At 68.1% G+C, this 56356-nt stretch carries 53 protein-coding genes and 1 riboswitch (2 of these 54 cut by a window edge); of the genes, 27 read left to right on the top strand and 26 right to left on the bottom strand.

The window, feature by feature from the left end; translation table 11 throughout:
• The 3 genes from ABLE92_RS00975 to ABLE92_RS00965 form a co-directional block, all read left to right on the top strand.
• A protein-coding gene (locus ABLE92_RS00975) for an Rv2578c family radical SAM protein (RefSeq protein ID WP_348802638.1) crosses the window boundary here: on the top strand, positions 1-1070 show its 3' portion. 13 nt of this gene lie to the left of the window's left edge; only the last 1070 of its 1083 coding nucleotides appear in the window; the start codon falls outside the window, past its left edge; the stop codon is at positions 1068-1070.
• A 305-nt stretch (positions 1071-1375) separates the two neighbouring features.
• Positions 1376-2200: a DnaE2-dependent mutagenesis accessory factor ImuA' gene (gene imuA' / locus ABLE92_RS00970; RefSeq protein ID WP_348802637.1), complete on the top strand. Its 825-nt coding sequence runs from the start codon at positions 1376-1378 to the stop codon at positions 2198-2200.
• Complete coding sequence (locus ABLE92_RS00965) at positions 2200-3858, top strand: DNA polymerase Y family protein (RefSeq protein WP_348802636.1); 1659 nt, start codon at positions 2200-2202, stop codon at positions 3856-3858. The genes imuA' and ABLE92_RS00965 overlap by 1 nt, the downstream gene beginning before the upstream one ends.
• A gap of 184 nt (positions 3859-4042) precedes the next feature.
• On the opposite strand, the gene ABLE92_RS00960 is transcribed toward ABLE92_RS00965, so the two are convergent.
• Positions 4043-5131, bottom strand: coding sequence for an alanine racemase (locus ABLE92_RS00960; protein WP_348802635.1), 1089 nt, complete (start codon positions 5129-5131; stop codon positions 4043-4045).
• A complete protein-coding gene (locus ABLE92_RS00955) occupies positions 5128-7059 on the bottom strand; it encodes an SDR family oxidoreductase (RefSeq protein ID WP_348802634.1) in 1932 nt (643 codons plus the stop codon). Before ABLE92_RS00955 ends, ABLE92_RS00960 begins: the two co-directional genes overlap by 4 nt.
• A 201-nt stretch (positions 7060-7260) precedes the next feature.
• Here ABLE92_RS00955 and ABLE92_RS00950 point away from each other — a divergent pair, with 201 nt between their 5' ends.
• The 4 genes from ABLE92_RS00950 to ABLE92_RS00935 all read left to right on the top strand — a co-directional run bounded on the left by ABLE92_RS00950 (position 7261) and on the right by ABLE92_RS00935 (position 12787).
• Positions 7261-8517, top strand: coding sequence for a DDE-type integrase/transposase/recombinase (locus ABLE92_RS00950; protein ID WP_348802633.1), 1257 nt, complete (start codon positions 7261-7263; stop codon positions 8515-8517).
• 137 nt (positions 8518-8654) lie between these two features.
• A complete protein-coding gene (locus ABLE92_RS00945; protein WP_348802632.1) occupies positions 8655-11921 on the top strand; it encodes an error-prone DNA polymerase in 3267 nt (1088 codons plus the stop codon).
• Positions 11922-12106: 185 nt separating this feature from the next.
• Positions 12107-12334, top strand: a complete 228-nt coding sequence (locus ABLE92_RS00940; RefSeq protein WP_348802631.1) for a DUF167 domain-containing protein — start codon at positions 12107-12109, stop codon at positions 12332-12334.
• Between the two features lie 3 nt (positions 12335-12337).
• Positions 12338-12787, top strand: a complete 450-nt coding sequence (locus ABLE92_RS00935; protein WP_348802630.1) for a DMP19 family protein — start codon at positions 12338-12340, stop codon at positions 12785-12787.
• Positions 12788-12805: 18 nt separating this feature from the next.
• Here the strand turns inward: ABLE92_RS00935 and ABLE92_RS00930 are convergent, their stop codons facing one another.
• Complete coding sequence (locus ABLE92_RS00930; protein WP_348802629.1) at positions 12806-13270, bottom strand: tRNA (cytidine(34)-2'-O)-methyltransferase; 465 nt, start codon at positions 13268-13270, stop codon at positions 12806-12808.
• Positions 13271-13309: 39 nt separating this feature from the next.
• Positions 13310-14266: a serine/threonine dehydratase gene (locus tag ABLE92_RS00925; RefSeq protein ID WP_348802628.1), complete on the bottom strand. Its 957-nt coding sequence runs from the start codon at positions 14264-14266 to the stop codon at positions 13310-13312.
• 56 nt (positions 14267-14322) lie between these two features.
• On the opposite strand from ABLE92_RS00925, the gene ABLE92_RS00920 reads away from it, so the two are divergent.
• The 3 genes from ABLE92_RS00920 to ABLE92_RS00910 all read left to right on the top strand — a co-directional run bounded on the left by ABLE92_RS00920 (position 14323) and on the right by ABLE92_RS00910 (position 17100).
• Positions 14323-15189, top strand: coding sequence for a bifunctional methylenetetrahydrofolate dehydrogenase/methenyltetrahydrofolate cyclohydrolase (locus ABLE92_RS00920; protein WP_348802627.1), 867 nt, complete (start codon positions 14323-14325; stop codon positions 15187-15189).
• On the top strand, positions 15186-15509 hold the full coding sequence (locus ABLE92_RS00915; protein WP_348802626.1) for a DUF3017 domain-containing protein: 324 nt from the start codon (positions 15186-15188) through the stop codon (positions 15507-15509). Before ABLE92_RS00920 ends, ABLE92_RS00915 begins: the two co-directional genes overlap by 4 nt.
• A 106-nt stretch (positions 15510-15615) precedes the next feature.
• A complete protein-coding gene (locus tag ABLE92_RS00910; RefSeq protein ID WP_348802625.1) occupies positions 15616-17100 on the top strand; it encodes a molecular chaperone in 1485 nt (494 codons plus the stop codon).
• Between the two features lie 38 nt (positions 17101-17138).
• On the opposite strand, the gene metX is transcribed toward ABLE92_RS00910, so the two are convergent.
• Together metX and ABLE92_RS00900 are read right to left on the bottom strand one after the other, a co-directional pair.
• A complete protein-coding gene (gene metX / locus ABLE92_RS00905; RefSeq protein ID WP_348802624.1) occupies positions 17139-18287 on the bottom strand; it encodes a homoserine O-acetyltransferase MetX in 1149 nt (382 codons plus the stop codon).
• Positions 18288-18316: 29 nt separating this feature from the next.
• Positions 18317-19645: a bifunctional o-acetylhomoserine/o-acetylserine sulfhydrylase gene (locus tag ABLE92_RS00900; RefSeq protein WP_348802623.1), complete on the bottom strand. Its 1329-nt coding sequence runs from the start codon at positions 19643-19645 to the stop codon at positions 18317-18319.
• A 62-nt stretch (positions 19646-19707) separates the two neighbouring features.
• Positions 19708-19828: riboswitch (SAM riboswitch) on the bottom strand.
• A 203-nt stretch (positions 19829-20031) separates the two neighbouring features.
• On the opposite strand from ABLE92_RS00900, the gene ABLE92_RS00895 reads away from it, so the two are divergent.
• Together ABLE92_RS00895 and ABLE92_RS00890 are read left to right on the top strand one after the other, a co-directional pair.
• Positions 20032-21765: a cutinase family protein gene (locus ABLE92_RS00895; RefSeq protein WP_348802622.1), complete on the top strand. Its 1734-nt coding sequence runs from the start codon at positions 20032-20034 to the stop codon at positions 21763-21765.
• Between the two features lie 116 nt (positions 21766-21881).
• Positions 21882-23174, top strand: a complete 1293-nt coding sequence (locus ABLE92_RS00890; protein ID WP_348802621.1) for an MFS transporter — start codon at positions 21882-21884, stop codon at positions 23172-23174.
• Between the two features lie 111 nt (positions 23175-23285).
• On the opposite strand, the gene bfr is transcribed toward ABLE92_RS00890, so the two are convergent.
• Positions 23286-23771 carry a bacterioferritin gene (gene bfr, locus ABLE92_RS00885; protein ID WP_348802620.1) on the bottom strand — a complete coding sequence of 162 codons (486 nt, stop codon included), beginning with the start codon at positions 23769-23771 and terminating at the stop codon, positions 23286-23288.
• Between the two features lie 97 nt (positions 23772-23868).
• Positions 23869-24048 carry a (2Fe-2S)-binding protein gene (locus ABLE92_RS00880; protein WP_348802619.1) on the bottom strand — a complete coding sequence of 60 codons (180 nt, stop codon included), beginning with the start codon at positions 24046-24048 and terminating at the stop codon, positions 23869-23871.
• Positions 24049-24174: 126 nt separating this feature from the next.
• Between ABLE92_RS00880 and ABLE92_RS00875 the strand changes: the two genes are divergently transcribed.
• The 3 genes from ABLE92_RS00875 to ABLE92_RS00865 all read left to right on the top strand — a co-directional run bounded on the left by ABLE92_RS00875 (position 24175) and on the right by ABLE92_RS00865 (position 27232).
• Positions 24175-25032 (top strand): exodeoxyribonuclease III, encoded by an 858-nt coding sequence (locus ABLE92_RS00875; RefSeq protein ID WP_348802617.1) that lies wholly within the window; start codon positions 24175-24177, stop codon positions 25030-25032.
• Positions 25033-25056: 24 nt separating this feature from the next.
• Entirely contained in the window at positions 25057-26094 is a 1038-nt protein-coding gene (trpS, locus tag ABLE92_RS00870; RefSeq protein ID WP_348802616.1) for a tryptophan--tRNA ligase, read from the top strand.
• Positions 26095-26176: 82 nt separating this feature from the next.
• Positions 26177-27232, top strand: a complete 1056-nt coding sequence (locus ABLE92_RS00865) for a YhjD/YihY/BrkB family envelope integrity protein (protein WP_348802615.1) — start codon at positions 26177-26179, stop codon at positions 27230-27232.
• A 16-nt stretch (positions 27233-27248) separates the two neighbouring features.
• On the opposite strand, the gene ABLE92_RS00860 is transcribed toward ABLE92_RS00865, so the two are convergent.
• The 3 genes from ABLE92_RS00860 to ABLE92_RS00850 form a co-directional block, all read right to left on the bottom strand.
• Entirely contained in the window at positions 27249-28496 is a 1248-nt protein-coding gene (locus ABLE92_RS00860; protein ID WP_496560749.1) for a D-alanyl-D-alanine carboxypeptidase family protein, read from the bottom strand.
• 80 nt (positions 28497-28576) lie between these two features.
• Complete coding sequence (locus ABLE92_RS00855; protein ID WP_348802614.1) at positions 28577-29965, bottom strand: aspartate aminotransferase family protein; 1389 nt, start codon at positions 29963-29965, stop codon at positions 28577-28579.
• Entirely contained in the window at positions 29962-30426 is a 465-nt protein-coding gene (locus tag ABLE92_RS00850; RefSeq protein ID WP_348802613.1) for an Lrp/AsnC family transcriptional regulator, read from the bottom strand. The genes ABLE92_RS00855 and ABLE92_RS00850 overlap by 4 nt, the downstream gene beginning before the upstream one ends.
• A gap of 110 nt (positions 30427-30536) precedes the next feature.
• On the opposite strand from ABLE92_RS00850, the gene ABLE92_RS00845 reads away from it, so the two are divergent.
• Positions 30537-32039 (top strand): aminobutyraldehyde dehydrogenase, encoded by a 1503-nt coding sequence (locus ABLE92_RS00845; RefSeq protein ID WP_348802612.1) that lies wholly within the window; start codon positions 30537-30539, stop codon positions 32037-32039.
• Entirely contained in the window at positions 32036-33451 is a 1416-nt protein-coding gene (locus ABLE92_RS00840) for an NAD(P)/FAD-dependent oxidoreductase (RefSeq protein ID WP_348802611.1), read from the top strand. Before ABLE92_RS00845 ends, ABLE92_RS00840 begins: the two co-directional genes overlap by 4 nt.
• Before the next feature lie 3 nt (positions 33452-33454).
• Here the strand turns inward: ABLE92_RS00840 and ABLE92_RS00835 are convergent, their stop codons facing one another.
• From ABLE92_RS00835 to ABLE92_RS00820, 4 genes are all read right to left on the bottom strand, one after another.
• Entirely contained in the window at positions 33455-34189 is a 735-nt protein-coding gene (locus ABLE92_RS00835) for a type 1 glutamine amidotransferase (RefSeq protein WP_348802610.1), read from the bottom strand.
• Positions 34186-35145 carry a universal stress protein gene (locus ABLE92_RS00830; RefSeq protein WP_348802609.1) on the bottom strand — a complete coding sequence of 320 codons (960 nt, stop codon included), beginning with the start codon at positions 35143-35145 and terminating at the stop codon, positions 34186-34188. Before ABLE92_RS00830 ends, ABLE92_RS00835 begins: the two co-directional genes overlap by 4 nt.
• A complete protein-coding gene (locus ABLE92_RS00825; RefSeq protein ID WP_348802608.1) occupies positions 35135-36640 on the bottom strand; it encodes an APC family permease in 1506 nt (501 codons plus the stop codon). The genes ABLE92_RS00830 and ABLE92_RS00825 overlap by 11 nt, the downstream gene beginning before the upstream one ends.
• Before the next feature lie 140 nt (positions 36641-36780).
• Positions 36781-37167, bottom strand: a complete 387-nt coding sequence (locus ABLE92_RS00820) for a hypothetical protein (RefSeq protein WP_348802607.1) — start codon at positions 37165-37167, stop codon at positions 36781-36783.
• Positions 37168-37297: 130 nt separating this feature from the next.
• Between ABLE92_RS00820 and ABLE92_RS00815 the strand changes: the two genes are divergently transcribed.
• Positions 37298-37858, top strand: coding sequence for a Uma2 family endonuclease (locus tag ABLE92_RS00815; RefSeq protein WP_348802606.1), 561 nt, complete (start codon positions 37298-37300; stop codon positions 37856-37858).
• Between the two features lie 88 nt (positions 37859-37946).
• On the opposite strand, the gene ABLE92_RS00810 is transcribed toward ABLE92_RS00815, so the two are convergent.
• From ABLE92_RS00810 to sdhC, 4 genes are read right to left on the bottom strand one after another with little or no spacing between them, the layout of a single operon-like run.
• The gene (locus ABLE92_RS00810; RefSeq protein WP_348802605.1) at positions 37947-38735 is read right to left on the bottom strand and encodes a succinate dehydrogenase iron-sulfur subunit; all 789 of its coding nucleotides are present in this window, start codon (positions 38733-38735) and stop codon (positions 37947-37949) included.
• Positions 38735-40489, bottom strand: a complete 1755-nt coding sequence (sdhA, locus tag ABLE92_RS00805) for a succinate dehydrogenase flavoprotein subunit (protein WP_348802603.1) — start codon at positions 40487-40489, stop codon at positions 38735-38737. Before sdhA ends, ABLE92_RS00810 begins: the two co-directional genes overlap by 1 nt.
• A 36-nt stretch (positions 40490-40525) precedes the next feature.
• Positions 40526-40978, bottom strand: a complete 453-nt coding sequence (locus tag ABLE92_RS00800) for a succinate dehydrogenase hydrophobic membrane anchor subunit (RefSeq protein ID WP_348802602.1) — start codon at positions 40976-40978, stop codon at positions 40526-40528.
• Positions 40979-40990: 12 nt separating this feature from the next.
• Positions 40991-41398: a succinate dehydrogenase, cytochrome b556 subunit gene (gene sdhC, locus ABLE92_RS00795; RefSeq protein WP_348802601.1), complete on the bottom strand. Its 408-nt coding sequence runs from the start codon at positions 41396-41398 to the stop codon at positions 40991-40993.
• 224 nt (positions 41399-41622) lie between these two features.
• Between sdhC and ABLE92_RS00790 the strand changes: the two genes are divergently transcribed.
• From ABLE92_RS00790 to ABLE92_RS00780, 3 genes are read left to right on the top strand one after another with little or no spacing between them, the layout of a single operon-like run.
• Entirely contained in the window at positions 41623-42042 is a 420-nt protein-coding gene (locus tag ABLE92_RS00790; RefSeq protein ID WP_348803188.1) for a cytidine deaminase, read from the top strand.
• Positions 42039-43355 carry a thymidine phosphorylase gene (locus tag ABLE92_RS00785; protein WP_348802600.1) on the top strand — a complete coding sequence of 439 codons (1317 nt, stop codon included), beginning with the start codon at positions 42039-42041 and terminating at the stop codon, positions 43353-43355. Before ABLE92_RS00790 ends, ABLE92_RS00785 begins: the two co-directional genes overlap by 4 nt.
• Complete coding sequence (locus ABLE92_RS00780; protein WP_348802599.1) at positions 43352-44482, top strand: adenosine deaminase; 1131 nt, start codon at positions 43352-43354, stop codon at positions 44480-44482. The genes ABLE92_RS00785 and ABLE92_RS00780 overlap by 4 nt, the downstream gene beginning before the upstream one ends.
• A gap of 87 nt (positions 44483-44569) precedes the next feature.
• Here ABLE92_RS00780 and ABLE92_RS00775 read toward each other — a convergent pair whose 3' ends face one another.
• From ABLE92_RS00775 to ABLE92_RS00765, 3 genes are all read right to left on the bottom strand, one after another.
• A complete protein-coding gene (locus ABLE92_RS00775) occupies positions 44570-45871 on the bottom strand; it encodes a SatS C-terminal domain-containing protein (RefSeq protein ID WP_348802597.1) in 1302 nt (433 codons plus the stop codon).
• Between the two features lie 101 nt (positions 45872-45972).
• Entirely contained in the window at positions 45973-46935 is a 963-nt protein-coding gene (locus ABLE92_RS00770) for a C40 family peptidase (RefSeq protein WP_348802596.1), read from the bottom strand.
• A complete protein-coding gene (locus tag ABLE92_RS00765) occupies positions 46935-47333 on the bottom strand; it encodes a type VII secretion target (RefSeq protein WP_348802594.1) in 399 nt (132 codons plus the stop codon). The genes ABLE92_RS00770 and ABLE92_RS00765 overlap by 1 nt, the downstream gene beginning before the upstream one ends.
• Before the next feature lie 107 nt (positions 47334-47440).
• On the opposite strand from ABLE92_RS00765, the gene upp reads away from it, so the two are divergent.
• The gene (upp, locus tag ABLE92_RS00760; protein WP_348802593.1) at positions 47441-48064 is read left to right on the top strand and encodes a uracil phosphoribosyltransferase; all 624 of its coding nucleotides are present in this window, start codon (positions 47441-47443) and stop codon (positions 48062-48064) included.
• Positions 48065-48100: 36 nt separating this feature from the next.
• Here upp and ABLE92_RS00755 read toward each other — a convergent pair whose 3' ends face one another.
• The 3 genes from ABLE92_RS00755 to ABLE92_RS00745 all read right to left on the bottom strand — a co-directional run bounded on the left by ABLE92_RS00755 (position 48101) and on the right by ABLE92_RS00745 (position 50498).
• A complete protein-coding gene (locus ABLE92_RS00755) occupies positions 48101-48880 on the bottom strand; it encodes an ABC transporter ATP-binding protein (protein ID WP_348802592.1) in 780 nt (259 codons plus the stop codon).
• Positions 48881-48969: 89 nt separating this feature from the next.
• Positions 48970-49623 carry a hypothetical protein gene (locus ABLE92_RS00750; protein WP_348802590.1) on the bottom strand — a complete coding sequence of 218 codons (654 nt, stop codon included), beginning with the start codon at positions 49621-49623 and terminating at the stop codon, positions 48970-48972.
• Positions 49620-50498: a purine-nucleoside phosphorylase gene (locus tag ABLE92_RS00745; RefSeq protein WP_348802589.1), complete on the bottom strand. Its 879-nt coding sequence runs from the start codon at positions 50496-50498 to the stop codon at positions 49620-49622. Before ABLE92_RS00745 ends, ABLE92_RS00750 begins: the two co-directional genes overlap by 4 nt.
• Before the next feature lie 160 nt (positions 50499-50658).
• On the opposite strand from ABLE92_RS00745, the gene ABLE92_RS00740 reads away from it, so the two are divergent.
• Positions 50659-51366 carry an enoyl-CoA hydratase/isomerase family protein gene (locus ABLE92_RS00740; protein ID WP_348802588.1) on the top strand — a complete coding sequence of 236 codons (708 nt, stop codon included), beginning with the start codon at positions 50659-50661 and terminating at the stop codon, positions 51364-51366.
• A 48-nt stretch (positions 51367-51414) separates the two neighbouring features.
• A complete protein-coding gene (locus tag ABLE92_RS00735; protein ID WP_348802587.1) occupies positions 51415-52608 on the top strand; it encodes an amidohydrolase in 1194 nt (397 codons plus the stop codon).
• A 33-nt stretch (positions 52609-52641) separates the two neighbouring features.
• Here ABLE92_RS00735 and ABLE92_RS00730 read toward each other — a convergent pair whose 3' ends face one another.
• Positions 52642-53127 (bottom strand): gamma-glutamylcyclotransferase family protein, encoded by a 486-nt coding sequence (locus ABLE92_RS00730; RefSeq protein WP_348802586.1) that lies wholly within the window; start codon positions 53125-53127, stop codon positions 52642-52644.
• 235 nt (positions 53128-53362) lie between these two features.
• On the opposite strand from ABLE92_RS00730, the gene ABLE92_RS00725 reads away from it, so the two are divergent.
• From ABLE92_RS00725 to ABLE92_RS00715, 3 genes are all read left to right on the top strand, one after another.
• Positions 53363-54766, top strand: a complete 1404-nt coding sequence (locus tag ABLE92_RS00725; protein ID WP_348802585.1) for an NAD(P)H-quinone dehydrogenase — start codon at positions 53363-53365, stop codon at positions 54764-54766.
• A 144-nt stretch (positions 54767-54910) separates the two neighbouring features.
• A complete protein-coding gene (locus ABLE92_RS00720) occupies positions 54911-56284 on the top strand; it encodes a hypothetical protein (RefSeq protein ID WP_348802584.1) in 1374 nt (457 codons plus the stop codon).
• A protein-coding gene (locus tag ABLE92_RS00715) for a hypothetical protein (RefSeq protein WP_348802582.1) crosses the window boundary here: on the top strand, positions 56277-56356 show its start. It continues 373 nt past the right edge of the window; 80 of the gene's 453 nt are visible here — the first part of the coding sequence; the start codon lies at positions 56277-56279; its stop codon lies beyond the right edge, outside the window. The genes ABLE92_RS00720 and ABLE92_RS00715 overlap by 8 nt, the downstream gene beginning before the upstream one ends.

Genomic DNA, 56356 nt, shown 5'->3' with positions numbered 1-56356 from the left:
AACAGGCGATCGAAGCCGACGACGGCGCGCTCCCCGGTCTCGGGCGGGCGGGACTGGTCCGCAGTGTCTCGACTCCGGAGTTCGAGGGCGTCACCTTCCACGAGGTGCTCGCCAAGAGTGCGCTCAATCAGGTGCCGGTCGAGTCGGGACTACCGTTCTCGTTCACGGTCAACACGTTTCGCGGGTGCACGCATGCCTGCCGGTATTGCTTTGCCCGGCCCACCCACGAATACCTCGATCTCGACGCGGGCCGGGATTTCGACACCCAGGTGGTGGTCAAGCTCAACGTCGCGGCGGTGCTGCGCAAGGAGTTACGACGACGATCCTGGCGGCGCGACCAGGTGGCGCTCGGGACCAATACCGATCCGTATCAGCGCGCGGAGGGGCGCTATCGTCTTATGCCCGGGGTGATCTCGGCGCTGACGGAGTCGGGCACCCCGTTCTCGATCCTGACCAAGGGCACGCTGCTGCGCCGCGATCTGCCGCTGCTGCGGCAGGCCGCCGGCCAGGTCTCGGTGGGACTCAGTGTGTCCCTTGCCTTTCACGATGCGGATCTGCAGAAGCAGATCGAACCCGGGACGCCGTCGCCCGCGGCCCGGCTGGCGCTGATCCGCGAGATCGCCGACGCCGGGTTCCGACCACATGTGATGGTCGCGCCGGTGATCCCGTATCTCACCGACTCCGCCGCCCACCTCGATGCACTGCTCGAATCGTTGGCGCAGGCGGGGGCGAGTGGGGTGACCGCCTTTCCGATGCATCTGCGTGGCGCGACCAAGCCGTGGTTCCTGGGCTGGCTGGCCGAGCATCATCCGGCGCTGATGCGCCGCTATCGCAGCCTGTACGGCCGCGGCGCCTATGTCACCCCGGAGTACTCGTCATGGTTGCGTGAACGTATGCGCCCCTTGGTGATTCGCCATGGACTCGCGTCCGGGGGCGAGCCGCGCGAGGAGGCGTCGGGTACCGTCGGCGCACGTGCCGGAGTGCGCGGCGTGGCCGGAGTGGGCGGCGTGGGTGCCGGTGATGACCTGGTGGCGACGCCGGCGGTACAACAGGTGCTGACCCTGTTCTGACTCTCACTCCCGTCGAGTGGGCGCTCTTTTCCGTCGAGTGGGTGCCGTTTCACGTCGAGTGGGCGCTCTTTTCCGTCGAGTGGGCGCTGTTCTTCGTCGAGTGGGCGCCGTTTCACGTCGAGTGGGCGCGGCCATCGGGGGAGTGCGCTCACCGGCGCTGTTGCGGTCTGTCGGTGGGGCGTCGTACGATCAAAGGCGTCGAATAAACGTTCGAGGACTCAGTGCGGAGAGTGCTCGTCGTTCGCTCGGCTCGGAGCATCTTCCCTGCTCACCACGCGTTGTCGGTGCCGGCCAGGAGGGGTGTCATGGGTGTGTTGTCGTTATCTCGCCGAGAAGGAGATGTTCCGGGTCCATCCGGTTCGGGTGCAGCCGAACAGCATCGAAACGACACGCTGGCCGGCCTGCGCCGCCAGATGGCGGTCATGTCGGGCACGCCCGATCGCCGGACCGCGGAACCGGTATCCGTCGACGTGTTGCCGGTGTCCGACGAACTCGCCGAGGTGTTGCCCCAGCGCGGCATCGTGCGGGGCGGGATTCTCTGCTACACCGGTGCCCGATCACTGCTCATGTCCCTGATCGCCACGGTGACCGCGGGCGGCGGACAGATCGGCATCGTGGGTGTGCCCGGGCTCAACCTGGCATCGGCGGTGGAGATGGGGGCCGATCTCGAACGCATCGCGGTCGTCGCCGAACCCGGTGTCGATCCGGTCGAGGTGGCCTCGGTTCTGCTCGACGGTATGGACCTGGTGATCCTCGGGCTCGGTGGGGTCTCCGTCCCGCCGTCCCGATGCCGGGTGGTCGGTGGTCGTGCACGTCAGCAGTCGTCGTCGCTGATCGCCGTCGGCGGTGTATGGCCGGGCGCGCACACCCGTCTGGATGTTCGGGTGATCGGATACCGGCATCGTCCCACTCTTGCCGGACGTGGCGACCTGGCCGATGCGCGCAGCGGGCACGGACATCTCGCCGGCATGCGGCTGAGGGTGGTGGCCGAGGGTCGTGACCGTCGTCGTCGAGACACCGAAATAGAGTTTGTGGCAGGCGATTTCGGAGACGATCGGGTACTGATCCGGCGGTTGGATGCGACGTTCGGTTCGGTCGGTTCCGAACCGGATGTGGCGGTGGCCAACTGATGGCCGGTGCCGAACCACGATCGCGCGTCGAGGCCCGGCGGCGGGTACTGGCCCGGCGGCGCGTGCTGGCACTGTGGTGCCCCGACTGGCCGGCCATCGCGGCGGCAGCCGAGGCCGACCTGCCGCCCCGGCATCCGGTCGCGGTGCTCAGTGCCAATCGGGTGATCGCCTGCTCGGCACCCGCCCGGGCAGCCGGGGTGCGCCGTGGCATGCGGAAGCGTCAGGCGCAGTCCCGGTGCCCGGAGATGACGGTGGTCCTCGCCGACGATCATCGCGATGGGCGGGCGTTCGAACCGATCGCTGCGGCCGTCGCCGAGATGGTCCCCGCCATGGAGGTGATACGACCAGGGTTGCTGGTGGTCTCGTTGTCCGGAGCCGTGCGCGTCCACGGTGGCGAGGACACCCTTGCCGAGGAACTCGTCGATCGGGTGTCGGCGTGTGGTGTCGAATCGCAGGTCGGGATCGCCGACGAACTGTTCACCGCGGTCCTGGCCGCCCGGCGTGGATGCAATGTGACGCCGGGTGGCGATCGTGTGCATCTCGCCGGACTCCCGATCGCCGATCTCGCCGTGGAATCCTCGCTGTGCGCGCCGGGGCGTGACGGACTGGTCGAACTGCTGCGCCGCCTGGGTGTGGTGACCATCGGTGACTTCGCCGACATGCGGGTCGCCGACATCGCCACCCGATTCGACGCCGACGCGGTGACCGCACATCGACAGGCGAACGCCCTGCCCGGCAGACCACCGTCGGTGCGCGCACTGCCCGACGACCTGTCGATCGAGTACGTCTGTGATCCGCCGGTGGACCGGATCGATGCGGCCGCCTTCATCGGCCGTCGTCTGGCCGAGGTGGTGCATCGCCGGTTGACAGACGCCTCGATGGCCTGCACGAAACTGGTCGTCGAAGCGATCACCGAACGCGGGCAACGCCATACGCGTACCTGGCGATGCGCGCAACCGCTCACCCCGACGGCCACCGCCGACCGTATCCGGTGGCAGCTGGAGGGATGGATGACCGGGGGGAGGCGTAATGCGACCGGCGACGCCCGTCCCGATTCACCGATCGCCATGCTTCGGCTGGAACCGGTGGAAGTGGTCGATGCCGGTGCGCTGCAGTACTCGCTGGCCGGGGCGGGTCTGCCGGGTGGCGCAGGTGTGTCCGAACGTGCCCGTCGCAGCATGGAGCGGGTGCAGGGATTGCTCGGTGGGGATGCGGTCCGCATCCCCGTCCGGAGTGGAGGCCGTGATCCGGGTGCGGCGATCACGATGGTCGCTCTCGGCGAAGATGCTGTGCCACAGCGTGATCCGTCTGCGCCATGGCCGGGGAGGATGCCGCGTCCGGCGCCGTCGGTGATGGCCGACATCCCCGTCGAGGTGATCGATCTGTCCGGCGATCCGGTGCTGGTGACCCCGCGCGGTGCCTTCTCCGCCGAACCGACAACCGTTCGACTCGCGCACCGTCCCGGACCCGGTGGGACGGATCGACGCAGCAGCTGGGAACTGCGATGGTGGGCGGGCCCGTGGCCGACCGGGATCACCCGCAATGGCTCAGGTGTCGACGAGGTCGACGCCCGAGCCCAGGTACTACTCGACGATTCGCGGGCACTGTTGCTGTGCTATCGATCGGGTGGCTGGGTGGTGGAGGGGATATACGAGTGAGCTGCCGGGATGCGGGCGCTGTCAACGGAGAACAGAGCGCTGTCAACGGAATTGTGGGCGCTGTCAACGGAGAACAGAGCGCTGTCAACGGAGAACAGGGCGCTGTCAACGGAATTGTGGGCGCTGTCAACGGAGAACAGAGCGCTGTCAACGGAGAACAGGGCGCTGTCAACGCAAGTGGGGCTCAGCTGTTGCGTCCGCGTGCCGCCACCGGCCACCGTTGCGGCTCAACCGAATCGGACTCGACGATCAGTTCGTCGACCAGGTTGACCGCTGTGCACACGTGATTGGGGATCACCCGGATCACCTCACCGACAGCCGGAATCGCCGCTGCGGTATCGGGATACTCGATGACCCCGTGATGCTCCGACAGGGAGGTGATCCGTGCGTCCGGCGCATCGGCCACCCGGCCGAATCCGGTTGCCCACCCGGGCCGGTCGGCACCGAGGATCTTGCTCCCGGCATCGACGACGATCCGGGTGCCGCTGCGGTGGACCACGGTGGTGACCGCCGACAACGACACGTCGTCGAATCCGCACGTCCCCAACTCGATCTGCTGTGCGTCGAAGAACGGGTAGACGCCGGGGCGGATCTCGGTGAGGATCCCGGTGTCGGCAAAGGCGATGGTCGGGGTCGATCCGCCACTGCGTACCCGTGGGTCGATTCCCGTGGCCCGTAACGATTCCGCTGCCGATGCCAAGGCGTCCGCCTCCTCGCGGGCGGCCCGCCGCCGGGAATCCCCGGGCCCGTATCCGTGACCGGGAAAGGTGAACACCCCCACCACGTCGAGGCCGGCGTCGACGGCGGCCGCCGCCACCGTGCCGGCATCGCCCGGTGCGACGCCGGTGCGATGCTGGCCCGAATCGACCTCCACGAGAACCTCGACCGAATATCCGAATCGGTTGCCGCCCAGCGTCATACCGAGTTGCCGGGCTCCCTCCACCGAGGCCACCCCGATCCGCAGCGACACCTGATCGGCGAGCGCGCGCAGCCGTGCACCCTTGTCGGCGGTCACCCACAACGGATAGGCGATGAACAGATCCCGGCATCCCGTCCGATCTGCGGCAGCCGCGAAGACCTCCGCCTCGCCGATCGTCGCGACCGTCAGACCCTGCGCACCACAGGTGATCTGGCGCTCGGCGATCTCGATGCACTTGTGTGTCTTGGCGTGCGGTCGCAGTGCGATGCCGGCCTCGGCGCAGAGCCGCGCCATGGAGTGCAGATTGGCATCGAGCCGATCGGTATCGACCGACAGGTACGGGGTGTCGATCATCGGCGTCTCGGCCGTGGTTCGCCGAGGGCGGCGGCCGACTCGCGTCCGAGCAGGAACTCCTGATGCAGGATTCGCGTGGTCAGTCGTGGTGCGAAGCGTCGTCCGAGGTCGGCGAGATCGCCGAGCGGGGTCGAGATGTGTTGGGGGCGATGTTCGATCGCGTCGAGCACGCGCGCCGCGGCCCTGTCCGGACTCCACACGCCCGCCGACCGGCGGTAATCCTCGGTGGGACTGATCATCCGCGTCCGCACGAGCGGCAGTCGCACGTTGGTGAACGTGACGTGATCGGACAACGTCTCGACGGCGGTCGCATCGCTGAATGCCTCCAGGGCGGCCTTGGAGGCGGCGTAGGCGCTGAAGCGTCCACCGCGTGACTGCACCGCGATCGAGGTCACGTTGACGATGTGGCCGCAGTGCCGGCTTGTCATGTGCGGCAACAGCGCCAGCACCATGTTCACTGCGCCGAAGTAGTTCACCGCCATCACCCGGTGATAGTCGTGGGAACGGTCGACGGCATTGACGGTGGCCCGCCGGATCGACCGCCCGGCATTGTTGACGAGAACATCGACATGATCATGATCGACGAGGACGGACTTGACCATCGCCTGGACCGATTCCTCGTCGGTGATGTCGCAGACGACCGGGTACGCATGTCCGCGTGGCACACCGGGTGTCGGTGTGACGGAGTTGATCTCGCGTGCCGCGGAATCGAGTTCGTCGGCGTGGCGGGCCACGATGATGACCGTCGCACCCCGGGCCACACACATGCGGGCGGTGGACTTACCGATTCCCGACGAGCCGCCGGTGATGAGAATGACCTTGCCCACCAGAGGCCCTCTTGGGTCGGTGCGTCGGTGGCGGGCCGGATCGAGGTGGTGTGACCAGTACGTCCACAGGGCGGGTGCGTAGTCCTCGAGCGCCGGGGGTGGGCAGACCCCGAGGGGTGAGAGGCGGGTGATGGTCCGATCCGAGGAGAATCGCACGGGCAGATCCATCGCGTCGAGAAGTGCCGGTGGGATTCCCTGTTGTTCGGCGATGAGGTTGCGGCCCAATCGCAATGGGCCGAAGCCGGTGAGGGTCACCGCGGGTTCGACGAGTTGATGCGGTACCACGGTGATGCCGCGCGGCGCATGGAACGCGGGGGCGAGAGCGTTGTAGAGGTCGGTGATGCTGCGGTCGGTGCGATCGCCGAGGTGATGGACCCGGTGTGCGCTCGTGTCCTCGGCGAGGATCAGGGCGGCGAGCGCGTTGACGACGTAGTCGACCGGAACCACGTTGATGTGGCCCAGATCGGGGAACGGAAGTCGCAGTGCGGCAGGCATTCTGGAGAACTGCCGGAGATGGCCGAAGAAATAGTAGGGTCCGTCGACCTTGTCCATCTCGCCGGTGCGTGAGTCACCGACCACCACCGACGGGCGATAGATGCGCCACCGCAGGTCTGCCCGGTCGCGGATGACCTTCTCCGCCTCGAACTTGGTGCGGTGATAGGCGGTCGGAAATCCCTGTCCGACGTCGAAGTCGTCCTCGGTGAACACGCCGCGGTGGTCGCCGGCGACGGCGATGGACGAGACGTGATGACAGGTGGCGTCATGGGCCAGGGCGAAGTCGGCGACGTGGGCGGTGCCGGCGACATTGGCCGCCTGTTGTGCGGCATCGTCGGCGGCCATGTCGTAGATGGCGGCGAGGTGGATGACGTGATCGACGTCGAGGTCGGTGTCGCGCAGGCCGAGTCCCGGTTCGGTGATGTCACCGACGACGGGGTGGATGCGCTCCCCGCCGGGCAGGTCGTCGGCGATCGCGGTGAGCCGGGCCAGTGAGGATGCGCGGACGAGCGCGTGGATGGTGGCGTCGGGCCTGCCGATCAGCAGGGCACGCAGCAGGCGCCGGCCGATGAAGCCACTGCCGCCGGTGACGAAGTAGGTGGACATGCGATCGCTCCAGATCTGCCGGGCGAGTTCTATGAGTGTTCTTACTGTCCGGTAAGGACGATTGCCCCAGCCTGACACTTCCAGTGTCCGATGGCAAGGATGCGGCTTGACTCACGTAATCTGCCCGCGAAACGCCCTCGGTGCCTCAGATAGGTTTGCCCGCGAAACGGCGATCGTCGGGGGATGGAAAGTGGGTTGTCGATGCGGTCTCGCGCCGAGGTGACCAGGAAGTTCGCGGTGAGCTACGCGAATGCGTCGAAGAAGGATCGGGGTCGGATTCTGGATCAGGTGGTCGAGGTGACGGGCTGGTCACGCGACAACGCGCGTCGGCGGTTGGTCGCTGCCGCGCGGCAGGCGACGGGGTCGGGTCGCGCGGTGGCGGTACGTGACCGCAAACCCAGGTCACCGAAGTACTCCTACGACGCGCTCAAGGTGTTGCAGAAGGTGTGGGCGGCCTCGGGTGGGCAGTGCGGAAAGTATCTCGCCGCGTCGATGCGGTTGCAGGTTGACGCCTTGGAGCGGCATCGCGAACTCGTTGTGGGACATGACCGTTACAGCGAGTCGGTGCGTGAGGAGTTGTTGTCGATGTCGGCGGCCACGATCGACCGCTACCTCAAGACAGCGAAGGCCAAAGACCAGATTTCTGGTGTGTCGACAACGAAACCATCTGTGCTGCTGCGTAATTCCATCAAGGTACGACGCGCTGGCGATGAGGTCGAAGCCGAGCCGGGGTTCTTCGAGGGCGACACCGTCGCCCATTGCGGACCAACCCTGAAAGGAGAGTTCGCGCGCACGTTCAACCTGACCGATGTCCATACCGGGTGGGTGTTCACCCGCTCGATCCGCAATAACGCGCATACCCACATCCTGGCCGGACTGAAATCCGCCTCGGCTGAAATCCCGTTTGCGATAACGGGTTTGGACTTCGACAACGGCAGCGAGTTCCTCAACCATCCGGTCATCGAGTGGGCCGGCGGGCAGGGCATCTACTTCACCCGATCGCGGCCGTACAAGAAGAACGACCAGGCAACCATCGAATCAAAGAACAATCACGTCGTACGCAAGTACGCCTTCTACTGGCGCTACGACACCGAGACCGAACGTGCCGTGCTCAACCGGCTGTGGCGACTGGTCAACGATCGGATGAACTACCTGACCCCGACCATCAAACCCATCGGATTCGCCTCCACCGCCACCGGACGCCGCCGGCGCGTCTACGACGCCCCGCAGACACCGTTCGACCGCCTCCTGGCCTCCCAGGTCCTCTCACAGGCCCAACAGGCCGACCTGCGCGCCTACCGCGACACACTCAACCCCGCCAAGCTCGGACGCGAGATCGCCGCACTTCAAGACCAACTCCTGCTGCTGGCCAAGGACAAAACCGAGCAACTACACCTCGCGCAGACGCCTTCCGCCCTGCCCGATGTCCGCAAAGGTGTTCGAGTTCCCGCCAGCTGACACTTTCGCGGGCATCCCTATCTGAGGCATGGGCCCGGTTTCGCGGGCAGTTTGACGTGAGGCACTACGGGATGGGACGTCGACCCCGGCGGATGCGTTCGATGACCCGCATCGAACGCATGTTCTATGATGGACGGATGGGTTGGAACCAGGGGCCACCGACGTGGTCGGAGATGGAGCGGGTCCTGTCCGGGCGTGCGCGCGCCTCCGACGGTCACGACCGTCCCGGTGAGTTCTTCGGCCCCGGCGACGGCGGTGACTCGCCGGCCTGGTCGCGTAAGCGTGGGCCCTATGTGGCGCCGGAGATCCGGACCGAGTCCTCGTCGGTCCGCTACGCGGAACTGCACGCGCACAGCGCCTACAGCTTTCTCGACGGCGCGTCGATGCCCGAGGAGATGGTCGCCGAGGCGCAGCGGCTGGATCTGACGGCATTGTCGATCACCGACCACGACGGCTTCTACGGTGTGGTGCGATTCGCCGAGGCGGCACGGGAATTCGGCATGCCGACGGTGTTCGGTGCGGAACTGTCGCTGCAGCCGGATGTGGCCCGCACCGGCGTGACGGATCCGCCCGGCGAACATCTGCTGGTGCTGGCGCGAGACAGCGAGGGATATCGGCGACTGTCGCGGGTGATCGCCGACGCACACATGTCCGGAGGCGAGAAGGGGCTGCTGCGCTACGACGCCGACCGCCTCGTCGCCGACGCCGGACATTGGCTGGTGCTGACCGGCTGTCGTAAGGGTGCGGTGCGCTGGGCGCTGGATCGCGGGGGGCTCCCGGCCGCGGAGAAGGCGCTCGGTGATCTGATCGACCGCTACGGAGCCGGTGGTGTGGTCGTCGAACTCACCGCGCAAGGGCTCCCCGACGACGATGCCCGCAACGCGGCGCTGGCTGGTCTGGCCACCCGGTTCGGGATACCGACGGTGGCCACCGCCGGAGCCCATTTCGCCGGACCGCCACGACGCCGGCTGGCGATGGCGATGGCGGCGGTACGGGCCCGCACCGACATCGAGACCATCGAGGGATGGATGCCCGGGGTCGGCGGAGCGCACCTGCGCAGTGGTGACGAGATGGCCCGGCTGTTGCCCGCACATCCCGAGGCGATCGACAACGCCGTGCAGATCGCTGCCGACTGCGCCTTCGAATTGGGTTTGATCGCACCGAAATTGCCGCCCTTCGACGTTCCCGACGGGCACACCGAGGCCACCTGGCTGCGGCATCTCACGATGACCCGGGCCGCCGCGAGGTACGGCACCCCCACGCAGCATCCCCAGGCGTATCGGCAGATCGAACACGAACTGGCGATCATCGACACCCTCACCTTCCCCGGGTACTTCCTCGTCGTCGCCGACATCGTCGACTTCTGCAAACGCAACGACATCCTGTGCCAGGGGCGGGGGAGCGCCGCGAACTCCGCGGTCTGTTACGCCCTCGGCATCACCAATGTCGATCCGGTGGCCAACGAGTTGCTGTTCGAGCGGTTCCTCTCACCCGAACGCGACGGTCCGCCCGACATCGACGTCGACATCGAATCCGACCGGCGGGAAGAGGCGATCCAGTACGTCTACCGGCGTTACGGCCGCGACTTCAGCGCCCAGGTGGCCAACGTGATCACCTATCGGCAACGGTCATCGGTACGCGACAGTGCCAAGGCGTTGGGCTATGCCACCGGGCAGCAGGATGCGTGGGCCACGATGCCGCAGGACGCACCCGCCGACGTTCGTGAGCTCGCCGACGAGATCGGGGGAATGCCAAGACATTTGGGAATCCACTCCGGTGGCATGGTGATCTGCGACCGGCCGATCGCCGACGTCTGTCCCACCGAGTGGGCTCGGATGGCCGACCGCAGCGTCCTGCAATGGGACAAAGATGACTGTGCGGCAATCGGTTTGGTGAAGTTCGACCTCCTGGGTCTGGGGATGCTCTCGGCGTTGCACTATGCGATCGATCTCGTCGCCGAACACAAGGACCTGCACGTCGACCTGGCCACCCTCGACCTCGCCGAGACCGCGGTGTACGACATGTTGTGCCGCGCCGACTCGGTCGGTGTGTTCCAGGTGGAATCGCGTGCGCAGATGGCCACACTGCCGCGTCTGAAACCGCGCTGTTTCTACGACCTGGTGGTGGAGGTCGCGCTGATCCGTCCCGGGCCCATCCAGGGCGGATCGGTACATCCCTACATCCGGCGGCGCAACGGGACCGAACCGGTCGGCGTCGAACACCCGTCGATGTTCAAGGCCCTCGAACGCACGCTGGGGGTGCCACTGTTCCAGGAACAGTTGATGCAGTTGGCCGTTGACGTCGCGGGCTTCGACGCGACCGAGGCCGACCAGTTGCGTCGGGCGATGGGTTCCAAGCGGTCACCGGAGAAGATGCAGCGACTGCGTCGGCGGTTCTACGAGGGTATGAAATCGACCCACGGGATCACCGGGGACACCGCCGACCGGATCTTCGAGAAGATGGCGGCCTTCGCCAATTTCGGCTTCCCGGAGAGTCATTCGCAGAGTTTCGCCTCACTGGTGTTCTATTCGTCGTGGTTCAAGCTGCATCACCCCGCCGCCTTCTGCGCGGCATTGCTACGTGCCCAGCCGATGGGTTTCTACTCGCCCCAGTCGCTGGTGGCCGACGCCCGCCGGCACGGGGTGCGGGTTCACCGACCCGACATCAACCGTTCACGCGCCGAGGCGACCCTGGAAAACCGTGGGGAGGAGGTCCGGCTGGGTTTGGCCGGGGTTCGTGGTGTGGGCGACGAGGCGGCCGAGCGGATCGTCGAGACACGTTGTGCCGACGGTGATTTCATCGGACTCGCCGATCTGTCCCGGCGAGCCGGGTTGACCACCCGGCAATTGGAGGGACTGGCCGGGGCGGGGGCCTTCGAGACGTTCGGGCTCAGCCGGCGGCAGGCGTTGTGGGAGGCCGGCGCGGCGTCGACGGCGCGCCCGGAGCACCTCGATCTCCCTCAGGCATCAACGACCCCGATGCTGCCGGGACTCACCGATGTGGAGTTGGCCGCCACCGACGCGTGGGCCACCGGTATCACACCGGCGTCCTATCCGACCCAGTATCTGCGACCGCGATTGGCGGCGTTGGGGGTGATCCCCGCCGACGGTCTGTTGGCCGTCCCGGACGGTTCGCGGGTCCTGGTGGGCGGGGCGGTCACCCATCGTCAGCGTCCGGCGACGGCCTCGGGTGTGACATTCATCAACCTCGAGGACGAGACCGGCATGGTCAACGTCGTCTGCTCGGTGGGTTTGTGGTCGAAGTACCGGGAACTGGCGCATACGGCCACCGCGCTGCTGGTCCGGGGCCGGGTGCAGAACGCCGAAGGCGCGGTCACGGTGGTCGCGGATCACTTGCAGCGCATGGATCTTCGGGTGGGGTCTCGTTCGCGTGACTGGCACTGAGCGGAAAATCCGGGCGGATGGTGCAGAATGTGTGCCACGAGTGGAATCACGCGTGCGACGACACGCGACTTCGTGGATCATGACCCGGGGTTCGTGGCCGATCCGGCAGACGGCCGGCAGACGAACCGTCCAGATATGACAGTGACAGTGTTTCCGTGTGAGAACGACGTGAGGGGAAGCGACGCATGCCGCAACAGGTGATCGTCACGGCCAAGCCGAGTAGCCGAAAGGGGCCGCTGGTCGAGACCGGACCCGATGGTGCGATCACCATTTTCGTGCGGGAACCGGCCACCGAGGGCAAGGCCAACAAGGCCATCGCCGAACTGCTCGCCAAGCACCTCGGAGTCCCCAAGAGTCGCGTTGCCCTGGTCGGCGGTGCCACGTCCCGCACCAAGCGGTTCCGGGTGAGCTGAGCGGTGGACGCCACCCGGGCGCGGGCGATGGCCGCCGACGAGATCCTTCATCGGCGCTGGGGCGAGGTGGGCTTCGGCGACCTGGATGACGACGAACGTGAAACCCTCGCCCTGTGGTGGTTGGAGGCAGACACCGCCAACGGAGGTTTCGAGCAGTTCCTGTGGAACAGTGCGGGTGATCTTCTCCCGATTGCGCTGTCCGGTCTGCGGCGAGTGGGTGCCGAGGGCACCCTGACCGCGGTCACCGAGGCCGTCGCCGTCCTCGGACCGGACTATCCCGCCGATCGGATGGTGCGCGACGCCGTCCTGGCCGACCTGGTGACACGGCTCGGCCAAGACACCTACGATCACCTCTTCGACGAGGTGACCGACATCATCGCCGACAACGTCGACAATTTTCTGGAGACCGCGCTTCTCGAACTCGCCGACCGCTACGGCGTGTCCGTCGACTGACCGCTCGCCGCGGAGGCCTCAGACCGCGCCGGCGAATCCCTGCTGACGCCACGCCTCGTACACCGCGATACTCGCCGCGTTGGCCAGGTTGTGTGACCGGCGCCCGGCCAGCATCGGGATCCGGATGCGATCGGTGACCTCGGGTTCGTCCAGCACCTCGGCGGGAAGTCCGGTCGGCTCCGGCCCGAACAGCAACACGTCGCCGGGCGCGTACTCGACGTCGGTGTGAAATCGCTCGGCATGCGCCGTGAACGCGAACACCCGCTCCGGCTCGAGGGCGGTCCAGGCGGTCTCGAGATTCGGGTGGACGGTCACCGTCGCCATCTCGTGGTAGTCCAGCCCGGCACGTTTCACCTGGGCGTCCGACATGGAGAAGCCCAGCGGTTCGATCAGATGCAGTTCGCAGCCGGTGTTGGCGGCCAGCCGGATCGCGTTACCGGTGTTCGGTGGGATGCACGGCTGGTAGAACATGATGCGGAACATGGGATCCCATTGTGCCGGGCGCGTCGTACCCGGTGACCGTCAGAGCCCCGTGAATCCGGTGTTGGCGCCGCACAGGACCACGCACAGGGTCGAATCATCATCGGCCGCAACAACTCCCGTGGTGACAGCGGCGACCGCGGTGGCGGTGCCGTGCTCCACGACGATGCGGAACCGTTCCCACAACATCGTCCGGGCACTGATGATCGCGGCGTCCGGCACGACGACGCTGTCCACGGCCCGCCCGGCGATACTCGCCCAGCAGATCTCGCCCACCTGGGTGGCGCCCAGCGAGTCGGCGGCGACGCTGTCGAGGTCGACGTCGACAGGCCCTCCGGCCGCGATCGCCCGATGCAGGCAGGAGGCACCGACGGGTTCGGCACCCACGAGCCGATCGCCGGGCCGCAGTGTGGCCGACATCCCACCCAGCAGGCCACCGCCACCGACACACACGACGGTGGTCAGCGGGCCGTCGACGTCGTCGACGAGTTCGAGGCCGATGGTGCCCGCCCCGGCCACGATGTCCGGTCGGTCGTAGGCGTGCAGCGCCAGTGCGCCGCTCTCCAGCGCCATCCCGGCGGCCGCGTCGGCGGCATCCTGGTAGCGGGAACCGATCAGGTGGACCGTCGCGCCGAGGGCACGCAGTGCCGCGACCTTGACCGCGGGTGCCGACTCCGGGACGACGACCGTGCACCCGGTGCCGGCGAGGCGGGCCGCCCAGGCGGCGCCGATCGCGGCATTACCGCCCGAGGCCACGAGGACGCCGGCCTCCGGGAGCCGTCCCTCGTCGCGTGCACGGATCACCGCGTTGACGCTGCCGCGCGGTTTGAAGCAGCCACCGATCTGGGTGAACTCGAGCTTGAAGACCACCGGAACCGGCCCGCGGCCGGTGTCGAGCTCTGCGCGGAGCAGCGGAGTACGGCGTACCGTCCGCGCGATCCGCGACTGCGCCGCGCGGACGTCGTCCGGCGTCACCGCCGCGACCATCGATGCCGACATGCCCAGAACGCTACCGCCGGGCCGGGCGCCGCCGCACAGGTGGAACAATGGTCGCCGTGAGTGCGATACGACTGGACGGCAAGGTCACCCGCGACGAGATCTTCACCGACCTCAGCGCCCGGGTCGAGAAGCTCCATGCGGCCGGCGTACATCCCGGGCTGGGGACCATCCTCGTGGGCGACGATCCCGGATCGCAGTCCTACGTCAAGGGCAAGCACGCCGACTGCGCGCGCATCGGTGTGGACTCGATCCGCAAGGATCTGCCGGCCGACGCCACCACCGACGAGCTCAACGCCGCCATCGACGAACTGAACGCCGATCCGGCCTGCACCGGGTACATCGTCCAGCTGCCGCTGCCGGCACACCTCGATGAGAACGCGGCGCTCGAGCGCATCGACCCGGCCAAGGATGCCGACGGTCTGCATCCGATCAATCTCGGCCGACTGGTCCTGGGCAAGGAGTCGACTCTGCCGTGCACGCCGCGCGGGGTCATCCACTTGCTGCGCCGCTACGACATCCCGATCGCCGGTGCCCGGGTGACCGTCATCGGTCGTGGCGTGACGATCGGGCGGCCCATCGGATTGTTGCTCACCCGCCGCAGCGAGAACGCCACCGTGACGCTGTGCCACACCGGCACCCGCGACCTCGCCGCCGAGGTGTCGCGCGCCGACATCGTCATCGCCGCCGCCGGGGTTCCCCACCTGGTGACCGCCGACATGGTGAAGCCGGGCGCCGCGGTCATCGACGTCGGAGTGAGCCGCACCGATGACGGACTCCGTGGAGACGTGGCACCCGACGTGTGGGAGGTGGCCGGTCATGTCTCACCCAATCCGGGCGGTGTGGGCCCCCTGACCCGGGCGTTCCTCCTGGTCAACGTCGTGGAGCGGGCGGAGGCGCAGCTCGCGGAGAAGCTCGGTCGATGACCGCCGACGCCACCGACCGGACCCGGCGGATTCACCGGGCGCGGATCGTCCGGGCGTGCATCGTGCAGATTCCGTATCTGCTGGTGATGCTCGGTGTGGTGGTGGCCGCGGGGTTGGTGCTCTTCGATCGTTGGCGGCGTGGTGCGTTCGTGTTCGGTTCCGCGCTCTTGCTGGGCGCACTTCTGCGCGCGCTGATTCCAACCACCAGGGTCGGATTGTTGCAGGTCAGGGGCCGGTTGTTCGACGTCGCCGCGATGGCGACGGTGGGTGGACTGATGCTGTGGCTGGCCACCTCGATCGACCCTTTGGGCACAGATTGATTACACTGGTGACCTCAGCGTGACATTCGGGGCCAAGAAGCGGCGCTCATCAGATCGAGAATGACACGGTCGTTAGCGACACTAAGTAGGGATTGGCATCTCATCCATGTTGGAGACCAACAGCCAGGGCACTGACGGCGACGCGACGTCGCTGGGTGTCTCGGTGGGCGAGGGGATGATCCATTACGTTCTGATGACCCTCGACGACGCCGGCCGGACCGATGTCACCTCACGCGTCTTCGATGTCGACCCCACCGACGGCCTCGACTCCGTCGGTCGCGTCAATGCCGGGATCGACCTCATGCTCGACGCGGCGCGGGCGGCCGATCGCCGGGTCGGACCGATCGGCGTCGCCGCCCGGACCGCCACGCAGCGCCGCCGCCTGCGCTCGGGCGGGTCGGGGACACGGCGACAGGTCTACCTGAGTTCCGACGAGGAGGCGGTGGCCGAATACCTCACCCGCACCGGCCAGATCGACCGCTTCACCGCCGTGGTGGTGGCCGACTGCGGTGACACCGGAATGTCGCTCTACACGGTGGATCCTGCTGCCGGGACGATCGCGTCGATCGAACGAACCGTGGTGATCAGTGGCCGTGCGCTGGATCGATCGCTCGCCGATCATGTTGCCGCGCAATCGGTCTCGATCGGCCGGGAGGCGCAGACGCGACGTGGGCGGGAGTTGCTGGTCGGTGCCTGCCGGACCGCCAAGGAGGAGATCGGCGACGCGGTACCCGCATCCGGTGCGGGTGGTCTGCGTCTGACCCGGGCGGCGGTCGCCGAGGCGGCCGCGCCGATGGTGGCGGATGCGCGTGGAGTGCTCACGCGTTACGTCTCCGCGGTCGGCCGGCACGGTCCGGCACCCGACGCGGTCGTCCTGGTGGGTGGCCTGGCGAATCTGCCGGTGGTCCACCAACTCGCCACCGACGTCGATCTGGAGGTGCTGGTACCGCCCTCCCCGGAGATCGTCGCCGCGACCGGCGCGGCGATGCTCGCCTCGTCGTCGGCGACCGGCGGTCTCGGCTTCATCGGCGGGCATCGCGGACCACGCTGGTCGCTGGCACCGGCGGCCCTGGTCGGATGTCTGATCGCCGCCGTCGTGATGGCCGCCGTCGCGGTCGGCGCAACGCTGTCCACCGGGGATTCTCCGGCGCCGACGTCCACGGTGGGTGCCGAGGAGGTCGCGACCACCGACTACACCGGGTGGACCTCGACGACGCGTTCGACGACATCCACCGCGATCAGCGCGGTGCTGCCGCCGCCGATCGCGCCACCGCCCGGCGGTCTCCAGTCGCCGGGCTGGGCGACGACCGAACTGCCGCAGACCACGATCTCGGCGACGACGCTGACGCTGGTGCCGAACACGCCGAGCGCCACCACCACCAGTCCGGCACCGAGCACCACGACCCCGACAACGCCACCGCCACTGCCGATTCCATCGCAATGGTTGCCGCCGGGACTGCTGCCGCTCATGCCGCCGCAGACGAGCACCCCGGCGCCGAGCACGCCGGATCTGACACCCTATCCCGTCCCGGCGCCGCGGCAGCAGGCCGTGCCGTCCGCTGCGCCGACGACGACCACCCCGGCCGGCTGACCCGACTCGACGGCTGCGGCCGTGCCGATCGGCGACGATCAGCGACGCGCGAGATCCACTGTGCGCTTGAGGAGATCGGCGATGGCGTCGAACTCGGTGAGGAAACCGTCGTGGCCCTTGTCGGACCGGATCACCTGCAGACCGCCCACGCAGTTGCCCAGGCCGTCGGCGAGCTCCTGTTGTAACCGCAACGGGTACAGGCGATCCGAATCGATACCGGCGACGATGATCGGTACCTGACACGACCCCAGCGCCGCGGCGATGCCGCCACGGCCGCGTCCGACGTCGTGATGGTTGAGAACCTCGCTCAGCACCACGTAACTGCCCGGATCGAAACGTTCGATGAGCTTGTCCGCCTGGTGCTCGAGGTAGCTCGCGATCGCGTATCGCCCACCGCGCAAGGGGTTTTCACCATCCTGCGCAGAATCGCCGAACCGCTCGTCGAGTTCCAGTTCATGCCGATAGGTCAGATGCGCGATACGACGCGCGATCCCCATGCCGATCATCGGTGAGCGGCCGGTGCCGTGATAGTTGCCGCCCTGCCAGTCCGGATCGGACGTGATCGCCGCGATCTGCGTTGTCTGCGTGCCGATCTGATCGGCGGTGGCGCGGGCACCGACCGCGAGCACCAGCGCGGTACGCACCTTGTCGGGGTAGGTGATGGCCCACTCGAGCGCACGGGCCCCGCCCATCGAGCCGCCGAGAACCGCACCGATGCTGCGGATGTCGAGCGCCTCGAGGAGGGCGGCCTCGGCCCGAACCTGATCGAGCACGGTGATCTGCGGGAAGCGTGAACCCCACGGCCGCCCTTGGGGATCCGGCGAGGACGGACCGGTCGAACCGCGGCAACCGCCGAGCACGTTCGCCGAGATCACACACCATTCGTCGGTGTCGATCGCCGCACCCGGACCGATCAGGCCGTCCCACCATCCGGGGGAGGGCTGCTCGTCGGTCGCTGGTCCGGTGACATGGGAATCACCGGTCAGCGCGTGCAGGGTGAGGACGACATTGTCGCGTCCGGGTGACAACGTCCCCCAGCGCTGGAACGCCAGGGTGACGTCGTCGAGCACCTCTCCGTTGTCCAGAGCCAACGACCCCACCCGCATGCGGACCATCTGCCCGTCGGGAACCTGCTCCCACTCGGGTTGATGCGCCGCGGAGGCCTGGGGGTCGATGCTCACCGACACGGGGTGTGTGCTCCTGTCTCGAGTCCGGATTACTGTGCGGCGGCGAAACCCTGGGCGAGGTCGGCCAGGATGTCGTCGATGCCCTCGATGCCGACGGCCAGGCGGACCAGACCGGGGGTCACACCCGCGGCCAGCTGCTCCTCGGGGGTGAGCTGACTGTGGGTGGTCGAGGCGGGATGGATGACCAGCGAACGCACATCACCGATGTTGGCGACGTGGCTGTGCAGCGTCAGGGCCTCCACGAAACGCTTACCCGCGTCGACACCGCCGACGATCTCGAAGCCGATGATCGCGCCCTGGCCCTTGGGTGCCAGTTGCTGACCGCGCGCGTACCACGGCGACGACGACAGGCCGGCGTAGGCGACCGAGGAGACCTGCGGATGGTCGTTGAGGAACTCGGCGACGCGCTGTGCGTTGGCGACGTGCCGTTCGATGCGCAGGCTCAGGGTTTCCAGGCCCTGGGCGAGCAGGAAGGCGTTGAACGGCGAGATCGCCGCACCGGTGTCACGCAGCAACTGCACGCGGGCCTTGAGGGCGTAGGCGGGTGCGCCGAGATCGGCGAACACCGCGCCGTGGTAGCTCGGGTCGGGGGTGGTGAAGCCCGGGAACAGGTCGACCCCGTCACGCTGCACCCGCCAGTCGAAGGTGCCGCCGTCGATGATCACGCCGCCGATCGCGGTGCCGTGTCCACCGATGTACTTCGTCGCCGAGTGCACGACGATGTCGGCGCCGTGCGCCAGCGGGTTGAGCAGGTACGGGGTGGCGACAGTGTTGTCGACGATCAGCGGCACACCGTTGCGGTGCGCGACCTCGGAAATGCCTGCGATGTCCAGGATCTCGTTGTTCGGGTTCGAGACCGACTCGCCGTAGAAGGCCCGGGTGTTGGGGCGCACGGCCGCCTGCCACGACTCGAGGTCCTCCGGGTCCTCGACGAAGGAGACCTCGACGCCGAGCTTGGGCAGCGTGTAGTGGAAGAGGTTGAAGGTGCCGCCGTAGAGCCGCGGGCTCGACACCACGTGCCCGCCGTTCTCGACGATGTTGAGGATGGCGTAGGTCTCGGCGGCCTGCCCCGACGCGACGAGAAGTGCGGCGACACCGCCCTCGAGAGCGGCCAGGCGCTGCTCGACGACGTCCTGGGTCGGGTTCATGATGCGGGTGTAGATGTTGCCCGGCTCGGCCAGCCCGAACAGGTTGGCGGCGTGGGTGGTGTCGTTGAAGGTGTACGACGTGGTCTGGTAGATCGGCAGCGCGCGAGCGTTGGTGGCGGCGTCGGCGCTCTGACCCGCATGGATCTGTTTGGTCTCGAAGCTCCAGGTGTCCACAGGATTCACGGTGCCGTCGTTGGCTGCGTCAGACATGGAAATAGATCACTTTCTACGGTCGGCAGGGTTACTGGAACCCTGATGGGGTCCGACCTTCGGACCCGCGCTTGCCGGGGACACACTGCGTCGTCCCACAACCCGGTCATCACCCGGAGCACCCCACCGCGGTTGGAGGGTTGCCGATCAGCAAGCCGGGGCTTGTCGCTGATGCTCATGACCTGGCGACAAGGATATAGCACGGCCACGCCGGGCTGATAACCCTCCTGCTCACCATGGTTGGAACGGTGGCGGGCGTGGTGGCCACCGAAACGGCACCGCGCGGTGCGCTCGAGAGCGCGGTGGTGTCCTCCGGCCGGAGGAATTGTGGATCGTGAGGCCGGTTTTCGATATCCACTACTGGACATCGGCCTACGCTGCACGCTATGGCAGGGTTCGGGGACCGACGTCGCATTCGACTCGCAGCTCTCACGGTCGGCGTGGGCGCGGTGGCGGCATCGCTGGTGACGGCGACATTTCTGGGGCGTGGGGTGGCGCTCGCGCAGGAGAGCGATTGCGCGCCCGGTGCGGTCTTCACCGTCGGGGGAACGTGGAACACCGACGCGAGTTACCTGGTGGGGATCGAGCAGCGATACACCGGGCACGGGCCGCAGTGGCAGGAGCTTACCAACAGTCCCTACTCGGGCGAAGATGCTTACGACATCATCCCGGTGCCGTATTCGGCAACCATCTGGCCGCTGGGAGCGGTCGGCTACAACGCGAGCGAGTCCGAGGGAAGGGCGAACCTGGAGCAGGCCGTCGCGACGTATCAGCAGAGCTGTCCCGACAGCAAGATCGTCATCGTCGGATACTCCCAGGGTGCGCGTATCGCCGGCGACGTCCTCACCGACATCGGTCAGAACCGCCCGCTCGAGGACGGTACCGTCATCGATTCGAGCAGGGTCACCGGTGAGCTCTACTCCGATCCCCGGATGGTGGGAACCCTGTGGGGGCAGGGCATCGAATCGGCCCTCGTCGGGGTCATCCCCGGCCTGACCATGTCGGGTCCGCGTAGCGGCACCGATTACGGCGGCCTGCCGGTGACCACCTACTGCATCGAGGGCGATCCGATCTGCGACCTACCGGATGTGCTGCACGACCCGATCGGCGTCGTCGACGACTTCTTCGGGTACTGGGTCAAACACAATCAGTACCCGTATCACATGTATCAATACCCCGGCGACTACGTGATCTGGGATTTGGGGCCGGTCGACGGTGAGATGACGTGCACGCAGACCGGCACCCTCGAGAATGTGCAGACGTGCACCATCTCGTCGCCGTCGTCGTCGGCCATCATCGTGCAGAACCTCGTCGACGCGCTGGGCCTCGACTGGTCGGTGCCCGATCTGCTGCCGTACCGGTTCCGGTTCCCGGACATCATCGGCATCACCCTGTCCGACTTCCAGGTCCCGATCCGCTGGGTGATGGACTGGCTGCCACCGCTGCCGGAGCTGGGTTACGGCGCCTACCTCCCGAATCTGTTCGACTTCCAGGACATCCTCAACGGTGTGCTGCAGTGGGATTCGGCACTGTTCAAGCAGGGTGTGGTGGCGCTCGCGGCGAGTGCGACGAGCATCGTGCTGCTGCCGGTGAACTTCGTCCGGTACTGGGCCGAGCGGATCGTCGAGGGCATCACCACGGTGCCGTGGGGCCCCGACTCGGCATCCCAGACGACGGCATCCCAGACGACGGCATCGCAGACGATTGCGGCGCTGTCCTCGTCGCCGGCGTCCGCGAGGTCGTACGGCGTCAGCACGCTGTCGGCGGGGGAGACGCAGGAAGAGGCCGAGGGCAGCGGCGACGCGCAGACCGATGGCACTCCGGGAAGCCTCGGCGGCGGAACGCAGGTACCGGAAACATCGACGTCGGATTCACCGGCGACGCCGGTGACCACCGTCGACACCACGCCGTCGGCCACGCCCGAGCCCACCGGCGGCGCCACGCCGTCGGTCACGCCCGAGCCCACCGGCAGTGCCACGCCGTCGGCCACGCCCGGGCCCACCGCTGACCCGACGCCGTCGGTCACTTCGTCGCCCACGCCCGAGACCACGGGCAGCGCCGTGCCCACCGCCGACGGTGCAGCCGTCGACGCCTCGAAGGAACCGGTCGGCGTCGGCTGACCCGACGACGCCCGCCTCGGGCGCTCGGCTCCGTGCGGCGCGCGCCGTTTGCCATGTGAACGACCTCACGCCGCCGAATGGGAATCCTCGGCGCCCGCGCGGTGGTTGGTGGACCTATGCCCGAGTCCGTCCACACGCCTGCCGACTCCGTCGTCGAGTCCTCCTCACCCTCGGAGACCTCGGCGAGCGCGCCGCCCTCGCCCGCCCGTCCGATCCGGTGGGCGATCCTGGCGATGGCTCTCGGCGGGTTCGGCATCGGGACGACCGAATTCGTCGCCATGGGCCTGCTGCCCAACATCGCCCATGCGATGTCGGTGAGTGAACCCAGCGCCGGCATCGTCATCTCCGCCTACGCCCTCGGTGTGGTGATCGGCGCACCGCTCATCGCCGCGCTGACCGCGCGGATGTCGCGACGCACCCTGCTGATCGCTCTGATGGTGGCCTTCACCATCGGCAATGCGGCGACGGTGGTGGCCCCGACGTTCGGTCTGCTCATCGCGGCGCGGTTCGTCGCGGGTCTTCCGCACGGCGCGTACTTCGGGGTGGCCGCACTGGTCGCCGCCCACCTGGCCGGACCGCGGAAGCGGGCCGCGGCGATCGGTCAGGTCATGCTCGGGCTGGCCGTGGCGAATGTCGCCGGGGTGCCGATGGCCGCGTGGCTCGGTGAGCACTTCGGCTGGCGTAGCGCGTTCGTGGTCGTCGTGGTGGTCGGCGTGGCGACGATCGGTGCGCTGGCGATGAATCTGCCGTCGCTGCAGGACATGCGCGTCACCAATCCGATGACCGAGCTCGGCGCGCTGCGTCGACCGCAGGTGTGGTTCACCCTGTTCATCGGCGTCGTCGGATTCGGCGGCATGTTCGCCTTCTACACCTATCTGAACACCGCGTTGACATCGCTGGCCGGGCTCCCGGTGTCATTGGTGCCGATCGCGCTGATGCTGTTCGGTCTCGGCATGGTGGTGGGCAACATCGTCGGCGGCATCGCCGCCGACCGCAACGTCGCGCTGTCGATCCTGGTGGGACTCACCGGCACCGGACTGGTGCTGCTCCTGTTCGCGCTCCTGGTGCAGAACGTGTGGGCGGCCCTGATCCTGACGTTCTTCGTCGGCGTCGGCGGTACCTCGATGGTGCCGGCGCTGCAGACCCGGCTGATGGATGTCGCCGAAGATGCGCAGACGCTGGCGGCGGCGCTCAATCACTCGGCGCTCAACATCGCCAACGCCGCCGGCGCCTGGCTGGGTGGTGTGGTGATCGCGGCCGGATACGGCTACCGCGCCCCGTCGATCCTCGGCGCCGCCCTGGCGGTGGCGGGAATCGTGGTCCTGGTGGCCGCGCTGGTGGCGCAGCATCGTCGGGTGCGCGGCATCTGGATGCAGAGCCGGCAGACCTCACCCGCCGAGACGGTGTGAATCGCGGACCCGGGGGTCAGACACGGGGGTCAGACACCAGTGGCGCCGCCTGTCGGACAGGCGGCGCCACTGATATGCGTTGAAGTCTGATGCTCGGGGAATCCCGGCGACTCAGCCCACGTCCGGCGGGGTCGCGACGATCTTGGCCATGTACAGCTGCTCGCCGAGCTTGTCCATCAGTTCGAGCTGGGTCTCGAGGTAATCGATGTGGTGTTCCTCGTCCTTGAGGATCTCCTCGAACAGCTTCGCCGAGGTAATGTCACCCTTGCTGCGGCACAGGGCAATTCCCGGCTTCAGCCGGTCGACCACCTCGAGTTCGATGGCGAGGTCGGATTCGAACTGCTCGCGCAGGGTCTGCCCGATGCGCAGCGGCAGCAGCTTCTGATAGTTCGGCAGACCCTCGAGGAACAGAATGCGGTCGGTGAGGATCTCGGCGTGGGTCATCTCCTCGATCGATTCGGCGCGGGTCTTGCCGGCCAACTCCGTGAAACCCCAGTTGTCCTGCATCTTCGCGTGCAGGAAGTACTGGTTGATGGCGGTCAGCTCACTGGTCAGCTGCTCGTTCAACAGGGCGATGACCTCGTCATCTCCACGCATGACACAACTCCATTCGGCTCAAAGAATGATGAGTCGAACGGTAACACGACCAATGGCCCCATGTGAGTCATTCACATGAGGTCGAGCTCGGCGTGTGTCAGGCGGCGCTGGTGACGGCGGTCCTTTCGCTGAGAATCTCGGAGAGTCGTTCGAGGCAGGTTCCGCATCCTTCGCCGGCGCCGCAGCGGTCGCTGATGGCATCGACGGTCCGCGCACCCTGGGAGCAGTGCTCGTGGACCTCGTCCTCGGTCACCGCGCGGCAGATACAAACGAACATCGGAACTCACCTCATCTGACTGTTAGGTGAGGATTACATAAAACCCCGACGGTGCGCAAGGGTTGCCTAAAACCTTGGACCCAGTCCAGATTGGGATGTCGGAGCATCGACGTAGGGTGTGGAGCCGTGACAACCACGATCACCACCGTCAACGTGAACGGCATCCGGGCGGCCACCAAGGCGCGATCCGAGATCAACCCCGGCCTGCTGACCTGGCTCGATTCGGCAGATCCGGACATCGTGCTGCTCCAGGAGATCCGGGCGAGCGAACAACAGGCGCGCGAGGCGCTCGGGCCGGCGCTCGATCGGGGATGGCAGCTGACGATGACCGAATCGGTGGTCAAGGGCCATGCCGGGGTGGGAGTGATGAGCAAGGTCACACCGACGGCGGTGCGGACGGGCTTCGGCAGCGCCGAGTTCGACCCGACCGGGCGCTACCTCGAGGCCGACTTCGCCGACGGCGTCGGATCCGGAGCGGGACCACTGACCGTCGGGAGTCTCTACCTCCCCAAGGGGGCGGCGGCCCCGACGCCGTCGAGTACCGACAAGGAGGCCGCGAAGTTCGAGGAGAAGAAACGCTTCCTCACGGAGTTCGGCGACTACCTGACCACCGCGGCACGACGCCGCCGCGACGTCGTGGTCGGCGGCGACTGGAACATCGCCCACGCCGAGTCCGACATCAAGAACTGGAAGGGCAATCTCCGTAACCCCGGGTTCCTGCCCCACGAACGGGAGTGGGTGGCGCACCGCCTCGGATCCGGCTGGGTCGACGTGCTGCGCGAACTGCATCCGGGCGTCGACGGCCCGTACAGCTGGTGGTCGTGGCGGGGCAAGGCCTTCGACAACGACTCGGGGTGGCGGATCGACTATCAACTCGCCAATCGGGCCCTGGCCCGGCGGGCGGTCAAGGCGTTCGTCGACCGCGCCGACTCCTACGACCGCCGCTGGTCGGATCACGCGCCGGTCACCGTGATCTACGAGTGACCGGGTTTGAGAGAATCTGGTGTCATGAGTGACGTTTCGGAATCCGCCGCGCCGCGCCGGCGTGTGCTGTCGGGCATTCAACCCACCAGCGACTCCTTCCACCTGGGCAATTACCTGGGCGCGGTCAAGCAGTGGGTAGAACTGCAGGACGAGTTCGACGCGTTCTACTTCATCCCCGACATGCACGCGTTGACCGTCGAGTTCGACCCGAAGACCCTCGCCGATCGCACCCGGCTGTCGGTGGCCCAGCTGCTCGCGGTCGGCGTCGACCCGGCCCGTGCGACGGTGTACGTGCAGTCCCACGTCCCCGAGATCGCGCAGCTGACCTGGGTGCTGCAGTGCATCACCGGATTCGGTGAGGCCGGTCGCATGACGCAGTTCAAGGACAAGAGCGCCAAGCAGGGCACCGACGCGACCGGCGTGGGCCTGTTCACCTACCCGATCCTGATGGCCGCCGACATCCTCGCCTTCGACGTCGATTTCGTCCCGGTGGGAGAGGATCAGCGTCAGCATCTGGAACTGACCCGTGATCTCGCACAGCGCTTCAACAAGCGCTTCGGGAAGGCCTTCGTCGTCCCGCGGGCGCACATCGTCTCCGAATTCGCCAAGATCTACGACCTGCAGAATCCGACGGCCAAGATGAGCAAGTCCGCCGACACCGACAAGGGTCTGATCAACCTCCTCGACGACCCGAAGCGCTCGGCGAAGAAGATCCGTTCGGCGGTCACCGACACCGATTCGGTCATCCGGTTCGACCCGGCCGAGAAGCCGGGTGTGAGCAACCTGCTGACCATCCAGTCGGCGCTCAGCGGGGTGGGCGTCGACGATCTCGTCGCCAAGTACGAGGGCAAGGGGTACGGCGACCTCAAGGTCGACACCGCCGAGGTACTCGCCGACTTTGTGACACCGCTGCGTGGCCGCGTCACCGAATACCTCGACGACCCTGCCGAACTCGACGCCATCCTGGCACGGGGCGCCGGCCGGGCCCGCGAGGTCGCGGCCGCCACGCTGGCATCGGTATACGACAAGGTGGGGTTCCTCGCGCCTACGGTGGGGGAGTAGACCCGCCGTCGGTGTAGTCCACGCCCGGCGGGTCGCGTGATCGCGGAGCGTGCGCTCCGGACCGAGGCGGAGGGTGGCACACATGGGTGCGATGATCGACCGGATCAAGCGACTGATCGCGCTCGCGCAGCAGCAGTTCGCCGACGCGCGCCGACGATGGCCGTGGCTGGAGCACCTGATCGCGATGCATCAGCGATACACCACCCGGCGCGGCAACCTGTATGCGGCGAGCATCAGTTTCAACGGCATCCTGGCGCTCGTCCCGATCGTGATGGTGGCCTTCGCGATCGCCGCCTTCGTCCTGGCCAGCCGGCCCGACCTGATCGACCAGATCCAGGAGGCGGTGGTCAAGGAACTGCCCGGCGAACTCGGCAGCCAGGTCGAGCAGGTCATCGATTCCGCGATCGCCTCACGCACCGCGGTGGGCGTCGTCGGACTTCTCGGTGCCGCGCTGACCGGCATCGGCTGGATCGCCGGGGTCCGAGCGGGGATGACCGAGATGTTCGGCGGGCGCCTGAATCGTAATGCTCTGGTGTCCAAGGGAACCGACCTGCTGACCTTCGCGCTCCTCGGGGTCGCGTTCGCGGTGACGATGGCGTTCACCACGTTGGCCAACGGCGGCGGCATCGTGTCGACGATCCTGCGCTGGGTCAAGGCCGATGACGCCGCCTGGGCGCCGGTGGTGGTGCGTGGTGTCGCGGTGGTGATCTCGGTGCTGGCCAGTTGGTTGTTGTTCACCTTCGTGCTGTCGCGATTACCGTTGGTGCCCTTGCCCTTCCGCAACACCCTGAAGGCCGGCCTGATCACCGCCATCGCCTTCGAGATCGTCAAGGCGGTCGGCGGGATCTACCTGAAGTCGGTGCTGAGCAGCCCGGCCGGGGTGGCGTTCGGGCCCATCCTGGGCGTGATGGTCTTCGCCTACCTGGCCTCTCGCATCATCCTGTACGCCACCGCGTGGTGCGCGACAGATCCGGTCAACGCCCCGTATCAGGTGGCCGACGAGGTCGACCCGGCCGAGCAGGCCGTCGTCGTCCGCCCCACGGTGGAGGTGAACCCGATGCCCCGCGCCGGCGTGGTCGCCGGGGCCGCGGCGTTCGGCACGCTGGTCGGCCTGGCGCTCAAGAGGTTTCGCGACTGATCGGCGCCGCCGGTCATCAGCCGCGGCGGCGGACCATCATGCGCCGGGCGGCGGCCACGAGGGCGACGACGGCCAGCGCCGCGACGAGTCCGATGAGCAGGCGTGTCGATGTGCTCCGGTTGGTGGCCGGGTCGGAGAGGCTCGCATTCTGCGGCGCCGCACCGGCGGTGGGGCTTGCCGACGCCGGCCGGTCACCGGCCACCAACTCTCCGACGCGGATTCCCGTAGGGGACCGGAATCCGTAATCGAGAAGCGACGCGCCCTGGGTCCAGTAGTTGTCGTCGGCGGTGGACAGCCCGTACATCTGCACGATCAGGATGCGACGATCCCCCTGCTGTGCGGCCCCGACGAAGGTCTTCAGGGCGTCGTCGGTGTACCCGGTCTTGCCGCCGAGCATGCCCGGATAACCCTCCAGCAGAAGGTGATTGGACGTCTGCATCTCATATCCCGGGTGGTCGGTGTCGCCGGGGACATCGGCTCGGGCCGGATAGCCGGGGAAGAAGTAGGTCGGCTTGGCGATGATCTCGGCGAAGGTGGCGTTGTCCATCGCGGCGCGGAAGATCAGCGCGAGGTCATAGGGTGAGGTCGACATCCCGGCGGCGTCGAGTCCGGACGGGCTTGCCGCGCGGGTGTCGAGGGCGTGCAGGTCGCCGGCGAGCGTGTTCATCTTCGTCAGCGCCGCGTCCACGCCGCCGAGTTGTCGGGCCAGCGCATTCGCGCAGTCATTGCCCGACACCACGATGAGACCGCTGAGCAGATCGCGGACGGTGTAGTGCCCGCCCGGTCCCATCCCGCAGGAGTCGCCCTCGGCGCTCCAGTCCTCGACGGTCGGCTCCACCACGCGGTCGAGGTCGAGTCCGCTGTCGAGGACGGTGAGCGCGAGCAGCACCTTGATCGTCGACGCCGGCCGATAGCGGCCGTGCGGGTCCTTGGCCGCGATGACCGCTCCGGAGTCCATGTCGGCGACCAGCCAGCCGGCCGAGGTGAGCCGATCGGGCACCGGCCCGGCCGCCGGATCGGCGATCACCCCGCAGCCGGCGAGCGCGTCGCCGCCCACGGTCTCGGTCGGGACCGGCAGCGGGGTGGGCGCGGTCGAACCGGGTGCGACGACCTCGGAGGTGTCCACCGCCGGTGGCGTGGCGACCCGGTGCGGGCAGTGATCGGTCACCGGTGTGGCCACCGGGTCCGCGAGGGCGGGAGCACCGGACAGGCAGGTCACCACGGCGGCGACGGCAAGGGCCAGGAGGCGGTGGCGCGAGGTCACCGGTGGGAGGTTACCAGCGGTGACCTCCCACCGGCGGTCCGGTGTAGACGGATCGGCACCGTCGTCTCAGGGTGGTCGTCTCAGAGCAGGGTGTAGGCCTCGGTCAGCACCGTCCGCAGGATCTGCTCGATCTCGTCGAACTCGGCTTGCCCGGCGATCAGCGGCGGGGCCAGCTGGACAACCGGGTCGCCCCGATCGTCGGCGCGGCAGTAGAGACCGTTGTCGAACAGCGCCGAGGACAGGAAGCCGCGCAGGATGCGCTCGGACTCGGCGTCGGAGAAGGTCTCCTTGGTGGCCTTGTCCTTGACCAACTCGATGCCGTAGAAGTAGCCCTCGCCGCGCACGTCGCCGACGATCGGCAGGTCGTGCAGCTTCTCCAGCGTCGCGCGGAACGCCGGGGCGTTGGTCTTGACGTGATCGTTGAGCCCTTCGCGTTCGAAGAGATCGAGATTGGCCAGGGCGACGGCCGCCGACACCGGATGTCCGCCGAAGGTGTAGCCGTGCGGGAAGGTGGTGGAACCGTCGTTGAACGGTTCGAACAGTCGGTCGCTCGCGATCATCGCGCCGATCGGCGAGTATCCCGAGGTCATGCCCTTGGCGCAGGTGATGATGTCGGGTTGATAGCCGAAGTCCTCGCAGGCGAACATCGACCCGATACGGCCGAACGCGCAGATCACCTCGTCGGAAACCAGCAGCACGTCGTATTCGTCGCAGATCTCGCGCACCCGCTCGAAGTATCCCGGCGGCGGTGGGAAGCACCCGCCCGCGTTCTGCACCGGCTCGAGGAAGACCGCGGCGACGGTGTCGGGGCCCTCGAATTCGATGGCCTCGGCGATGCGGTCGGCGGCCCACCGGCCGAACTTCTTGGGATCGGCGGCCAGTTCGGCGTCGGGTGCGCGGTAGATGTTGGTGTTGGGTGCCCGAAAACCGCCCGGGGTCAGTGGCTCGAACATCTGCTTGAGGGCGGGCACGCCGGTGATGGCGAGTGCTCCCTGCGGGGTGCCGTGATAGGCGACCGAACGGGAGATCACCTTGTGCTTCAACGGTTTACCGACGAGCTTGTAGTACTGCTTGGCGAGTTTCCAGGCGCTCTCGACGGCCTCGCCGCCGCCGGTGGTGAAAAAGACCCGGTTGAGATCGCCCGGCGCGTAGGCGGCGAGTCGCTCGGCGAGTTCGATCGCCGGCGGGGTCGCATAGGACCACACCGGGAAGAAGGCGAGCTCCTTGGCCTGCTTGGCGGCCGCCTCGGCGAGTTCGGTGCGACCGTGCCCGGCCTGGACGACGAAGAGTCCGGCGAGGCCGTCGAGGTAGCTGCGGCCGCGGTCGTCGAAGATGCGGACGCCCTCACCCTTGGTGATCACCGGCGGGGCGATGCCCTCGCCGTGCCGGGCGAAGTGTCCCCACAGGTGTGCGGCGCTGCGTTCGCCCCACGAACTGGAGCCGGCGGATTGCTGTGCGACTGCGGTCATCGTGTACCCCAATTGTATTGCTGTTTGACAAGTTTCAGATAGACGAGCGTTTCGGTGGCGGTCACCTCGGGATGGCGGCGCACCGTCTTGTTGAGGATCGACAGGAGGTGATCGTCGTCCTCGCACACGACCTCGATCAGGATGTCGAACGACCCTGCGGTCAACACGACGTAGTCGATCTCGGCGTGGTCGGCCAGTGCGCGGGCCAGCGCCTCGGTGTCCCCGGTGCAGCGGATGCCGATCAGCGCCTGGCGCGAGAAGCCCAGCTTCAACGGATCGGTGACCGCCACGATCTGCAGCAGACCGCTGTCGCCGAGCTTCTGGACCCGGTTGCGGACGGCGGCCTCGGAGAGGCCGACCTCTTTGCCGATGGACGCGTACGAACTGCGTCCATCGGCCTGCAGGAGCTCGATGATGCGTTTGGCGGTGTTGTCCAGATGTGCGGGTGGTGTGTCAGGCACACGACGATCCTGACGGATTTCGTGGTTTGTCGCAACATTTTCTGATGATTTCGCAATCAGGATTCCGTTGGCTGTCGCGAATCCGTTGTCTGGCCGGTAGTATCGCCGTCGTGCCGAACACCGCAACCGTCCCGTCCGGCTGGGTCGCCGGAGCAGCCGTACCGGGCTCCGGTCCCGACCACGTCGTCGTCAATCCTGCCACCGACGAGGCCCTGGCGACCCTGACTCTGGCGAGCCCCGACGACGTCGCCGCCGCGGTGGCCGCGGCTCGTGGCGCCCAACGGGAGTGGGGCGGTGCGACACCCGCGGAACGGTCGGAGGTCCTCGCCGCTCTCGCCGACGCGCTCGATGCCGAAGCGGAGTCGCTGGCGGCGGAGGAAACCGCGCACACCGGCAAGGCGATCAGGCTCGCCCGCGAGTTCGACGTGCCGGGCAGCGTCGACAACGTCCGGTTCTTCGCCGGTGCCGCACGGCACCTGGAGGGCAAGGCGTCCGCGGAGTACTCCGGTGATCACACCTCGAGCATCCGGCGTGAGCCGGTGGGGGTCATCGGGTCGATCACCCCGTGGAACTATCCGCTGCAGATGGCGGTCTGGAAGGTCCTTCCCGCGCTGGCCGCCGGATGTGCGGTGGTGCTCAAACCCGCCGAACTGACCCCGCTGACCACCCTGACACTGGCGCGGCTGGCCACCGGGGCCGGCGTGCCCGACGGCGTGCTCAACGTCGTGGTGGGCACCGGCGCGCAGGCCGGTGCCGCGATCGCGGGCCATGCCGGCGTCGACATGGTGACCTTCACCGGCTCGACGCCGGTGGGCCGCATGGTGATGGCGCAGGCTGCGCGCAACGGTACGCGCGTACAACTCGAACTCGGCGGGAAGGCGCCCTTCGTGGTCTTCGACGATGCCGACCTCGACGCGGCGATCGCCGGTGCGGTCGCCGCGTCACTGATCAACGGCGGGCAGGACTGCACCGCGGCCACCCGGGCCATCGTCGCCGCCGATCTGTACGACGACTTCGTCGCCGGGGTGGCCGAGGCGATGTCGACGGTGGTGATGGGCGATCCGACCGACCCCGCAACGGATCTGGGTTCGCTGATCTCGCGGACGCATCGCGACAAGGTCGCCGGCATGGTGGAGCGGGCACGCGCCGACGGCGCCCGCGTCGTCGTCGGCGGCGTCGTCCCGGAGGGGCGTGGCGCCTTCTATCCGCCGAGCCTGGTGGCCGACGTCGCCGAATCCTCGGAGATCTACCGCGACGAGGTCTTCGGTCCCGTGCTGACGGTCTCCTCGTTCACCGACGACGACGATGCGATCCGCCGGGCCAACGACACCGTCTACGGCCTGGCGGCCTCGGCGTGGACCCGCGACGTCTACCGGGCGCAGCGGGCGTCGCGCGAGATCCACGCCGGCTGTGTGTGGATCAACGACCACATCCCCATCATCAGCGAGATGCCGCACGGTGGTGTCGGCGCCTCGGGATTCGGCAAGGACATGTCGATGTATTCGCTCGAGGAGTACCTGTCGGTCAAACATGTCATGAGCGACATCACCGGCGTCGTCGACAAGGACTGGCACCGAACGGTATTCGCCAAGCCCGGGCGCGCGGTCCGATGACCTGGGCAACGCGGCCGGGCCGCCGCGCGGTCGAGATGGTCGCGCAGGCGTCGCCGGAATCCTTCTGGCTCGACCGGCCGGAGCGGCCCGCGGCGCGTGACCGGCTCTCCGACGAGGTCGACGCCGATCTGCTGGTGGTCGGGGGCGGATTCACCGGGTTGTGGACCGCGGTCACCGCGGCCGAACGCGACCCGGGCCGCCGCGTGGTCCTCGTCGAACGTGACCGGATCGCCGAGCACGCCTCCGGGCGTAACGGCGGATTCTGCTCGGCCAGCCTCACTCATGGCATCGGCAACGGTCTGGAACGCTTCGCCGACGAGATGCCGACCCTGACGCGACTGGGACGCGAGACACTCGACGGCATCGAGGCGGCGATGGACCGTCTGGGTATCGACGCCGACGCCGAACGCACCGGTGAACTCGACATCGCCAACTGCGACTGGCAGGTCGACGGACTTCGTGAATTATCATCTGCGGCAGCATTTCTCGGACAGGAACTGACCATGCTGCCGGGCCCTCAGGCCCGCGAGCGGGTGAACTCGCCGATGGTGCGTGCCGCGGTGCACGACCCGGATGTGCTCATGCTCGATCCGGCCAAGCTGGCGTGGGGCCTCGCCGAGGCGGCGCAGCGTCTGGGCGTGCGCATCTACGAGGGCACCGAGATCACCGGGATCGGGCGGGAGGGTGAGTGGCTGCTCGCCCAGACCGGTTACGGTGATGTGCTGGCCCGCCGGATCGTGCTGGCGACGTCGGCGAGTCCGTCGGTCCTGCGCCGGTTACGCCTGTTCACCGTCCCGGTGTGGGACTACGCCCTGATGACCGAACCGCTGACCGCCGAGCAGCGTGCGTCGCTGGGCTGGGCCGGGCGCGAGGGACTGGCTGATTCCGGACCGAGGTTTCACTACTTCCGGCTCACCGCCGACGACCGGATTCTCTTCGGCGGCTGGGATGCGTTGTATCACTACGGTTCCGACGGGGCGCGGCGGCACGAATTCGAGCCGGGGGAGTTCGCGATCCTGGCCGAACATCTGCTGCAGTTCTTCCCGCAGCTCGAGGGTATCCGCGCCACCCACACCTGGGGCGGTGCGATCGACACCTGTTCACGGTTCTGTGCGTTCTGGGACCGATCCTTCGGCGGCCGGGTGGTCAGCGCGGTCGGCTTCACCGGGCTCGGGGTCGGCGCCTCGCATTTCGCCGCGGCGACCGCGCTGGACCTCGTCGACGGCCTGGAGACCGAACGCACCGCTCTGAACATGGTGCGGTCCAAGCCGATTCCCTTTCCGCCGGAGCCACTGCGGTGGGCCGGGATCACCATCACCCGCCATCAGCTGGCGCGCAGCGAACGGCGTGAGGGGCGTCGTGGCGCATGGCTGAGCGCGATGGACAAGCTGGGGCTGGGCTTCGACAGCTGAACCTCAGACCCGTCGGAGATCGGCACACCCGGCGACGACCACCTCGACCCACCGGCGGATCGCCGTCGCGGCCAGTGGACGCGTGATCTGTTGCGCCCGTGCGACATCGGCTCGGATACCGGCGGGTCCGTCGGGACCCAGAGCGCTCTCGAGTTCACGACGGTACTCGGGGACCCCGAGCCACTCGTCGAACAGGGCGGTGTCGACCTCGAGGTGGAACTGCACGCCGTAATGCGGTCCGTGCCGGAACAGTTGATGAGCACAGAGCTTCGACGACCCGAGAAGTGTTGCGCCACCGGGCAGGTCGAAGGTGTCGTAGTGCCAGTGCATCGCCGGGATGGTGGCGGTGCCGGCCCACACCGGATCGGTGGCGGCGTCCGCGGTGAGGGTGACGTCGGCGATCCCCAGTTCCGGTTCCGGACCGGTCCGCACCGCCGCGCCGAGCGCCCGGGCGAGCAGCTGCGAGCCCAGGCAGACTCCCCAGATCGGGATGCCGGCGGCGATCGCGTCGGTCAGAAACGCGATCTCGGCGTCGATCCAGGGGAGGGTCGGGCCGTCGTTGGCACCCATCGGACCGCCCATCACCAGGATCGCGTCGAAGTCGGTGGGATCGTCGGGCATCGGTTCGCACCAGGAGCGCACCGTGCGGACGTCGGCGACCTCGTCGAGCCCGGCCAGGTAGGCTCCCGGCGACTCGCACTCGGCGTGGCGGAGTTCGAGCACCCGCACCCGGGTCATGCCCCCGTCCGCGGGATGACGATGACCGGCGCGGTCGTCCATCGCAGGATGCGGGCCGCCGTACTGCCCAGGAACACCCGGTTGGCCGCGCCGAGGTGCCCCGAACCGACGGCGACGAGATCGTTCTGGTCCCACTCGAGATTGTCCAGCGCCTCGTCGAGGGTCGGGCCGTCGGCGACGAGCACCTCGATGTCCAGGTCGGCCTCGACGGCCGCGCGGGTGTGCTCGAGGAGGTCGCGGGCCACCTCGACCTGCTTGGCGCGTGCCGCGCGGGAGGTGTCGTCCTCGAACGGCGAATCCAGCGACACCAGCGACACCAGACGCAGATCGAGATGTGCCGACTCCGCCAGTTCGATCGCGAACGGCAGCGGATCCGATGCCGACGGCCGGACCGGCACGGCAACGGTCACCATGTCCAGGGCGACCTCCGAGCGGGTGGCATATCCGCGCGGCGCCAACGCCACCGGCAGCGGTGCCGAGTGCAGCAGTTCGGTACTCACCGTTCCCAGGTTGTGCCGACTGAACAGGCCGTCCCCGGTGCCGCCCACCACGATCAGGTCGGCCCCGTTCGCCTCGGCGATCTCGATCAGTCCGGCGGCGAAGGACTCGTTGACGGTGACGATCGCCCGGGTCTCGATGTCGTCGGGAACCAGAGTCGCCCCCTCGGCCAGCCACCGACCCGCCTGTTCCTCGAGGCGGGCCTCATACTGCTCGAGTCCGGGGGAGCCGTCGTAGGGAACGGGATGCACCACGCACACCAGGTCGATGGACGCGCCGGTCTTACGGGCCAGCGCCGCCGCGAGTGCGACCCCGTCGTTGCCCGACGGGGTGGCGAGATAGCCGACGACGAGACGTCCACGGCAGGCCGACGACCGCGCAGGGGTCGCGGTGTCGGGGGCCGGGCTCTCGGGAGCCTGGCTCTCCGGGGTCGGGGACGATGGGGTGTCAGTAGACATCGGGAACCTTCACTTCGGTGTTCGCGGTCAATGTCTTGCCCTGGAAGAACTCTCGGCGCTGGGCGAAGCACGCCAGCATCAGCGGGACGCCCAGGACGAGCATGCCGACGCCGAGGATGAACACGCCGCCGATGGGGCCCACGGAGGTGTAACCGTAGTCGGGCTGGACCATGTCGATGGCACTCTTGACGAACGCCCAGGTCATCGCGATCCCGCCGAGGAGCGGAAACAGGCCGCGCATGAAGAAGTTACGGGCCGAGTCGAACAGGGTGCGGCGGAAGTACCAGACCGAGGAGTAGGCGGTGATGCCGTAGTAGAACGCGACCGCCAGCCCGAGCGAGGCGATCGAGTCGGCCAGGGTGTTCTGGCTCGCGATGGACAGGACCAGGTAGAACACCAGCGCGGACACACCCATCACCGCGGTGCCGAAGGCCGGGGTCATGTAGCGCGGATGGATCTTGGAGAACCGATCCGGGATCGCCTTGTACACCGCCATCGACAGCGAGCCACGCGCGGTCGGCAGGATCGTCGACTGGGTCGAGGAGATCGCCGAGACGCTCACCGTCAGCAACAACGCCGATGCCATGATGCCGCCGGCCACCGGCTCACCGAGGATGGTGAGGACGTCGTCGACGTTGTCCTCGTTGTTCAGCCCGATGCCGGTGTCGCCGAAGCCGGCGAAGGACTGGATGGCGTAGGCGACCAGCACGTAGGTGGCCACCAGGATCACGCAGGTGATCACCGCCGCACGCCCGGGGGTCTTTTCCGGATCCTTGGTCTCCTCACCGACCGCGAGACACGCGTCCCAGCCCCAATAGATGAAGATGCACAGGATCACCGCCGCGGCGATCTCCGACTGACTCAACCCGCCCGGCCACAACCAGTTCCATTCCGGTGAAATCGCCTGCGGCCCGGCCGTTCCCAGTCCCACCTTGACCAGCGCGATGACGCTTGCCAGCACGAGCACCCCGAACTGGATGAACATCAGAGCCACCAGCAGCCGTTCGCTGATGACGATGCCCCGGATGCTCACCCAGGTCATGCCGGCGATGAAGACGCAGCCGAGCAGTACCTTGATCCAGAGGGTGTCCGCCAGCGACTCCAGGCCGAGGAACTCCAGCAGATAGACCGCTGCGATCTCGGCGACATTGGCCAGCACGATGATCGCCGACACCGCCAGACCCCACCCGCCGATCCACCCGATCCACGGTCCGAAGGCCTTGGTTCCCCAGGTGAAGGTGGTGCCACAGTCGGGGGTGTCGCGCGAGAGTTCCCGGTAGGCGAAGGCCACCAGCAGCATCGGGATGAACGCCACCACGAACATCGCCGGCGCCTTGGTGTGTACCGCGGCGACGACGAAGCCGAGCGTGGCGGCGAGGCTGTACGCCGGCGCCACCGCCGACAGCCCGATGATCACGTTGCCGACGAGGCCGATGGAGCCGGCGCGTAGTCCCTTGTCGCCGCCCTGGAGCTCGGCCTGAACACTCTCGGTCATGTGCTACTCCCACCTTGCGTGCGCATGCAGGGACTCAGACTAAGGTTTCCGTTGCCGACGCGCAGCGCTATCGCGGAATCAGTGGTTTCGAGTGAATAATATCCCGATATCAGTGACCGTTGGCGATCTCTGATCGGGATTTACTCACACACGGCCATCGCTCGGTCGCCCTGTGCGGTGTCCTCGGCGACGGTGGCGTCCCCGCGGGTGATGGCGCATGCCGCGTACTCGCCGCCGCTGACGAAGACGACGCGGACGATGGTCTCGGCATCATTGGGGATGTAGGTCAACGTCGCCACGTGGTGTCCGCTGTCCTCGTCGACATCGGTCAGGGGCACGTCGAACTGATGCCGGGGACGGCCGGCGGAGTCGTACCAGAGCAGTTGCTCGTTGATCTCGGTGTCCGAGGTGAGCGTGATGGTCACCGGGTCCGGTGGTTGCGCTGCGGCGTGTGGTGGGGAGCCGAGGAAGCTCATGAGAAGGACGGCTGCGAGCAGGGCGGTTCCGCGGGTGATCGTGTGTGTCATGCCGGGTTGGACGCAGCCCGAGCGCGATCGGTTCCATCCGATCCGGTTGTCCACAGGCCGGCAAGAACGGTGCTGGTCTCGCAAGCTGTCCGGTCCATACTCGTCGCCATGATCAAGGAGGCGCCCTACCATGACATCCATGACCAGCGAGACCTGGACCCTGCCGCGGGGCCGCGAACTGACCCGCGCGGATCTCGACGCGGCTCCTGATGACGGCTGGCGCTACGAACTCATCGACGGGGTCCTCATCGTGAGTCCGGCTCCGCGGCCGCGACATCAGCGTGCCATCCGCGATCTCTTTCTTCGTGTGCATGCGGCCTGCCCGGCCGACCTCGAGGTGCTCTTCGCCCCACTGGACGTGATCCTGTCGGAGAACACCGTGATCCAGCCCGATCTGCTGGTCGCGCCGCGTGCGGCGTTCACCGACGACGGACTTCCCGGACCGCCGGTGCTGGCCGTCGAGGTGCTCTCACCGTCGACGCGGGGGGTGGACCTGCTGCTGAAGAAGGAACGGTTGCAACGCGCCGCCTGCGCCCACTACTGGGTGGTCGATCCCGACGAGCCGTCGATCCTCGCGTGGGAACTGATCGACGGTGCCTACCGCGAGGTCGGGCGGGTCACCGGGGAGGACACGTTCACCGTCGAGCGGCCGTTCCCGGTGAGCGTGGTCCCGGCCGAACTCGTCGGCTGAGCCCGAGACACCACATCTCTCGAGACACAACGAAGGCCCGTGCCGTGCGGCGCGGGCCTTCGTTGGGGCTGCAGAGGTGGTCTGCGTGTCAGCGCGAGAACATCAGAGCGCGCTTGACCTCTTGGATGGCCTGGGTGACCTGGATGCCACGCGGGCAGGCGTCGGTGCAGTTGAAGGTGGTGCGGCAGCGCCACACCCCGTCGACGTCGTTGAGGATGTCGAGTCGTTCGACGGCACCCTCGTCGCGGCTGTCGAAGATGAAGCGATGAGCGTTGACGATGGCGGCGGGGCCGTAGTAGCTGCCCTCGTTCCAGAACACCGGGCAACTCGTGGTGCAGCAGGCACACAGGATGCACTTGGTGGTGTCGTCGAAGCGGGCGCGGTCGGTGGCCGACTGGATGCGTTCGCGGGTCGGCTCGTTGCCGGTGGTGATCAGGTACGGCTTGATCGCGCGGTAGGCGTCGAAGAACGGCTCCATGTTGACCACGAGATCCTTCTCCACCGGAAGCCCCTTGATGGGCTCGATGGTGATGGTGATCTCTTTGCTCTTGTCCTTGGGGAGCAGATCCTTCATCAGGAGCTTGCAGGCCAGCCGGTTGACGCCGTTGATCCGCATCGCGTCGGAACCGCAGACGCCGTGCGCGCAGCTGCGACGGAACGTCAGGGTGCCGTCGAGGTAGCCCTTCACGTACAGCAGCAGGTTGAGCAGCCGGTCGGTCGGCAGGGCGGGGACGCGGAAGCTCTCGAAGCCCTGGGCATCGGGATTCTCCGGGTTGAACCGGTAGATCTTCAGCGTCACCATCGTCGCCTCGTCGGGGACGGCGGGCAGTGGCGGCTCGTCGGAGGAGGGAGCCGGGTTGTCCATGACGGCGGTCATCAGTACTTACGCTCCATCGGCTCGTAGCGGGTTTGGATGACGGGCTTCCAGTCCAGCTCGATGTCGCTGAGCAGGTCGGTGCCCTTCTTATAGGCCATCGTGTGCCGCATGTAGTTGACGTCGTCGCGGTTCGGGTAATCCTCGCGGGCGTGACCGCCGCGCGACTCCTTGCGGTTGAGCGCCCCGACCACGGTGACCTCGGCCATCTCCAGCAGGAAGCCGAGCTCGATGGCCTCGAGCAGGTCGGAGTTGAAACGCTTGCCCTTGTCCTGCACGCGGATGTGGGCGTAGCGCTCCTTGAGGGCGTGGATGTCGGTGAGCGCCTGCTTGAGGGTCTCTTCGGTGCGGAACACCGACGCGTTGGCGTCCATCGAGGCCTGCAGCTCGGTGCGGATGTCGGCGACCCGCTCGTGCCCGTGCTCGGACAGGATCGTCTCCAGCCAGCCGTCGACCATCGCGGTCGGCTCTTCCGGCAGGTCGGTGAACGACGCCGAGTTGGCGTAGTCGGCGGCGGCGATGCCGGCGCGACGGCCGAAGACGTTGATGTCGAGCAACGAGTTGGTGCCCAGGCGGTTGGCGCCGTGCACCGAGACGCATGCGCATTCGCCCGCGGCGTACAGACCGTGCACGACGTCGGTGGGGTTGCGCAGCACCTGACCCTCGATGTTGGTCGGGATGCCGCCCATCACGTAGTGGCAGGTCGGGAAGACCGGAACCCATTCGGTGACCGGGTCGACGCCCAGGTAGGTGCGGGAGAACTCGGTGATGTCGGGGAGCTTCTCGTTGAGCACGTCCTCGCCGAGGTGGGTCACGTCGATGTAGACGTAATCCTTGTTCGGTCCGGCGCCGCGGCCCTCGAGGACCTCGAGCACCATCGAACGGGCGACGATGTCGCGGGGGGCGAGGTCCTTGATGGTGGGGGCGTAGCGCTCCATGAAGCGCTCGCCCTCGGCGTTGCGCAGGATGCCGCCCTCACCACGGACGGCCTCGGAGATGAGGATGCCCAGACCGGCCAGGCCGGTCGGATGGAACTGGTGGAACTCCATGTCCTCCAGGGGAAGTCCCTTGCGGAACACGATGCCCATGCCGTCACCGGTGAGGGTGTGGGCGTTGGAGGTGGTCTTGTACATACGTCCCGAGCCGCCGGTCGCGAACACGATCGACTTGGCGTGGAACACGTGGATCTCGCCGGTCGCGAGTTCGTAGGCGACGATGCCGGTGGCCACCGGTTCGCCGTTCTCGTTCTCGGACAGGCACAGGTCGAGCGCGTAGAACTCGTTGAAGAACTCGACGTCGTGCTTGACGCAGTTCTGGTACAGGGTCTGCAGGATCATGTGACCGGTGCGGTCGGCGGCGTAGCAGGCGCGACGGACCGGCGCCTTGCCGTGATCGCGGGTGTGACCGCCGAAGCGGCGCTGGTCGATGCGACCCTCGGGGGTGCGGTTGAACGGCAGACCCATCTTCTCCAGGTCGAGCACCGCGTCGATGGCCTCCTTGGCCATGATCTCCGCGGCGTCCTGGTCGACGATGTAGTCGCCACCCTTGACGGTGTCAAAGGTGTGCCACTCCCAGTTGTCCTCTTCGACGTTGGCCAGCGCGGCGCACATGCCGCCCTGGGCCGCGCCGGTGTGGCTGCGGGTGGGGTACAGCTTGGTGAGGACCGCGGTGCGGGCGCGGGGAGCGGCCTCGATGGCCGCGCGCATCCCGGCGCCGCCGGCGCCGACGATCAGCACGTCGTAGCGGTGTTCCTGCATATGTATTCGTGTCTCCTGTGGTCGACGTGGGGCGCGTCAGCTCGCGCTGTTGACGTCAAAGGTCAGAAGGGCATAGGTGCCGAGCACCAGCACCAGGATCATCGAGATGCCGAGCAGCACGTTCAGCCAGAACCGGGTGGAGTCCTTGCGCGAGTAGTCGGCGATGACGGTGCGCACACCGTTGCCGCCGTGCAACTGGGCCAGCCACAGCATCGTGAGGTCCCAGATCTGCCAGAAGGGTTCCTTCCACCGGGCGGCGACGAAGGACGCGTCGATGCGGTGCACGCCGTTGTCCCACGCCAGCATGATGAACATGTGGCCGATGGTGAGGATGATCAGCGCCAGGCCGGAGAAGCGCATGAACAGCCATGCGTACTTCTCGAAGTTGCCGCCCTTGCGGGCGCGCGGCGAGCGCGGGTTGTCGAGGCTGGCCGGCCGGTCGTAATCGGTGCCGAGCGTCTTGGCGAGGTGCGGGGAGGATGCAGTCATCGGTGATCTCTCCTAGAACGAGTGCGTGATCAGGATCTGGAGGAGGCGGACCGCCGCCGCCGCGAACACGATCGCGAAGATCGACAGGATCACCCACAGCATCTGTCGCTGGTACTTGGCACCCTTCGACCAGAAGTCGACGAGGATGATCCGCACACCGTTGAAGGCGTGGTACAGAACACAGGCGACGAGACCGATCTCCATCAGGCCGATGAGCGGCGTCTTGTAGGTCTCGATGATCTCGGAGTACTTGTTCGGATCGATGCGGATGACCGCGGTGTCCAGAACATGCACGAAGAGGAAGAAGAAGATGGTGACACCGGTGATCCGGTGGAGCACCCATGACCACATCCCGGGGTCGCCTCGATACAGAGATCGCTTACGCACCGGCTCCGGTGCGGTTTCGGTCGGGGTGCTCATTGCGAAATTGGCCTCCAACATCGTCGATGGACGCAGGGAGCCGCCTTGTGGAGGCTCCACCATGGACCCATGCAAGAGACTTTAAACCTATGCTGAGGGCAGCCGTGAATTGCCCGAACAGATTTGGGCCACAAGAGATTCCGACTTAGGTTTGCCTTACCATTGCAACAGTGACCGCAGAGTCGTCTGTGTCCGGTTGTATCCCCGTTCACAAGGAGTTTCCGCTGACTGTCGACATTGATTGGAATACACTGCGCCACAAGGCAATTGACATGGTGGAGCGAGCCTACGCGCCGTACTCGAGGTTCCCGGTCGGTGCCGCCGGGAGCACCCACGAGGGCCGAATCGTCACCGGCTGCAATGTGGAAAATGTCTCATACGGACTCGGTGTCTGCGCCGAGGTCGCATTGGTGACCGACCTCATCGGATCGGGTGGCGGCCGGCTGCGTGCGGTGAGTGTCAGCGACTCCCGCGGCGAGGTGCTGATGCCGTGCGGCCGGTGCCGGCAGGTGCTCTACGAACACGGTGGCGCGGAGTTGCTCGTCGACCACCCCGCCGGTCCGCGTGCGCTCGGTGAGTTGCTGCCCGACGCGTTCGGACCGGACGATCTGGCCGCAGGGGAACTCGGCGAGGCGTCCCGGTGAGCGGGGAGAGCGTCGGGATCGACCCGATCTCGGTGATCACCACCAAACGGGACGGCCGGGCATTGACCGATGCGCAGATCGACTGGGTCGTCGACGCCTACACCCACGGTGTGGTGGCGCCGGAACAGATGTCGGCGTTGCTGATGGCGATCGTGCTGCGCGGGATGGACCGCCGGGAGATCTCCACCTGGACCCAGGCGATGATCGACAGCGGCGCCCAGGCCGACTTCTCCGGACTGAGCCGGGACGGCCGACGGTTGGTGACCGTCGACAAGCACTCCACCGGTGGGGTCGGCGACAAGATCACCCTTCCGCTCGCACCGCTGGTCGCCTCGTACGGGGTGGCGGTACCGCAGTTGTCCGGACGCGGCCTGGGCCACACCGGCGGAACCCTCGACAAGCTCGAGTCCATTCCGGGATGGCGGGCCGATCTCACCGTCGCGGAGATGATCACCCAACTCGAGCAGGTCGGCGCGGTGGTGTGCGCGGCCAGTCCCGACCTGGCACCGGCCGATCGCCTGCTCTACGCGCTGCGCGACGTCACCGGCACCGTCGAGTCGATCCCGCTGATCGCCAGTTCGATCATGAGCAAGAAGATCGCCGAGGGCACCGGCGCCCTGGTGCTCGACGTGAAGGTGGGTTCGGGTGCGTTCCTGCCGGGCGAGGACGACGCGCGCGAACTGGCCGCCACCATGGTCGACCTGGGCGAGCGGGCCGGGGTGGCGACCTCGGCGTTGCTGACCGACATGGACACGCCGCTGGGCCGGGCGGCCGGCAACGCCGTCGAGGTGGCCGAATCCGTCGAGGTGCTCGCCGGTGGCGGACCGGCGGACGTGGTGGAACTGACGGTGGCGTTGGCCGTCGAGATGCTGACCCTCGCCGGTGTCTCCGACGTCGACCCGGCGGAGAATCTGCGCAACGGCCGGGCGATGGACTCGTGGCGGGCGATGATCACCGCGCAGGGCGGAGATCCGGACGCCCCGTTGCCGCGGGCACGGCACACCGACGTGGTGACCGCCGAGCGGGCCGGGATCGTCGCACGGGTGGACGCCCGGGCCGTCGGCGATGCGGCCTGGCGACTCGGCGCCGGACGATCGGTCCCCGGCGAATCGGTGCAGGCCGAGGCCGGTGTCATCGTGCACGTCGCACCCGGCGACGAGGTGCGCGCCGGCGAGGTGCTCTTCGTCATGCACACGCAGACCCCGGAGCGGTTCGCCGCCGCGCGGGCCGCGCTGGTCGGCGCCGTCGACATCGGGGCGCACACGCCCGTCGTCCGGCCCCGCGTGATCGAACGCGTTAGGTTCGGGGCATGACGTCAATGCCGCCGCGTTCACCGCTGGATCCCGCCGCACTGCTGCTCGCCCCGAAGGTGCTGTTGCACGATCATCTCGACGGCGGACTGAGGCCGTCGACGGTGCTGGAGCTGGCGCGGGAGACCGGCTACGACGAACTGCCCGCCGATACCGCGGACGATCTCGCCATCTGGTTCCGCGAGGCCGCCGACAGCGGCTCGCTGGAAAGATATCTGGAGACCTTCGCGCACACCGTCGGCGTGATGCAGACCGCCGACGCGCTGGTCCGGGTGGCCCGCGAATGTGTGGAGGATCTCGCCGCCGACGGCGTCGTGTACGCCGAGGTGCGCTACGCCCCCGAACAGCACCTCGAGGCCGGACTCGACCTCGACGAGGTGGTCGAGGCGGTGCTGACCGGATTCGCCGAGGGGGAGGCGATCGCCGCGGCGTCGGGCCGTCGGATCATGGTGCGCTGCCTGGTCACCGCGATGCGGCACGCCGCCCGCTCCCGGGAGATCGCCGAACTGGCGGTGCGCTACCGCGACCGCGGGGTGGTCGGATTCGACATCGCCGGCGCCGAGGCGGGCCACCCGCCGACCCGGCACCTCGACGCATTCGAGTACATGCGGGCCAACAGTGCGCCGTTCACCATTCATGCCGGCGAGGCGTTCGGCCTGCCGTCCATCCACGAGGCCATCGGCTTCTGCGGCACCGACCGGCTCGGTCACGGGGTGCGCGTCATCGACGACATCGTGCTGCCGGCCGGGTCCCGGCCCGACGACGAGGCGTTCCCCGGAGCCGAACTCGGCCTCATCGCGAACATCGTGCGCGACAAGCGAATCCCGTTGGAGCTGTGCCCGAGCTCGAACGTGCAGACCGGCGCGGTCGCCTCGCTGGCGGAGCATCCGTTCAACGTGCTCGCGCGGTTGCGTTTCCGGGTGACGGTGAACACCGACAACCGGCTGATGAGCGACACCACGATGAGCAAGGAATTCGCCAAGCTCTCCGAGCAGTTCGGTTACGGCTGGGCCGACTTCGAACGCTTCACCGTCAACGCGATGAAGTCGGCGTTCATCCACTTCGACGAGCGTCTCGCGGTCATCGACAACGTCATCAAGCCCGGCTATGCGGTGCTGATCGAGGGCTGATCAGGTCGGCGGGAAAGTGGGTCGTGCGTGAGAAGGTGGGTGCGGTAGCACCCATCTTCTCCAACACGACCCATTAGTGGCGCGGCGTCAGCGCTTCTTGACGAGCCGATCCTCGAACTCGTGCTCGAGGGCGCGCCACGCCTCGGCCTCGTTCTCGAACGGCGGGCTCGGGGCCAGCCGCTTGGGATCGGGATTGATCGCGTAGTCGACGAACCAGCCCAGCGGGGTGGTGGACCCGAGTGCCTCGCCGACGGAGTCGTCGTCGGCGTAATCGGCTGCGTCGGTGAACAATTCGACGGCCAGCTCGAGCTGGTTGCGGTCGATGCGGCGGGGGCCGTCGGAGATGTCCTCACTCAGCCCGGGCAGCACGTAGACGTTGTCGTCGATGACGTCGAACTCCAGTGAACCGTCGGTGGCGGCCACCCGCACCTCGTCGAAGGTCGACACACCCGACAAGTCGTGGCTGTTCTCGTCGGCGAGGAACTTCGACAGCACCCGCGGCGAGGTGAAGACGAAGATCTTGCCGTCCTTGCCGAGGAAGACCGGGTCGTCACCGAGGTAGCAGCGCAGCGACAGGTATTCCCCGGCGCCGGTGACGATGCGGATCGGGTCGATGCCGACCGAGGCCCAGAAATCGTCGTCGTCGATCTCGTCGTTCTCGTCCTCGTCGTCGGAGTCGTCGAGGTCGTCGTTGGTCTCCTCGGTGGCCTCGTCGTCCTCGGATGCCTCCGCGTCGGCGTCGCCGACGAGGTCGAGATCCTCATCCGGCTCGTCCTCGTCCTCCGCCGACGCCGCGGCCTCGAGTTCGGCGGCGGCGGTGGTGACGGCGTCGTCGGGCACGTCGGGGGTGGTGATGACCTCGTCGATGGCGTCGAGGACGTTGTCCCAGTGCTTGGCGATGAGACGGCCGATGCGCACCCACAGGTCGGTGCCGTCGCGGCCCTCGAAGTTGCGGGTGCCGGTGGTCACCGCACCCAGGATCGGGTTGCCGTTGAAGAACTTGGTGATCACCACCAGCTCGCACACCTCACCGAGGATGCGCACGATCTCCAGCGCGTCCTCGAGTTCGGCGATGACCTCGGGGGTGGGATCCTCGGCGGCGAGCTCCGGCACGCCCACCAGGTCATAGGTGTGCCGGTCGTCGGGAACCAGCTCGTCGGCCTGCAGACCCTTCACGGTCTCCCACGCCGGATGCTCGACGAGGTCGTTGTCGTCGTCGGTGCGGATGAACGCGACGAGTTCGGCGACGCCCGGGAAGACGTAGAGGTCCTCGTCGAGACCCAGGAACGCCTCCCACTCGTCGTCGCCCTCGCGCCAGCGGGGCGCCCACAGCGTGAAGCTGTTTCCGTCGGTGAGTCCGAGCTCGATGGGGACAATGTCTCCGGCCATGACGTCACAGCGTAGCGATCATGCCTGTGACATCCATACCGACCCCACGACGAGTTGATGAACACCTCGGTGCACCGACGACGAGGACGTCATCGCGGGCATCACCGCGGCCGGAAGAAACCCTGGAATCCCTGCCCGGCGTTGCTGGTGCGCAGCGGTGACACCTGGACCGGATCGCCGGCTTCGACGAGTTGGTTGTTGCCGATGTACATCGCGACGTGCCCGTCCCACACGGCGAGGTCGCCGGGCAGCAGGTCGCCCTGCGCCACCGCGATCCCGGCGGTGTCCTGCTCCTGGGCCAGCCTCGGCAGCTCGAGTCCCGCCTGCCGGTAGGCCCATTGGGTGAGGCCGCTGCAATCGAATCCGCTCGGGTCGGTGCCGCCCCACACGTAGGGCACACCCTGCTGACTCAGCGCGGCCCGGACCGCGGTGGCGGCGCGTTCGTTCGGTGCGTACGCCACCGACCCGTCGGGAAGGGTGATCGCGACACCGCCGTGATCGGTGCCGGGACCGGCGGGCACCGAGGCCGGGGTGGGCAGCGATGCAGGCACACCGGCGGGGGCCTCGGTCTGCGCCGACGCCATCAATTCGCGGGTGTCGCCGGCGAGTTCGGCCCGGGTCCGGGCGACGACCGTCACGCCGCGTTCGATGTGGTCGAGGGCCACGGGCAGCAGCATCATGAGCCCGGCCGGGGTGAACAGCCCGTCACCCAGAGCCCGCGCCGCCGCGGCAAACGAGTCGAGCAGTCCGTTGAGTTCGGCGGCCGCCCGTTCGACACGGCCGGCCGCGGTCCCGGTGATGCGGACGATGTCGGCGGTGTCCTCCTCGATCGCCACGGTCGTGGTGGTGGCGCGTCGTGCGGCGGCGGTCGCCGCGGTCCCGCCCGCACCGTCCCATGCGGCCTCCACGTTCGACGCCGCGGCCATGGCCTCGTCCCGGATCGCGGCGAGATCGGGCGCCAACGCCGCGATCGCGGTCACCGGGTCGTTTCCGGGAAGGACACCGGTGCCCAGGGCGGGCATCAGCATGCGCAGGGGCGCGATCAACACATCGGCGGTCAGCATCAGAGTCGCACCCCGGTCATGTCGGCGGCAGTCATGTCGGCGGCGGGCATGGTGGGAGCGGGCATGGTGCGGGTCGGCATCGTGGGGCCCGGCACAGCGCCGGTCAGCACCGCGCCGGCCGTGTCGTCGGTGCTCGTGTACCCCGACGCCGCTGCCGAACTCTGAGCGGAGATGGCGAGGTGGGTCTCGGCGATGCGGCGCAGGCGGGTGCGTCGGACGTCGATCACCTGTCCGAGTGCGGCCAGGAAATCCGAACCGATCAGGCCGAAGGTCAGGGCCAGCGGCGTGAGGTCGGTGGCGGCGGTGTGCATCCCGAGGCGGGTGGCGGTGGTGGCCTCGTGGCCGGCGAAGGACTGCACGGCTGCGGGGGAGACGGAGAGTGGCGGAGTGGTGGTCATGCAGGGTTGGACGCGGCGAAACCCCCGACGGTTCCATCGTGGCCGGTATTGATGTGGACGATTTTCGTTGCCGGGCCCCGGCCAGGTGTGCGCACTATGGTTTGCTCATGGCTGTTCACATCGTCGATCACCCGCTCGCCGCGGCACGACTGACCACGATGCGCGACAAGACGACCGCCAATGCGGGTTTCCGGGCGGCATTGTCGGACCTGACGCAGATGCTCGTCTACGAGGCACTGGCCGACGCCCCGACGGTCGCCGAGACGATCGACACCCCGATCACCCGGTGCGCCGGGTCGCGACTTGCCAAGCCGCCGTTGTTCGTTCCGGTCCTGCGGGCGGGACTCGGCATGGTCGAACAGGCGCATGCGATGGTCCCGGAGGCGCTCGTCGGGTTTGTCGGCGTGGCCCGCGACGAGTCCACCGCCACCCCGGTGCCGTATCTGGAATCGTTGCCGGACGACCTGTCGGATCAGCCGGTGTTCGTGCTGGATCCGATGCTGGCCACCGGCGGATCGTTGCTGTACACGATCGAGTTGCTGGTGGCCCGCGGTGCCACCGACATCACCGCGCTGTGCGTGGTTGCCGCCCCCGAAGGTGTTGCGGCACTGGAGAAGTCGGGTCATCCGATCCGGTTGTTCGTGGCCGCGGTGGACGAGGGCCTCAACGACGTCGCCTACATCGTTCCCGGCCTCGGCGACGCCGGGGATCGTCAGTTCGGTCCGCGCTGAGCAGATACCTCAGGCGGCCACCGCCGAGCAGATATCTCAGGCGGCGACCGCCGACCAGCGCCCGCCGTGCCTGCGCACCGTCACCGGATGATCGAAGGCGGTACTGATGGCCGCCGACGTCAGCGTGTCGTCGACCTCGCCGGCCGCGATCGCCTCGCCCTCACGCAGCAGCATCGCGTGGGTGGTGCTCGCCGGCAGATCCTCGAGGTGATGGGTGACCAGCACACTCGCCAGATCCGGCACGTCGCCGCGGAGCCGATCGATCGCCGAGAGCAGTTTCTCCCGCGCGGCGAGGTCGAGGCCGGTGGCCGGCTCGTCGAGGAGCAGTAACGCCGGCTGCGGCATCAGCGCCCGTGCGATGAGGGTGCGCCCCCGTTCACCCTGACTCATCACCGGCCACACCGAGTCAAGTCGCTCGGTCATCCCCAGCAGGTCCAACAGGTCGTCGGCGCGCCGGTGTTCGGCGTCGGTGTAATGGTGTCGGCGGTCGAGTTCGGGTGTGTTCGTCAATCCCGTCAGCACCACATCGTGCGCGCTGATCGGCACGTCGATGCGCCACCGCGGATCGACATGTCCGATGTGCGTGCGCAATTCGCGCATATCGACGCGACCGAGCCGCTTGCCGAGCACGTCGACGACGCCGGTCGTCGGATGCGAACGGGCACCGAGGATGGCCATCAGGGTCGACTTCCCGGCGCCGTTCGGGCCGAGCAGCGCCCAATGCTGACCCGGGTACACGGTCAGACTCACATCGTGCAACAGCGCACGCGAACTGCGGATCACATCGAGATGGCGGGCATCGAGAACCGGGGGCACCCGTTCAGTTCTAGACCCAGGGGTCTGCGGTTCTGGACCCAGGGGTCGGTGGTTCTGGACCCAGGGGTCGGCGGCGCGGACGGTCGGCGTCAGCTCGCCGCCCAGTATTCGAGCATCGGTTCGGTGGACTGCGTGACGCCACCGTCGGCGATGACCAGCGCGGACGGCGACACCGTGTAGGTCACCGATCCGTTGCGGGCGATGAAGGTGTTGCCCACATGCTGGGGGAACCCGACCTCGATCTCACCCGCGTCCGCAGCGCCCTTGTAGTAGTACCGCCCGGTCTGGTCACCCACCTGGCAGATCACCACCCGGGATCGGGCGGTGCGCCCGATCGCCACCGCCGGATCGTCGGCGGCATTACAGCGCGGGCCGGACAGGAAGCCCTGCCAGTCGGCCCCCGACACGGTCGGTGACGGGCGGGCCTGGGTGAGGGTGGTGGTCGTGGTGGTGGTCGACGTCGATGCTCCGCCGGGGACCTGCGTCACCCCGGGCGCGGTGGTCGTGGTGGTCGATGACGACGCGGCCGCCTCGTCGGAGCCGTCGCTGCCCCGCAGCAGCAGGTAAGCGCCCACGCCTGCGCCGAGCACCACGACGACGCCGAGCACGATCGCCGCGATCACCAGGGGCGACGACCACGGCGACCGCGGCGGCGGGGGACCGTAGCCCTGCGGCGGCGGCGTCGGATATCCGTATCCGCCGGCGGGTGGGTACCCGCCGGAATTGTCGGGCGGATAGGTCATCGCATCCCCTTGCGTTCGGTCGGTGGTCCGTCGGGCGCTGATCCGTCACGGTCGGTGGGTACTCGCATAGGTCGCAGGGTCCCGATGATGCTCGCCAGCAGTTCGCCCATGCGGGTGGCCGACGCGCGGCCCACCTCCAGCACCTCGGCATGGTCGAGCGGTTCACCGGTGATCCCGGCCGCCAGGTTGGTGACGAGTGACACCCCGAGGACCTCCAGCCCGGCCTCGCGGGCCGCGATCGTCTCGTGGACCGTCGACATGCCGACGAGGTCGGCGCCGAGGGTCCGCAGCATGCGGATCTCCGCGGGCGTCTCGTAGTGCGGGCCCGGCAGTCCCGCGTACACGCCCTCGGTCAACGTGGCGTCGACGCCGCGGGCGATCTCCCGCAGCCGCGGGGCGTAGGCGTCGACCATGTTGACGAAACGCGCGCCGACCAGCGGGGACCGGGCGGTCAGGTTCAGATGGTCGGAGATCAGCACGGGTTGACCGACGCTCATGCCCTCGCGGAGCCCGCCGGCGGCGTTGGTCAGGATCACCGTGTGCACCCCGGCCGCCGCCGCGGTGCGGATCGGATGCACCACCCGGGCCAGATCGTGTCCCTCGTAGGCGTGCGTGCGGCCGAGCATGATCAGCACCCGCCGGTCGCCGATGTGCACCGATCGGATGGTGCCACCGTGACCGGCGGCCGAGGGGGCGAGGAATCCCGGGACATCCGACATCGCCACGGTCGCGATCGGTGTGCCGAAGGCGTCCGCGGCCGGCGCCCACCCCGAACCCAGGATCACCGCGATATCATGTGCGGCACAATCGGTTTCGGCAGAAATCGTGGCGGCGGCGGCGATCGCCGCGGCGTCCGCGTCGACGGTGGGATCCATGCCGCCAACCCTAGTGGCCCGAGCCGACGATCTCATACGACGACGCGCACGGGCGGCGAGATCGTCGTCGATGTGCGCGGCAACGATGGATGAGTGGTTGCGGGGACCCCGGCGTCGACGGCGCCGAAGATCGCCTGGCCTCAGGCGATAAGGTCTCTGCATGCCATTTCTGAGCGAACAGCCCACCGCCGCCGGCGTCGCGGAACTCTTCCTGGGCACCCCGGGTGTCGAACTCGACGAGGCGAACCCGGAGAACCGTTTCCGCCTCGAGTGGATCGACACCGTCACCGCGCTACTCGACGAGGCGGTCTCCGGCGGGGCGAAGGCCGTGGTGATCACCGCGACCGGCAAGTTCTTCACCAACGGCCTCGACACCGACTACATCGCCACCAACGCCGCTGATCTCCCGGCCTACCTGGACCGGGTCCACGCGCTCTACCGCACGGTGCTGACCCTGCCGGTGCCGGTGATCGCGGCCGTCAACGGTCACGCCTTCGGTGCCGGGGCGATGCTGGCGCTGTGCGCCGACCACCTGGTGATGCGCACCGAACGTGGCTTCTGGTCGCTGCCCGAGGCCGCCCTGGGCATGCCGTTCACCAAGGGGATGGCCTCATTGGTCCGCACCCGGCTGACCGATCGGGCCGCCACCGAGGCGATGCTCACCTCACGTCGCTACGGCGCCGACGACGCGGTGGCCGCCGGTATCGTCGACGAGGCGGTGCCGACCACCGATCTGCTCGCCCGGGCCGCCGAGGTCGCCGCAGCGCGCGCGCCGCTGGCCGGCCCGACGCAGACACTGATCAAGCAGGGACTGCGGCAGCCGTTGCTCGCCGATCTGGCCGTACCCACCCCGCCGTCGCTGCTGTGATCGGCCCACGATGAGCGGGAATCTCCCACCAGCGGAAGGACAGTGGCGGTGACACAGGCGGGGATCGGTGACCCATCCGGCGGCGTGATCGACGCCTGGCTGGCGGCGCACCGCGATCGGCTCATCGGGTGGCGGCGGCGGATCCACGCGAATCCGGAACTCTCGCGGCAGGAGGTCGCGACCACCGAACTGGTGATGACCGAACTCGCCGCACTCGGGCTGTCGCCGCGCCGACTGCCGCTGGGCACCGGCGTGGTCTGTGATCTGGGGCCGGCCACCGGGCCGCGGCTGGCGCTGCGCGCCGACATGGATGCCCTGCCGATCACCGAGCACACCGGTCTGCCGTTCAGCTCCACCACCGACGGCGTCTCCCATTCCTGCGGTCATGATGCGCACACGGCGATCCTGTTGGGTACCGCCGCGGTGCTCGCCTCGGCGCCCGGCCTGCCCGTCGGGGTGCGACTGATCTTCCAGCCCGCCGAGGAGGTGATGCCCGGCGGCGCGCTCGACGCGGTCGCGGCCGGGGTCACCGAAGGCGTGAGCCGCATCTTCGCGCTGCACTGCGACCCGCGGCTGCCCGTCGGCTCGGTGGGACTGCGGGAGGGGGCGCTCACCTCGGCCGCCGACCACATCGAACTGCAGTTGCGCTCACCCGGTGGACACACCTCGCGACCACATCTCACCGGGGATCTGGTGTATGCGATGGGTACCGTCATCACCGGACTGCCCGGCATCCTCTCGCGGCGTATCGATCCGCGGTCGGGGACCGTGATGGCGTGGGGGGCGGCGCACGCCGGCAACGCACCCAACGCCATCCCGCAGGAAGGGCAACTGCGGGGCACCGTGCGCACCGGTGAACATCGCACCTGGGCGGAGATGGAACCGTTGGTGCGCAGCGTCGTCGGTGAACTCCTGGCGCCGCTGGGGGTGTCCTACGACCTGTCCTACTTCCGGGGTGTCCCGCCGGTGGTCAACGACGTGACCGCGATCGAGATGCTGACCCGGTCGGTCGCGGCCATCGGCGAGGACGCCGTGGCCGACACCCCGCAGTCGCCCGGCGGGGAGGACTTCTCCTGGTATCTCGAGCAGGTGCCCGGGGCGATGGGACGCCTGGGCGTGTGGAGCGGTTTCGGCCCACAGGTCGATCTGCACAGCCCCAACTTCGACATCGACGAACGCGCCCTGGACGTGGGCGTGCGGGCGCTGGCCGGGGTGATCTTCGGCGTCGGTTCCGAGGGCTGAGCCTTCGGCTGGTTCGGCCGGGCGCAGCTCGGCTCAGGCTTCCGCGGCGCCCGGTCCGGGACCGACGTTGCGCGACTCGCGCAGACGGAGATCCTGCACGTATTCGGCAGGCGCACCGGCGATTTCGGCCGCCTCGGCCATCACGCCCAGGTAGCGCGCGGAGGGGAGTCCGCCCTCGTAGGCGTCGAGGACGTACAGCCAGGCCAGCACACCGTCACCGCCGTCGGTGTCGACGCGGGCGCGGATCTTGCGGTGGATACCGAGCTCGGAACCCTCCCACCGGTCGAGGTTGTCCTCGTCCTCGGTGGGGACGTCGTAGAGCACCACGAACACCTTGGCGTCCGGGTCGTCGCGGTCCTCGGTGACGGTGGCCAGTGATCCTTCCCACCCGATGTCACCGCCGGCGAAGGTCAGTCGCCACCCGTGCAGCCACCCGGTCCCCGACATCGGCGAATGCGGCGCGCGCTCCGCCATCTGTTCGGGATGCATGTTGCTGCCGTAAGCCGCGTAGATGGGCATAGTCGCCTCTGACCTGCACTTTCCCGTCGGGATGGGCCCGACCTCATCGTTTTGCGCACCGCGTGGCCCTCGGTGGCCACGATGATCGTATTACGCGCACGCCGATCGCACGACGCTCACGAACACACCCCACCCGACCCCGCGGGCCGCCCGCGCGGCGGTCCGCCGGTCCGATGGCCTAGGTTGGTGAGCGGAGAAATCGCATGCCCGGCGCACCCGCGGAGGAGACACACCAGTGACCAGGATCGTGATCATCGGCGGAGGTCCGGCGGGCTACGAGGCGGCGCAGGCCGCCGCGGCCTATGGCGCCGACATCACCCTGATCGACTCCGACGGCATCGGTGGGGCGTGCGTGCTCTGGGACTGTGTCCCGTCCAAGACGTTCATCGCCTCGACCGGCATCCGCACCGAGGTACGTCGTGCCGCCGATCTGGGCATCAACATCCGCACCGACGACACCCTGGTCACGGTCCCGCAGATCCATCAGCGTGTCCGTGACCTGGCCTTCGCGCAGTCCGCCGACATCCGATCGCGACTGGTCAGCGAGGGCGTCACGCTGGTGTCCGGCCATGCCGTACTCGACCAGACGCAGGTCGGGGTGTCCACCCACGGCGTCACCGCGACCCTGCCGGACGGGTCCACCGAACACTTCGAGGGTGATGTGGTGCTGATCGCCACCGGTGCCTCACCCCGGGTACTGCCCGACGCGCAGCCCGACGGCGAACGCATCCTCACCTGGCGTCAGCTCTATGACCTCGAGACCCTGCCCGAGCACCTGGTGGTCATCGGATCCGGTGTGACGGGTGCGGAATTCGTGCACGCCTACACCGAACTCGGCGTCAAGGTCACGCTGGTGTCCAGTCGCGATCGCGTCCTTCCCCACGAGGACGAGGACGCCGCCCTGGTGCTCGAGGAGGCGCTCGCCGAGCGTGGTGTGGAGTTGGTCAAACATGCGCGTGCGGATCGGGTCGTGCGGACCGGCGACACGGTGACCGCACACCTCGCCGACGGCCGGACCGTGACCGGCTCGCATGTGCTGATGACGGTGGGATCGGTGCCCAACACCGACAACCTGGGGCTGAGCGGTGCCGGCGTGGACACCCACCGCGGCGGATACATCACCGTCGACCGCGTCTCGCGGACCTCGGTCGCCGGAATCTACGCCGCCGGCGACTGCACCGGACTGTTCCCGTTGGCCTCGGTGGCCGCGATGCAGGGCCGGATCGCGATGTATCACGCCCTCGGCGAGGGCGTCAGCCCGATCAAGCTGAAAACCGTTGCGTCCGCGATCTTCACCCGTCCGGAGATCGCCACGGTCGGGGTGTCGCAGAACGCGATCGACTCCGGTGAGTACCCGGCCCGCACGGTGATGCTGCCGCTGGCGACCAATCCGCGCGCCAAGATGAGCGGCCTGCGACGCGGCTTCGTCAAGATCTTCTGCCGACCGGCGACCGGTGTGGTGATCGGCGGTGTGGTGGTCGCGCCGACCGCGTCGGAGCTGATCCTGCCGATCGCGGTCGCGGTGCAGAACAAGCTGACGGTGTCCGATCTGGCCCAGACCTTTTCGGTGTATCCGTCGCTGTCCGGGTCGGTCACCGAGGCGGCCCGCCAGCTCGTGCGCCACGACGACCTCGACTGACCGGGCGAGCCGGTCGACGCGGACCGATCTCCGATCCACAACCGAACGCCGAGCACGCCGCGACGGCACGCACGGCGATAGAGTGCGTGCACAGGGGGTTTCGACGGGCCCTGGATTGGTGACGATCTCGGGGGGCGACAGCGAATGACATCTGGGCGGGGTGAGCGGCCCACCGCCGGCGCGGAGCATTGCCGTCCCGGTGCGCAGACCCCGTGGGGATCGATGAGCATCGGCGAGATCCTGCACATCCTCACCACGATGAGCGAGAGTTCGGCCCGCGGTGACGCCGAAGCCGTGACCACCGCCATCGCCACCATCGCGGGCATCGCTGATGCCCTCGCGGGCGCCTTCGACAATGTCGGCGTACTGCGGGGCCGGGCCGCGGAGGGGGCCGTCGACGCCGCGGAGCGTCTGGTGGCCGAGATCCGCGCGACCGCCGACGGTGCACAGACCAGCGCCGCGGCCATCGGTGCGGCCGCCGGAGTCCTCGGCATCACCCGGGCGCAGGAGCCGGTCCTGGTCGAGCATCAGCGTCGGCTGCAGGAGCATCCCGAGGACGCGGCGACCGTGCGCGCGCAGGTCACGCGGCTGATGACCGGTAGCTACAGCTCGCCGATGCTCGAGGCGGCGGGGGCGTTGCCCGACGTCACGAGTGGGGAGAAGGACAACTTCTACTCCGGTGGGGTTGCCGGAGGCACGACGACGGGTGCCGGCTCCACCTCCGGCCCGGCCGGGGGTAACCAGTCGGGCGCCATCGCCGACATCGACGGCGCGGATCCGTCGGCACCCGGCGGGGTCATCGAACCCTCTCCGACGACGACCGACCCGGACGCCGCGACACCGGCCGCCCCGGCGACCGAGACCACCCCGGTGACGACGTCGACCACCACCGGGTCCCCGTCGGCCGGTGACGGGGAGGATCCGTCCACGCTGACCCGCGGCGGGCTCGGCGACCCGGTCGGCGTCGGCCCCGGTGCCGGTGCACCCGGTGGGCGAATCACCGGAACGGGTGCGGGCGGCGGCGGGCGCGGGTCGAATCCGGGCGGTCCGGTCGGTGGCGCACCGTCCGGGGTGCCGAGTGTGATGCCCCCGTTCCTCGCCGCGGGCTCCGCGGCGCCGGTGAGCTCCGGTGCGCCCGCCGTATCCGGCGCACCGCCGGGTCCGGGATTGCGTGGTACCCCGCCCGGCACCGGCCCGGGCGCGGCGCCCTCGGGTCGCGATCGCGACACCCGGCACCGACCCGCCCCCTACCTGCATCACGGCGAGCACGGCCGCGACATCGTCGGAGACCTGCCGCTCGTCGGACCGCCGGTCATCGGCGATTGGACTCCGCAGGCCTATCCCGCGACCGCGGATCCGGGCGGGTCGTCGGCGGCCACCGTGCCCGTCAGCGATCGCGAACCGGTGGGCGCCGCCGGCTCGGCGGGCGATGCGGTTCCCGTCGACTCCGTGGCAGGCGATGGTGACGGTGATGCCGTCCCGCCGACCCGGGCCGGGGGTGCCGATCGCGATGGCTGAGAACATGATTCGCGGTCGGCTGGCACGTCTTCCGGGTGCGGCGGTGGCGGAGCTCGTCGCCCGGGTCGCCGC

The organism is Gordonia oleivorans, assembly GCF_040044975.1.
In the GTDB taxonomy this organism is placed as follows: Bacteria; Actinomycetota; Actinomycetes; order Mycobacteriales; family Mycobacteriaceae; genus Gordonia; species Gordonia oleivorans.
This window is presented reverse-complemented; position numbering and strand designations above follow the sequence as displayed.

Coding starts and splice junctions, on each gene's coding strand:
- ABLE92_RS00915 (WP_348802626.1), top strand. CDS start 15,186: ATGACCGCCGACGCCACCGACCGGACCCGGCGGATTCACCGGGCGCGG.
- ABLE92_RS00890 (WP_348802621.1), top strand. CDS start 21,882: ATGCCCGAGTCCGTCCACACGCCTGCCGACTCCGTCGTCGAGTCCTCC.
- ABLE92_RS00940 (WP_348802631.1), top strand. CDS start 12,107: ATGCCGCAACAGGTGATCGTCACGGCCAAGCCGAGTAGCCGAAAGGGG.
- ABLE92_RS00965 (WP_348802636.1), top strand. CDS start 2,200: ATGGCCGGTGCCGAACCACGATCGCGCGTCGAGGCCCGGCGGCGGGTA.
- ABLE92_RS00945 (WP_348802632.1), top strand. CDS start 8,655: ATGGGTTGGAACCAGGGGCCACCGACGTGGTCGGAGATGGAGCGGGTC.
- ABLE92_RS00825 (WP_348802608.1), bottom strand. CDS start 36,640: ATGACCGAGAGTGTTCAGGCCGAGCTCCAGGGCGGCGACAAGGGACTA.
- ABLE92_RS00895 (WP_348802622.1), top strand. CDS start 20,032: ATGGCAGGGTTCGGGGACCGACGTCGCATTCGACTCGCAGCTCTCACG.
- ABLE92_RS00865 (WP_348802615.1), top strand. CDS start 26,177: ATGGGTGCGATGATCGACCGGATCAAGCGACTGATCGCGCTCGCGCAG.
- ABLE92_RS00925 (WP_348802628.1), bottom strand. CDS start 14,266: ATGTCGGCATCGATGGTCGCGGCGGTGACGCCGGACGACGTCCGCGCG.
- ABLE92_RS00910 (WP_348802625.1), top strand. CDS start 15,616: ATGTTGGAGACCAACAGCCAGGGCACTGACGGCGACGCGACGTCGCTG.
- imuA' (WP_348802637.1), top strand. CDS start 1,376: ATGGGTGTGTTGTCGTTATCTCGCCGAGAAGGAGATGTTCCGGGTCCA.
- ABLE92_RS00950 (WP_348802633.1), top strand. CDS start 7,261: ATGCGGTCTCGCGCCGAGGTGACCAGGAAGTTCGCGGTGAGCTACGCG.
- ABLE92_RS00745 (WP_348802589.1), bottom strand. CDS start 50,498: ATGGATCCCACCGTCGACGCGGACGCCGCGGCGATCGCCGCCGCCGCC.
- ABLE92_RS00955 (WP_348802634.1), bottom strand. CDS start 7,059: ATGTCCACCTACTTCGTCACCGGCGGCAGTGGCTTCATCGGCCGGCGC.
- sdhC (WP_348802601.1), bottom strand. CDS start 41,398: ATGAGCACCCCGACCGAAACCGCACCGGAGCCGGTGCGTAAGCGATCT.
- ABLE92_RS00800 (WP_348802602.1), bottom strand. CDS start 40,978: ATGACTGCATCCTCCCCGCACCTCGCCAAGACGCTCGGCACCGATTAC.
- ABLE92_RS00880 (WP_348802619.1), bottom strand. CDS start 24,048: ATGTTCGTTTGTATCTGCCGCGCGGTGACCGAGGACGAGGTCCACGAG.
- ABLE92_RS00775 (WP_348802597.1), bottom strand. CDS start 45,871: ATGGCCGGAGACATTGTCCCCATCGAGCTCGGACTCACCGACGGAAAC.
- bfr (WP_348802620.1), bottom strand. CDS start 23,771: ATGCGTGGAGATGACGAGGTCATCGCCCTGTTGAACGAGCAGCTGACC.
- ABLE92_RS00765 (WP_348802594.1), bottom strand. CDS start 47,333: ATGACCACCACTCCGCCACTCTCCGTCTCCCCCGCAGCCGTGCAGTCC.
- ABLE92_RS00900 (WP_348802623.1), bottom strand. CDS start 19,645: ATGTCTGACGCAGCCAACGACGGCACCGTGAATCCTGTGGACACCTGG.
- upp (WP_348802593.1), top strand. CDS start 47,441: ATGGCTGTTCACATCGTCGATCACCCGCTCGCCGCGGCACGACTGACC.
- ABLE92_RS00810 (WP_348802605.1), bottom strand. CDS start 38,735: ATGACCGCCGTCATGGACAACCCGGCTCCCTCCTCCGACGAGCCGCCA.
- ABLE92_RS00730 (WP_348802586.1), bottom strand. CDS start 53,127: ATGCCCATCTACGCGGCTTACGGCAGCAACATGCATCCCGAACAGATG.
- ABLE92_RS00930 (WP_348802629.1), bottom strand. CDS start 13,270: ATGTTCCGCATCATGTTCTACCAGCCGTGCATCCCACCGAACACCGGT.
- ABLE92_RS00830 (WP_348802609.1), bottom strand. CDS start 35,145: ATGTCTACTGACACCCCATCGTCCCCGACCCCGGAGAGCCAGGCTCCC.
- ABLE92_RS00840 (WP_348802611.1), top strand. CDS start 32,036: ATGACCTGGGCAACGCGGCCGGGCCGCCGCGCGGTCGAGATGGTCGCG.
- ABLE92_RS00960 (WP_348802635.1), bottom strand. CDS start 5,131: ATGATCGACACCCCGTACCTGTCGGTCGATACCGATCGGCTCGATGCC.
- ABLE92_RS00750 (WP_348802590.1), bottom strand. CDS start 49,623: ATGACCTATCCGCCCGACAATTCCGGCGGGTACCCACCCGCCGGCGGA.
- ABLE92_RS00780 (WP_348802599.1), top strand. CDS start 43,352: ATGACGTCAATGCCGCCGCGTTCACCGCTGGATCCCGCCGCACTGCTG.
- ABLE92_RS00720 (WP_348802584.1), top strand. CDS start 54,911: ATGACATCTGGGCGGGGTGAGCGGCCCACCGCCGGCGCGGAGCATTGC.
- ABLE92_RS00740 (WP_348802588.1), top strand. CDS start 50,659: ATGCCATTTCTGAGCGAACAGCCCACCGCCGCCGGCGTCGCGGAACTC.
- trpS (WP_348802616.1), top strand. CDS start 25,057: ATGAGTGACGTTTCGGAATCCGCCGCGCCGCGCCGGCGTGTGCTGTCG.
- sdhA (WP_348802603.1), bottom strand. CDS start 40,489: ATGCAGGAACACCGCTACGACGTGCTGATCGTCGGCGCCGGCGGCGCC.
- ABLE92_RS00815 (WP_348802606.1), top strand. CDS start 37,298: ATGACATCCATGACCAGCGAGACCTGGACCCTGCCGCGGGGCCGCGAA.
- ABLE92_RS00835 (WP_348802610.1), bottom strand. CDS start 34,189: ATGACCCGGGTGCGGGTGCTCGAACTCCGCCACGCCGAGTGCGAGTCG.
- ABLE92_RS00855 (WP_348802614.1), bottom strand. CDS start 29,965: ATGACCGCAGTCGCACAGCAATCCGCCGGCTCCAGTTCGTGGGGCGAA.
- ABLE92_RS00820 (WP_348802607.1), bottom strand. CDS start 37,167: ATGACACACACGATCACCCGCGGAACCGCCCTGCTCGCAGCCGTCCTT.
- ABLE92_RS00770 (WP_348802596.1), bottom strand. CDS start 46,935: ATGCTGACCGCCGATGTGTTGATCGCGCCCCTGCGCATGCTGATGCCC.